This window comes from Lysobacter soli (assembly GCF_003382285.1).
Classification (GTDB): Bacteria; Pseudomonadota; Gammaproteobacteria; order Xanthomonadales; family Xanthomonadaceae; genus Lysobacter_J; species Lysobacter_J soli.
This window is the reverse complement of record NZ_QTJR01000015.1, coordinates 1-56,674: the sequence shown is the minus strand read 5'-3', so window position 1 is coordinate 56,674 and position 56,674 is coordinate 1. Positions and strand designations below refer to the sequence as shown.

47 protein-coding genes and 1 riboswitch (1 of these 48 cut by a window edge) are annotated in these 56,674 nt (G+C 68.6%); of the genes, 18 read left to right on the top strand and 29 right to left on the bottom strand.

The window, feature by feature from the left end; all coding sequences use genetic code 11:
• Window positions 1-117, bottom strand: partial view of an LpxL/LpxP family Kdo(2)-lipid IV(A) lauroyl/palmitoleoyl acyltransferase gene (gene lpxL, locus DX912_RS16305; protein WP_233433624.1) — the beginning only. The gene continues 816 nt to the left of window position 1, outside the view; 117 of the gene's 933 nt are visible here — the first part of the coding sequence; it begins with the start codon at window positions 115-117; its stop codon lies beyond the left edge, outside the window.
• Window positions 118-249: 132 nt separating this feature from the next.
• Between lpxL and waaA the strand changes: the two genes are divergently transcribed.
• Window positions 250-1,545, top strand: coding sequence for a lipid IV(A) 3-deoxy-D-manno-octulosonic acid transferase (waaA, locus tag DX912_RS16300; protein ID WP_115844286.1), 1,296 nt, complete (start codon window positions 250-252; stop codon window positions 1,543-1,545).
• 169 nt (window positions 1,546-1,714) lie between these two features.
• A complete protein-coding gene (locus tag DX912_RS16295; RefSeq protein WP_115844225.1) occupies window positions 1,715-2,590 on the top strand; it encodes an acid phosphatase in 876 nt (291 codons plus the stop codon).
• A 69-nt stretch (window positions 2,591-2,659) separates the two neighbouring features.
• On the opposite strand, the gene DX912_RS16290 is transcribed toward DX912_RS16295, so the two are convergent.
• The 3 genes from DX912_RS16290 to DX912_RS16280 form a co-directional block, all read right to left on the bottom strand.
• Window positions 2,660-4,078 (bottom strand): TolC family outer membrane protein, encoded by a 1,419-nt coding sequence (locus tag DX912_RS16290; RefSeq protein WP_115844223.1) that lies wholly within the window; start codon window positions 4,076-4,078, stop codon window positions 2,660-2,662.
• A gap of 68 nt (window positions 4,079-4,146) precedes the next feature.
• Window positions 4,147-4,803, bottom strand: a complete 657-nt coding sequence (locus tag DX912_RS16285) for a protein-L-isoaspartate O-methyltransferase family protein (RefSeq protein ID WP_181902870.1) — start codon at window positions 4,801-4,803, stop codon at window positions 4,147-4,149.
• Between the two features lie 130 nt (window positions 4,804-4,933).
• Window positions 4,934-5,641 carry a TetR/AcrR family transcriptional regulator gene (locus DX912_RS16280; RefSeq protein WP_115844221.1) on the bottom strand — a complete coding sequence of 236 codons (708 nt, stop codon included), beginning with the start codon at window positions 5,639-5,641 and terminating at the stop codon, window positions 4,934-4,936.
• 77 nt (window positions 5,642-5,718) lie between these two features.
• On the opposite strand from DX912_RS16280, the gene DX912_RS16275 reads away from it, so the two are divergent.
• Together DX912_RS16275 and DX912_RS16270 are read left to right on the top strand one after the other, a co-directional pair.
• Window positions 5,719-6,837, top strand: coding sequence for an efflux RND transporter periplasmic adaptor subunit (locus tag DX912_RS16275; RefSeq protein WP_115844219.1), 1,119 nt, complete (start codon window positions 5,719-5,721; stop codon window positions 6,835-6,837).
• Window positions 6,838-6,844: 7 nt separating this feature from the next.
• Window positions 6,845-10,009, top strand: coding sequence for an efflux RND transporter permease subunit (locus tag DX912_RS16270; protein WP_115844217.1), 3,165 nt, complete (start codon window positions 6,845-6,847; stop codon window positions 10,007-10,009).
• Window positions 10,010-10,060: 51 nt separating this feature from the next.
• Here the strand turns inward: DX912_RS16270 and DX912_RS16265 are convergent, their stop codons facing one another.
• From DX912_RS16265 to thrA, 15 genes are all read right to left on the bottom strand, one after another.
• Window positions 10,061-10,669, bottom strand: a complete 609-nt coding sequence (locus tag DX912_RS16265) for a hypothetical protein (RefSeq protein WP_115844215.1) — start codon at window positions 10,667-10,669, stop codon at window positions 10,061-10,063.
• A gap of 78 nt (window positions 10,670-10,747) precedes the next feature.
• On the bottom strand, window positions 10,748-11,836 hold the full coding sequence (gene leuB / locus DX912_RS16260) for a 3-isopropylmalate dehydrogenase (RefSeq protein WP_115844212.1): 1,089 nt from the start codon (window positions 11,834-11,836) through the stop codon (window positions 10,748-10,750).
• A complete protein-coding gene (leuD, locus tag DX912_RS16255; RefSeq protein WP_115844210.1) occupies window positions 11,826-12,425 on the bottom strand; it encodes a 3-isopropylmalate dehydratase small subunit in 600 nt (199 codons plus the stop codon). The genes leuB and leuD overlap by 11 nt, the downstream gene beginning before the upstream one ends.
• Window positions 12,425-13,873: a 3-isopropylmalate dehydratase large subunit gene (leuC, locus tag DX912_RS16250; RefSeq protein ID WP_115844208.1), complete on the bottom strand. Its 1,449-nt coding sequence runs from the start codon at window positions 13,871-13,873 to the stop codon at window positions 12,425-12,427. Before leuC ends, leuD begins: the two co-directional genes overlap by 1 nt.
• A gap of 23 nt (window positions 13,874-13,896) precedes the next feature.
• Entirely contained in the window at window positions 13,897-15,474 is a 1,578-nt protein-coding gene (locus tag DX912_RS16245) for a 2-isopropylmalate synthase (protein WP_115844206.1), read from the bottom strand.
• Complete coding sequence (locus DX912_RS16240; RefSeq protein WP_115844204.1) at window positions 15,471-16,559, bottom strand: threonine dehydratase; 1,089 nt, start codon at window positions 16,557-16,559, stop codon at window positions 15,471-15,473. Before DX912_RS16240 ends, DX912_RS16245 begins: the two co-directional genes overlap by 4 nt.
• A gap of 1 nt (window position 16,560) precedes the next feature.
• Window positions 16,561-17,517 (bottom strand): aminotransferase class IV, encoded by a 957-nt coding sequence (locus DX912_RS16235; protein ID WP_115844202.1) that lies wholly within the window; start codon window positions 17,515-17,517, stop codon window positions 16,561-16,563.
• A complete protein-coding gene (locus DX912_RS16230) occupies window positions 17,508-17,744 on the bottom strand; it encodes an ACT domain-containing protein (protein WP_115844200.1) in 237 nt (78 codons plus the stop codon). Before DX912_RS16230 ends, DX912_RS16235 begins: the two co-directional genes overlap by 10 nt.
• Entirely contained in the window at window positions 17,728-19,467 is a 1,740-nt protein-coding gene (gene ilvG, locus DX912_RS16225; RefSeq protein ID WP_115844198.1) for an acetolactate synthase 2 catalytic subunit, read from the bottom strand. Before ilvG ends, DX912_RS16230 begins: the two co-directional genes overlap by 17 nt.
• Entirely contained in the window at window positions 19,467-20,483 is a 1,017-nt protein-coding gene (ilvC, locus tag DX912_RS16220; protein ID WP_115844196.1) for a ketol-acid reductoisomerase, read from the bottom strand. Before ilvC ends, ilvG begins: the two co-directional genes overlap by 1 nt.
• A gap of 37 nt (window positions 20,484-20,520) precedes the next feature.
• Window positions 20,521-22,275, bottom strand: a complete 1,755-nt coding sequence (ilvD, locus tag DX912_RS16215; RefSeq protein ID WP_115844194.1) for a dihydroxy-acid dehydratase — start codon at window positions 22,273-22,275, stop codon at window positions 20,521-20,523.
• A 103-nt stretch (window positions 22,276-22,378) separates the two neighbouring features.
• Window positions 22,379-22,570 (bottom strand): hypothetical protein, encoded by a 192-nt coding sequence (locus DX912_RS16210; RefSeq protein WP_115844192.1) that lies wholly within the window; start codon window positions 22,568-22,570, stop codon window positions 22,379-22,381.
• Window positions 22,571-22,646: 76 nt separating this feature from the next.
• Window positions 22,647-23,966, bottom strand: a complete 1,320-nt coding sequence (gene thrC, locus DX912_RS16205) for a threonine synthase (protein WP_115844190.1) — start codon at window positions 23,964-23,966, stop codon at window positions 22,647-22,649.
• Entirely contained in the window at window positions 23,963-24,946 is a 984-nt protein-coding gene (locus DX912_RS16200; RefSeq protein WP_115844188.1) for a homoserine kinase, read from the bottom strand. The genes thrC and DX912_RS16200 overlap by 4 nt, the downstream gene beginning before the upstream one ends.
• Window positions 24,943-27,480, bottom strand: a complete 2,538-nt coding sequence (gene thrA, locus DX912_RS16195) for a bifunctional aspartate kinase/homoserine dehydrogenase I (RefSeq protein WP_115844186.1) — start codon at window positions 27,478-27,480, stop codon at window positions 24,943-24,945. Before thrA ends, DX912_RS16200 begins: the two co-directional genes overlap by 4 nt.
• A gap of 351 nt (window positions 27,481-27,831) precedes the next feature.
• Window positions 27,832-27,929: riboswitch (TPP riboswitch) on the top strand.
• Window positions 27,930-27,995: 66 nt separating this feature from the next.
• On the opposite strand from thrA, the gene thiC reads away from it, so the two are divergent.
• The 6 genes from thiC (at window position 27,996) to DX912_RS16165 (ending at window position 38,694) form a co-directional block, all read left to right on the top strand.
• The gene (gene thiC / locus DX912_RS16190; protein WP_115844184.1) at window positions 27,996-29,873 is read left to right on the top strand and encodes a phosphomethylpyrimidine synthase ThiC; all 1,878 of its coding nucleotides are present in this window, start codon (window positions 27,996-27,998) and stop codon (window positions 29,871-29,873) included.
• Window positions 29,874-29,979: 106 nt separating this feature from the next.
• A complete protein-coding gene (locus DX912_RS16185; protein ID WP_181902869.1) occupies window positions 29,980-30,666 on the top strand; it encodes a potassium channel family protein in 687 nt (228 codons plus the stop codon).
• Window positions 30,667-31,035: 369 nt separating this feature from the next.
• Window positions 31,036-33,378 carry a winged helix-turn-helix domain-containing protein gene (locus DX912_RS16180; protein ID WP_181902868.1) on the top strand — a complete coding sequence of 781 codons (2,343 nt, stop codon included), beginning with the start codon at window positions 31,036-31,038 and terminating at the stop codon, window positions 33,376-33,378.
• 144 nt (window positions 33,379-33,522) lie between these two features.
• Complete coding sequence (locus DX912_RS16175) at window positions 33,523-34,449, top strand: helix-turn-helix domain-containing protein (RefSeq protein WP_115844180.1); 927 nt, start codon at window positions 33,523-33,525, stop codon at window positions 34,447-34,449.
• A gap of 263 nt (window positions 34,450-34,712) precedes the next feature.
• Window positions 34,713-37,562: a TonB-dependent receptor plug domain-containing protein gene (locus DX912_RS16170; RefSeq protein ID WP_181902867.1), complete on the top strand. Its 2,850-nt coding sequence runs from the start codon at window positions 34,713-34,715 to the stop codon at window positions 37,560-37,562.
• A 142-nt stretch (window positions 37,563-37,704) separates the two neighbouring features.
• Window positions 37,705-38,694 (top strand): aspartyl/asparaginyl beta-hydroxylase domain-containing protein, encoded by a 990-nt coding sequence (locus DX912_RS16165; RefSeq protein WP_115844178.1) that lies wholly within the window; start codon window positions 37,705-37,707, stop codon window positions 38,692-38,694.
• 82 nt (window positions 38,695-38,776) lie between these two features.
• Here the strand turns inward: DX912_RS16165 and ppa are convergent, their stop codons facing one another.
• Together ppa and DX912_RS16155 are read right to left on the bottom strand one after the other, a co-directional pair.
• Window positions 38,777-39,325 (bottom strand): inorganic diphosphatase, encoded by a 549-nt coding sequence (gene ppa, locus DX912_RS16160; RefSeq protein ID WP_115844176.1) that lies wholly within the window; start codon window positions 39,323-39,325, stop codon window positions 38,777-38,779.
• A gap of 190 nt (window positions 39,326-39,515) precedes the next feature.
• Window positions 39,516-41,543: a sodium-translocating pyrophosphatase gene (locus tag DX912_RS16155; protein WP_115844174.1), complete on the bottom strand. Its 2,028-nt coding sequence runs from the start codon at window positions 41,541-41,543 to the stop codon at window positions 39,516-39,518.
• Between the two features lie 204 nt (window positions 41,544-41,747).
• Between DX912_RS16155 and DX912_RS16150 the strand changes: the two genes are divergently transcribed.
• A complete protein-coding gene (locus tag DX912_RS16150; RefSeq protein ID WP_425477961.1) occupies window positions 41,748-42,266 on the top strand; it encodes a hypothetical protein in 519 nt (172 codons plus the stop codon).
• Between the two features lie 75 nt (window positions 42,267-42,341).
• Here the strand turns inward: DX912_RS16150 and DX912_RS16145 are convergent, their stop codons facing one another.
• Genes DX912_RS16145 through DX912_RS16135 form a run of 3 tightly spaced genes read right to left on the bottom strand, consistent with a single transcriptional unit; the run spans window position 42,342 to window position 44,788 of the window.
• Entirely contained in the window at window positions 42,342-42,803 is a 462-nt protein-coding gene (locus DX912_RS16145; RefSeq protein WP_147298665.1) for a DUF2846 domain-containing protein, read from the bottom strand.
• A gap of 14 nt (window positions 42,804-42,817) precedes the next feature.
• Window positions 42,818-43,471, bottom strand: a complete 654-nt coding sequence (locus DX912_RS16140) for a hypothetical protein (RefSeq protein WP_147298664.1) — start codon at window positions 43,469-43,471, stop codon at window positions 42,818-42,820.
• A 60-nt stretch (window positions 43,472-43,531) separates the two neighbouring features.
• On the bottom strand, window positions 43,532-44,788 hold the full coding sequence (locus tag DX912_RS16135; RefSeq protein ID WP_115844165.1) for a 6-phosphofructokinase: 1,257 nt from the start codon (window positions 44,786-44,788) through the stop codon (window positions 43,532-43,534).
• Window positions 44,789-44,979: 191 nt separating this feature from the next.
• Here DX912_RS16135 and DX912_RS16130 point away from each other — a divergent pair, with 191 nt between their 5' ends.
• From DX912_RS16130 to DX912_RS16120, 3 genes are all read left to right on the top strand, one after another.
• Entirely contained in the window at window positions 44,980-45,558 is a 579-nt protein-coding gene (locus DX912_RS16130) for an adenylate kinase (protein ID WP_115844278.1), read from the top strand.
• A gap of 228 nt (window positions 45,559-45,786) precedes the next feature.
• On the top strand, window positions 45,787-47,193 hold the full coding sequence (locus DX912_RS16125) for a Mur ligase family protein (protein WP_233433628.1): 1,407 nt from the start codon (window positions 45,787-45,789) through the stop codon (window positions 47,191-47,193).
• 54 nt (window positions 47,194-47,247) lie between these two features.
• Window positions 47,248-47,835, top strand: coding sequence for an LON peptidase substrate-binding domain-containing protein (locus DX912_RS16120; RefSeq protein ID WP_232338459.1), 588 nt, complete (start codon window positions 47,248-47,250; stop codon window positions 47,833-47,835).
• Here DX912_RS16120 and DX912_RS16115 read toward each other — a convergent pair.
• Window positions 47,824-49,833, bottom strand: coding sequence for a bifunctional DedA family/phosphatase PAP2 family protein (locus tag DX912_RS16115; RefSeq protein ID WP_115844161.1), 2,010 nt, complete (start codon window positions 49,831-49,833; stop codon window positions 47,824-47,826). The genes DX912_RS16120 and DX912_RS16115 overlap by 12 nt on opposite strands.
• Window positions 49,834-49,950: 117 nt before the next feature.
• On the opposite strand from DX912_RS16115, the gene DX912_RS16110 reads away from it, so the two are divergent.
• Together DX912_RS16110 and DX912_RS16105 are read left to right on the top strand one after the other, a co-directional pair.
• The gene (locus DX912_RS16110; protein WP_115844159.1) at window positions 49,951-50,619 is read left to right on the top strand and encodes a protein kinase family protein; all 669 of its coding nucleotides are present in this window, start codon (window positions 49,951-49,953) and stop codon (window positions 50,617-50,619) included.
• A 62-nt stretch (window positions 50,620-50,681) separates the two neighbouring features.
• Window positions 50,682-51,530 carry an SDR family oxidoreductase gene (locus tag DX912_RS16105; protein WP_115844157.1) on the top strand — a complete coding sequence of 283 codons (849 nt, stop codon included), beginning with the start codon at window positions 50,682-50,684 and terminating at the stop codon, window positions 51,528-51,530.
• 3 nt (window positions 51,531-51,533) lie between these two features.
• Here DX912_RS16105 and DX912_RS16100 read toward each other — a convergent pair whose 3' ends face one another.
• Window positions 51,534-52,406 carry an ion transporter gene (locus DX912_RS16100; protein ID WP_115844155.1) on the bottom strand — a complete coding sequence of 291 codons (873 nt, stop codon included), beginning with the start codon at window positions 52,404-52,406 and terminating at the stop codon, window positions 51,534-51,536.
• Window positions 52,407-52,516: 110 nt separating this feature from the next.
• Between DX912_RS16100 and DX912_RS16095 the strand changes: the two genes are divergently transcribed.
• Window positions 52,517-53,749 (top strand): acetylornithine/succinyldiaminopimelate transaminase, encoded by a 1,233-nt coding sequence (locus DX912_RS16095; protein ID WP_115844153.1) that lies wholly within the window; start codon window positions 52,517-52,519, stop codon window positions 53,747-53,749.
• A gap of 63 nt (window positions 53,750-53,812) precedes the next feature.
• Here the strand turns inward: DX912_RS16095 and hemL are convergent, their stop codons facing one another.
• The gene (gene hemL, locus DX912_RS16090) at window positions 53,813-55,099 is read right to left on the bottom strand and encodes a glutamate-1-semialdehyde 2,1-aminomutase (protein WP_115844151.1); all 1,287 of its coding nucleotides are present in this window, start codon (window positions 55,097-55,099) and stop codon (window positions 53,813-53,815) included.
• Window positions 55,096-55,764 carry a thiamine phosphate synthase gene (thiE, locus tag DX912_RS16085; protein WP_115844149.1) on the bottom strand — a complete coding sequence of 223 codons (669 nt, stop codon included), beginning with the start codon at window positions 55,762-55,764 and terminating at the stop codon, window positions 55,096-55,098. Before thiE ends, hemL begins: the two co-directional genes overlap by 4 nt.
• Before the next feature lie 70 nt (window positions 55,765-55,834).
• Between thiE and DX912_RS16080 the strand changes: the two genes are divergently transcribed.
• Window positions 55,835-56,026 carry a rubredoxin gene (locus DX912_RS16080; RefSeq protein ID WP_115844147.1) on the top strand — a complete coding sequence of 64 codons (192 nt, stop codon included), beginning with the start codon at window positions 55,835-55,837 and terminating at the stop codon, window positions 56,024-56,026.
• A gap of 18 nt (window positions 56,027-56,044) precedes the next feature.
• Here the strand turns inward: DX912_RS16080 and DX912_RS16075 are convergent, their stop codons facing one another.
• Window positions 56,045-56,491: a DUF192 domain-containing protein gene (locus DX912_RS16075; protein WP_115844145.1), complete on the bottom strand. Its 447-nt coding sequence runs from the start codon at window positions 56,489-56,491 to the stop codon at window positions 56,045-56,047.
• Between the last annotated feature and the right edge of the window lie 183 nt (window positions 56,492-56,674).

Below are 56,674 nucleotides of genomic sequence, written 5' to 3'. Positions count from 1 at the left end.
GGACCACGGCAGGCGCGCGCCCAGGCTCATGACGCCGAGCGCGAGCCACATCGGCCAGTGGCGCGGGCCGAACGGCGGAGACGGCGGCGAGGTGGGGGATTCGACAGCTCTGGGCATCCGCAGATTCTACGGGGCGGGTGCCTGCATGCAGTAGACGCTCGCGATGCGAGCGCTATCCGTGCCGACGGAACAATGCGCGGATCGCGGGATCTTCGCCCGGCCGTCACCGGCTTCGCTATCCTTATGCCGATGCCGAAAGACCCCATCGAGCGCCTGCTGCGCGGCCTGTATTCGGTCGCCCTGTATCTGTTGGCGCCGATCACGGTCTACCACCTGATCTGGCGCGGCCTGCGGCAGCCCGCGTATTTCCTTCGATGGCAGGAGCGTTACGCGCATTACGGCGATGCCCCGCCGATGCGCACGTTGTGGGTCCACGCGGTCTCGGTGGGCGAGGTCAACGCCGCCGTGCCGCTGGTCAACGCGCTGCGACGCGCGAGGCCAGACCTGCGCCTGCTGGTCACCACCATCACGCCGACGGGTTCGGAGCGCGTGCAGGCGTTGTGGGGCGATGCGGTCGAACACGTCTATCTGCCCTACGACCTGCCGGGTGCGGTCGGGCGTTTCCTCAGGCACTACCGCCCGTACGCCGCATTGATCATGGAAACCGAATTGTGGCCGAGCCTGTTGTTCGGCTGCCGCGACGCGAGTATCCCCGTGGTCATCCTCAACGCACGGTTGTCGGAGCGCTCGCTGCGGGGGTACCGCGTGCTTGCGCCGCTGGTCGCGCGGGCGCTGCGCACGGTGCGGACGGTGGCCGCGCAGTCCCATGCCGATGGCCAGCGCTTCGTGCGGCTCGGCGCGAATCCGGAGCAGGTCGCTGAAGTGGGCAACCTGAAGTTCGACGTCGCCGTGCCGGAAGACCTCGCCGGTTTTGCCGCGCAGTGCCGAGCGCGTTGCGGCGAACGTCCCGTCTGGATCGCCGCGAGCACGCACGAGGACGAGGAGATGGCGGTGATCGCGATCCATCGCCAGCTGCGCGCGCACTTCCCCGACCTGCTGATGCTGTGGGCGCCGCGCCATCCCGAGCGCTTCCGCACCGTCGCCGACACCGCGCGCGCCGCGGGCTGGAATGTATCGACGCGCTCGCGCCAACAATGGCCGCAGGCGGACGATGCGGTGTTCGTGATCGACACGCTCGGCGAACTGATGAGCTTCTACGCCTGCGCCGACGTCGCCTTCGTCGGCGGCAGCCTGCAGGCGATCGGCGGCCACAACCTGCTCGAACCCGCGGCGACCGGCACGGCCATCGTCACCGGCCCGCACCTGCACAACTTCGTCGAGATCGCCCAGCGCCTGGAAGATGCCGGTGCGCTGTGCGTGGCCCCCGACGCCGAGCACGTCGAACGCGCGCTGGCCGAACTGCTGTCTGATCGGGGACGACGCGAGCGCATGACGGACGCCGGCCGCGCGCTGGTTGAAACCGGTCGCGGGGCGCTCGCCCGCACGCTTGACCTGTTGCAGCCGCTGCTGCCGCCGCAAGGCTGATTCGCGGGACTTCGCGATTCTTCTGATGGTGCGCGACCGCGCGCGCCGACAGACTTCACGGCCCGTGAACGCCCCGTGTTGCATCTGGCGACGGACATCACCTGAAGGAGCGAGTGACGTGAAGCAGCCATCCGGAAAGCCCATTGCGCACGACCGTCCCGCACTCGCGATGTCGGGCCTGGCCCTGGCGGCATCGCTTTTGGTGTCCGCCTGCGCGAGCACGAGCGAGTCCGCTTCGTCGGCGTCGCCCGCTTCGCCCATGTCGCCTGCTGCGACCGTGTCGTCTCCGGCGACTGCCGAAGCCGTGCCCGAGATTCGCCCCGGCGTGCTCGCCGGCTATCTCGGCCGCGAACTGCCCGACAGCCTGAAACTGCTGCCCGCGCCGCCGAAGGAAGGATCGGCCGCCTTCAGGCAGGACCAGGCCGTGAGCCGTGCTTCGCAGAAACTGCGCGGAACCGCGCGCGACTCGCAGGCGACGTCCGACGCGGACCTGAGCTTTCCGCACGTGGCCGACGCGTTCTCGTGCGCGCTCGGCGTGCCGGTCTCGCAGGATCAGTCGCCGCGCCTGTACCAGTTGCTTCGCCGCACGCTGACCGACGCGGGGCTCTCTACATACGCCGCGAAAGACCACTACAAGCGCACGCGTCCGTTCGTGTTCTACAAGGAAGGCACGTGCGCGCCGAATGACGAAGCGGCGCTGCGCAACGACGGTTCGTATCCGTCGGGTCACACGTCGATCGGCTGGATATGGGCGCTGGTGCTGACACAGGTCGCACCCGATCGCGCCGATGCGCTGCTCGCGCGCGGTCGCTCGTTCGGCGAGAGCCGGCTGGTCTGCAATGCGCATTGGCAGAGCGACATCCTGGCCGGGCGCACGATCGCGTCGGGCACGTACGCGAAGCTGCAGTCGAACACGACCTTCCAGGCGGATGTCGCCGCGGCATCGCAGGAAGTACAGTCGCTGCGGGCGAGCGGGAAGACGCCTTCGGTGAATTGCAGCGCGGAAGCAGCAGCGCTCGCTATTCCGATCGAAGGCGTGCTGTAGGCGATCGCCCAAAGAAGAAGGCCGGACGTTTCCGTCCGGCCTTCGTCATTCGTGCGTTATCGGTGCCGATCAGCCCGGCACGTCGCCTGCCGGCAGCTGCGAAGCGGTGTCCACGGTGAGGAGGCGGTTCACGTCCTGCACGTCGGCGATGTCGAGCGTGCCGGCGGCCTGTTCCAGCAGCAGGCGGCTCTGCAGGTGGTTGTAGCGCGCGCGGGCGAACTCGAGCTGCGCGGTGAACAGGTTGTTCTGGTTCTGCAGGACGTCCAGCACGGTGCGCGTGCCGACTTCCAGGCCGACCTGCGAGGCGTCGTAAGCCGCTTGCGCCGAGACCAGCGCGAGGCGGCGTGCCTCGACTTCGCTGATGCTCGCGACCAGCGTCTGGTACGCGTTGCGCGTGTTGCGCACGAGCAGGCGCTTCTGCTGTTCCAGCTCGTCCGCCGCGACGTCGCGACGTGCCAGCGCCTGGCGAACGCCCGACTGCGTGGCGCCACCGGAGAAGATCGGCACCGACAGCGTCAGGCCGACCGACGGACCGAAGCTGCGGCCGTCGATATCGCGCGACACGTCCAGGATCGTGCGGTCGCCCCAGGTCTCGCTGTCGCTGTACGAACCGTTGAGGTACAGGCGCGGCCAGTGGCCTGCGCGTGCGGTCTCGACGTCGGCTTCGGTGGAGGACACCTGCAGTTCCTTCGCACGCAGCGCCGGGTTGTTCTCGATGGCCGTGCTCACCCAGCCATCGGCATCCCGCGATTCAGCCAGCGACGGCTGGTAGTCCTTCGGCAGGCCCTTGATGTTGCGCACCTGCTGGCCCGTGATCTCCGCCAGCGCCTGGTACGAATCCTCGACCGCGTTGCGGGCCAGGATCGTGTTGGCGCGCGCGCTGTCGTACTGGGCGCGGGCTTCATGCACGTCGGTGATCGGCGCCAGGCCGACTTCCAAGCGCTTGGAGGCGTAGTCGAACTGCTTCTTCAGCGCGGTTTCGGCGGCTTCGGCGGCGGCCAGCGATTCCAGCGCGATCAGCACGTTGAAGTACGAGGCCGAGGTGCGCGTGATCAGGTCGTTGCCCGACGCCGCCAGCTGGAAGTCCGCCGCCTGCGCCAACGCCTTGGCGCTCTTGTGGCGGGTGAAGTTGCCGCGGTCGTAGACCATCTGGCTGAGGTTCACGCCCGTGCTGCGCGTGGTGCTCTCGGTGTCGCTGTCGCCGGGGTTGATGGTGCCGTCGGCGTTGACCGAGTTGTTACCGCGCGAGTAGCTGCGGCCCTTGGTGATCGAGGCCGAACCGTCGAGCTGCGGCAGCATCGCCGCGCGCGTCTGCACTTGGCCTTCGCGGATCGCAAGGCGGTTGGACTCGGCCGCCGCGAGTTGCGGATCGGCCGTGCGTGCCAGCTCGTAGGTCTGCAGGAGGTCTTCGGCGGAGGCCGTGGCCGGCAACAGGGCCGACAGGCTCACGGCTGCGGCGAGGGCGATGACGAGCGGGCGGCGGATCATGCGAGGTCCTTGTCCGTGTTGCGTTTTGTTGAGCCGCCCGCGGTCTGCGGGCGTGTGGGGGTACTGCTTCAGAACTTGAATACCGGGGCGGGGGCCGCACCGGCAAGATAGGGAAGATCGGTTTCGAACAACGATTGGATGCGCGGCGCGTTGACATCGTTGCGCACGAGCACCGCTTCCATCACCGGCGAGCGACCGCGCACGACGAACATGCGGCCGTTCGGCTCCAGCCAGTCGATGAAACGCTGCGGGATCGTGTCCACGGCGCCGGCGACAAGGATCGCGGTGAAGCGGCGCTCGGTGGTCCAGGCGAACGCGTCGCCAACCACGACCTGCACGTTGTCGACCGACTGCTCCGACAGCGCGGCCGAGGCGGCCTGCGCCAGGTCGGCGTGGCGCTCCAGCGCGAGGACGTCGCGGGCGAGGCGGCCGGCGCAACCGGCCAGGTAACCGGTGCCGGCGCCGATCACGAGCACGTCGTCCGCCGGATCCAGCGCGAGCGCCTGCAGGGCGCGGCCCTGCAGGACCGGCTTCATCGTGAATTCGCCATGGGCCAGCGGCAGCGCGAGGTCGGCGTAGGCCAGGTTGCGATGCGCCACGGGCAGGAAGGCTTCGCGCGGCAGCGTCGCCATCACATCGAGCACGCGGCCATCAAGCACGTCCCAGGGACGCACCTGCTGCTCGACCATCAATTCGCGTGCCTTGTTGTAATCCATGGGGTTCATCGGGGGCTGACTCGTGCGCGGAAGACCGCGAATTGTACCGGGAATACCGCTGCCGGCCTTTGCGGGCGCGGCGCACAGGATGGCCGCGGCCCCAAGTCAGACTGAGTGCCAGAAGTAACCAAGACGGATGTCATCGACGCGACCGACCGCTTGCGGCGGGCTTGCCGGCCGCGGTGTCGCGCACCTGGTAGGCACGCAGGAACAGGTCCACAGCCGAGGCCAGATGCGCCTGGATTTCGTCCTCCGCCGGCCCCGGCCCGCCGAACACCAGGCACGCGTGCGGTTCGCCCTTGAGCAGGCTGAAAAACTGGCCCGCGGCGCGCGCGACGTCGGGGATCTCCAGCTCGCCGGCCTTGATGCGGCGTTCCAGCAGCGCGGAGAAATCGGACTGCACGCGCATCGGGCCGGCGTCCCAGAACAACTTGGGCAGGCCGGAATTCGACATCTGCGGCGAGCACAGCATGCGATGGCCGGCGACGGCCTCCGGCGCGGTCACCATCGAATAGAACGCGTGGGCGATGTCCATCAGCCGATCGCGCAACGGCGTGTCGGGCGAGGGCTCGAACAGGGAGGACGGCAGCGACAGGTCGCAGTGCGACTCCACGGCAGCGAGGAACAACGCGTCCTTGTCGCCGAAGTGGCTATAGACGGTGAGCTTGGAGACCCCGGCCTCGGCGGCGATCTGGTCCATGCTGGCGCCATCGAAGCCGTGCTGAGTAAACATTCTTTTCGCCGCCTCCAGGATGGCGGCGCGCTTGCCCATGTCCTTCGGACGTCCGGGGCCGGCCGGCTTGGCGGTTGCGCCCTGCGGCGCGGAAGGCTGGCGTGGAGCGGTCATGCGGCAATACTAGACTAATCAGTTTGATATTTATACAGTACCCGCAAGTACATTAATTAACTGCAGGGACCCTCGCAATGCGCAGTCCTTTCCTCGCTGCGTTCCGCCTGTCGGCATGGACGCTGGTCGCCTTTTCCACCTTTCTATTGAGCGCCTGCGGGCGCGATGGCGCGGTCGAGGAAGCCCCGCGTCCGGTCCTGGTCACGCACCCGGTCGCGGCCGACCATACCGCCAGCGCCTTCGCCGGCGACGTGCGGGCACGTGAGGAGAGCCCGCTGTCGTTCCGCGTCGGCGGCAAGCTCGTCCAGCGCAATGTCGACGTCGGCGACCACGTGCGCGCGGGCCAGGTTTTGGCGACGCTCGATCCGGGCGACCTGGAAGCGCAGGCCCGCGCCGCGAAGGCGCAACTGGCCGCCGCCGAAGCCGAACTGGGGCGCGCCCGCGCCGATCAGGCGCGCTTCGCGAAGCTGGCGAACGAGCAGTTGGTGAGCCGTTCCACGCTCGACGCCCAGAACGCGGCGGCCACCGCTGCGCAGGGCCAGGTGAATGCCGCGCGCGCCGAGGTCGAAGTCGCGAGCAACCAGGCCGCCTATTCGCAACTGCGCGCCACGCGCGACGGCGTGATCGCCGCGCGCCAGGCCGAAGCGGGGCAGGTCGTCGCGGCCGGGCAGTTGGTGTTCACGCTTGCCGCCGACGGCGTGCGCGAGATCGCCTTCGCGCTGCCCGAAACGATGGCCGGCAAGGTCAAGGCCGGCCAGCCGGTGCAGGTCGAAGCATGGTCGCGTCCGGGTCAGCGCTGGAACGGCCGCATCCGTGAAATCTCCCCCGCGGCCGATCCCGCATCGCGCACCTTCGCCGCGCGCGTCACCGTCGATGCCCCGGCAGGCGCGATCGACCTCGGCCAGAGCGCCCGCGTATACCTGCCCACGGACACCCGCGGCGGCCTGAGCGTGCCGATCGCCGCGCTCCAGCGCGAGAACGGCAAGGCCTCGGTGTTCGTCGTCGACATGAAGACCTCCACGGTGAAGCTGCGGCCGGTGCAGGCTGGCGCGTTCGGCGAGGACCGCGTGCCGGTGCAGGGCGAACTCGCCGCGAACGAGTGGATCGTCGCCGCCGGCGGTCACCTGCTGCGCGACGGGCAGAAGGTGCAGCCGGTCGATCGGGAAAATCGCCCCATCGCGGCATCCGCACGCTGAGGCCGCCATGCGCTTCAACCTCTCCGAATGGGCGCTGCGCCATCGCAGCCTGATCATCTACGCGATGCTGGTGATGGCCATTGCCGGCACGTTCTCGTACCTGCGGCTGGGTCGCAGCGAGGACCCGGCCTTCACCTTCAAGGTGATGGTCATCCGCACGCTGTGGCCCGGCGCGACCGCCGAGGAAACCTCGCGCCAGGTCACCGAGCGCATCGAAAAGAAGCTGATGGAAACCGGCCAGTACGAGTTCATCCGCTCGTACTCGCGCGCCGGCGAATCGCAGGTGATCTTCGTCGCGCGCGATTCGCTGCGTTCGAAGGACATCGAACCGTTGTGGTACCAGGTGCGCAAGAAGGTCGGCGACATCCGCGCGACCCTGCCCAGCGACGTCGTCGGCCCGTTCTTCAACGACGAATTCGGCGACACCTTCGGCAACATCTATGCGCTCACCGGCAAGGGTTTCGACTACGCCGTGCTGAAGGATTACGCCGAGCGCGTGCAGCTGCAGCTGCAGAAGCAGCCCGACGTCGGCAAGATCGAGCTGTTCGGCGTGCAGGACGAGAAGGTGTGGGTCGAGCTGTCGAACGTGAAGCTCGCCACGCTCGGCATTCCCGCCGCCGCCGTGCAGCAGGCGCTGGACGAACAGAACGCGATGGTGCCCGCCGGCTTCTTCGAAACAGGCAGCACGCGCGTGGCGCTGCGCGTGGGCGGCAAGTTCAAATCTGTCGAGGAAATCCGCGAATTCCCGATCCGCGTCGGCGACCGCACGTTCCGTCTTGCCGACGTCGCCGACGTGAAGCGCGGCTTCTCCGATCCGCCGGCGCCGCGCATGCGCTTCATGGGCGAGGACGCCATCGGCATCGGCGTGGCGATGAAGGAAGGCGGCGACATCCTCAAGCTCGGCAAGACGCTGGAAACGCAGTTCGCGCAACTGCAGGACACGCTGCCGGCCGGCATGGAACTGCGCAAGGTCGCCGACCAGCCCGCCGCCGTTACCGAATCGGTCGGCGAGTTCGTGCGCGTGCTGTCCGAAGCCGTCGCCATCGTGCTGCTGGTGAGCTTCTTCTCGCTCGGCCTGCGCACCGGTTTCGTCGTCGCGCTGTCGATCCCGCTCGTACTGGCGATGACCTTCGCCGTGATGGACCTGTTCGGCGTCGGCCTGCACAAGATCTCGCTCGGGGCGCTCGTGCTCGCGCTGGGCTTGCTGGTGGACGACGCGATCATCGCGGTGGAGATGATGGCCATCAAGATGGAGCAGGGCTTCAGTCGCCTGAAGGCCGCGGCGTTCGCGTGGGATTCCACCGCGTTCCCGATGCTCACCGGCACGCTCATCACCGCTGCCGGCTTCCTGCCGATCGCCACCGCGAAGTCGAGTACCGGCGAATACACGCGCTCGCTGTTCGAAGTAGTGACCATCGCGCTGCTGGTGTCGTGGATCGCGGCGGTTGCGTTCATTCCGTACCTCGGCGACAAGCTGCTGCCCGATTACGGCCACGCGGCCAAGCCGCTCAAGCCCGGATCGATCGCGTACCGCTGGCACGAACTCCGCGAGCGCATCGCCAGCCGCTTCCCGAAGCTGCACGACTACATCGCGCCCAAGCCGCCCATCGACGGCCATGCGCACGATCCGTACGGCACGAAGTTCTACGTCAACTTCCGTCGCTGGGTGACGTTCTGCGTGCGTCGCCGCTGGCTGGTGATCGCGGTGACGGCGGCGGCGTTCGTGCTGTCCATCGTCATGTTCCGCTTCGTGCCGCAGCAGTTCTTCCCCGATTCCACGCGACCGGAACTGATGGTCGACATGGAACTGGCCGAAGGCAGCTCGCTGCGCGCGACGACCGAGCAGGCCCAGCGCTTCGAGCAGATCCTGAAGCAGAACAAGGATCTGGCGAACTTTGTCGCCTACGTGGGCACCGGTTCGCCGCGTTACTACCTGCCGCTCGACCAGCAGCTGCCCGCGGCGAACTTCGCGCAGTTCGTGCTGACGCCGAAGAACCTGGAAGCGCGTGAGGAGATCCGCACGTGGCTGATCGATGACGTCTTCCAGAAATTCCCCGAACTGCAGATGCGTGTGACGCGCCTGGAAAACGGCCCGCCGGTCGGCTATCCGGTGCAGTTCCGCGTGTCGGGCGAGCACATCGACCAGGTGCGGAAGATCGCCTACCAGGTGCGCGAGAAGATCCGCGAGAACCCGCACGTGGTGAACGTCAACCTGGACTGGGACGAGCCGAACAAGGTCGTGCGCCTGGTCGTCGACCAGGAGCGTGCCCGCGCGCTGGGCGTGAGTTCGGCGCGGCTGTCGCAGTTCCTGTCCAGTTCGTTGTCGGGCTCGCACATCAGCACGTACCGCGAAGGCAACGAACTGATCGAGATGCTGCTGCGCGGCCCGGCCGAGGAGCGACTTCGCCTCGACATGCTCGGCAGCCTGATGGTGCCGACCGAAAGCGGTGCAAGCGTTCCGCTTACGCAGATCGCGACGCTGGATTACGGCTTCGAGGAAGGCATCATCTGGCATCGTGACCGCCAGCCGACGATGACGGTCCGCGCCGACATCTACGACGGCACGCAACCGGCGACGGTGACGGCTCAGATCTCGCCGACGCTCGACGGCCTGCGTTCGAAGCTGCCGTACGGTTACTCGATCGACATCGGTGGCAGCGTGGAGGATTCCGCGCGCGGCCAGAAATCGATCGCCGCCGGCATGCCGCTGTTCGTGTTCGTCGTGTTCACGCTGCTGATGCTGCAGCTGCGCAGTTTCTCGCGCAGTTTCATGGTGCTGCTGACCGCACCGCTGGGCCTGATCGGCGTGACGCTGTTCCTGCTGGTGTTCCGCGTGCCCTTCGGCTTCGTCGCAATGCTGGGCACCATCGCGCTCGCCGGCATGATCATGCGCAACTCGGTGATCCTGGTGGACCAGATCGAGCACGACATCGGCGAAGGCGCCGCGCCGTGGCAGGCGATCGTCGAGGCCACGGTGCGCCGCTTCCGCCCGATCGTGCTGACCGCGCTCGCGGCGATCCTCGCGATGATCCCGCTGTCGCGCAGCGCCTTCTTCGGGCCGATGGCGGTGGCGATCATGGGCGGCCTGACGGTGGCGACGTTCCTGACGCTGCTGTTCCTGCCGGCGCTGTACGCGGCGTGGTTCCGGGTGAAAGCGCCCGAGGCGGCGTAAACGCGACGCGGTTGCAGGAAACGAAAAGGGCGCCTCCGGGCGCCCTTCTTGTTACTGCTTCGGTGCAACGCTCCACGGCGGTGGCGGCGCCGGGATCGGGTGTTCGAGATCGAACTCGATGCGCACTTCGCGACCCGGACGGGTGAGTTCGTAGGTGAAGCGCTCGTGCGGTTCGATTTCCATCGCCCACACGTTCGACACCGACGTGGCGCGGTCCTCGCGCGCGAACAGCGCCTTCGATGCGGCGTCGGCGGGGAATTCCTGCCGCTCCTCCGTGCCCATGTCGAGGGTATCGCCGCCGTACTGGCTCAGTTCGGCCTCGGTGCCGTCCTCGTGGCGATGGTCGTGCTTCAGGCGCAGGCCCGTCGCGGTGCGCGTGAGTACCCAGGTGCGCGAACGATCGCTGCCGACGAAGAACGGGATGCGGATGGTGTCACGGCTGCATTCGCGCACGTGCATGGTCAGCGCCTTGCCGGCCAGCGGGTTATCGGGGGTGGGCGGGCGATCGGCGACGATGCGGCCGGCGAACGCCTGGCCGCAAAGCGTGGCGACGCGCTGGAAAAACACGTCCTGGGCGGCCGAACTGCCGGCATCGGGCGTGGAACCGCAGGCGGTCAGGCCGAGGGCGAACGCGAAAACGAGGGCGGTGCGTGGGCTCATGGGCGCCCACGCTAGCCCGAAGCACGTGAAGCCGGCAATGCGACCTCGGCCCAGTAACGCCGAATCGCGCCGGCCGTCTCAGTCGCGCATCACCACCGGCTGGCATTCCAGTTCGAGCTGCTCCAGCACCGCGACCATCGCCGCCTGCGTGGACACGCCGCGGCCGGCCGGCGCCAGATCCGCCGTGAACACGCCCGCCGCAAGCGCGCCATCGACCGCCTTCTCGACACAGCGCGCTTCCGACTCCAGGCCCAGCGAGTGCCGCAGCAGCATCGCCGCACTGAGGATCGTCGCGTACGGGTTGGCGACGCCGCGGCCGGCGATGTCGGGCGCCGAGCCGTGGATCGGCTCGTACAGGCCCACGCGCCCTTCGCCCAGCGACGCCGAAGGCAGCAAACCGAGCGATCCAGCCAGCATCGAGGCTTCGTCGGTAAGGATGTCGCCGAACATGTTCTCGGTGACGATCACGTCGTACTCACGCGGTCGCGAGAGCAGGTGCATCGCCATCGAATCGACCAGCTGGTGCTCCAGCGTGACATCCGGAAACTCATCGCGAACCACGCGTGTGGTCACTTCGCGCCACAGCCGAGAGGTCTCCAGCACGTTGGCCTTGTCCACGGAGGTCACATGGCCGCGCCGGCTGCGTGCGAGCGTGCACGCGCGACGCACGACGCGCTCGATCTCCTCGACGCTGTATTCGCACAGGTCGCTCGCCGACGTCGCGGTGCGCTGCTTCTGGCCGAAATACACGCCGCCGGTGAGTTCGCGCACGACGATCAGGTCAACGCCGGTGAGCAGGTGCGGCTTGATCGGCGAAGCCCCGAGCGCGGCCGGATGCGGCTTCACGGGGCGCAGATTCGCGTACAGGCCCAGCGCCTTGCGGATCGCGAGAAGGCCCTGTTCGGGCCGCACCTTCGCGCCCGGATCGGACCACTTCGGCCCGCCCACGGCGCCGAGCAGCACGGCATCTGCGCGCTTGGCGGCATCGAGCGTCCGTGCCGGCAGCGGCTCGCCGGTGGCGTCGATGGCCGCGCCGCCGATGAGCTCGTGCGTGAAGTGGAACTCGTGCCCGTAACGTTGACCGACGGCACGCAGCACCTGCACCGCGGCGGCGGTGACTTCCGGGCCGATGCCGTCGCCCGGCAGAACGACGATCTCAGCTTGCATGGCGGAACTCCTGGGTTTGGCGTTGTTGTTCGAACTGCGAAATGGCCGGCGACTGCTTCAGCAGGAAGCCGAGCTGGTCGACGCCTTCGAGCAGGCAGGTCTGCGCGAACGCATCCAGCGGGAACTGCACGCGGCGGCCGTCGGGCAGCGTGACGCTGCGTTGCGCGACATCGATGCGCAGCTCCACGCCGGGCTGTTCGAGCAGTTCGTCGACGATGGCTTCATCGAGCACGATCGGCAGCAGGCCGCTCTTCAGCGCATTGCTGCGGAAGATGTCGGCGATCTCCGCGCTGATCACCGCGCGCAGGCCGAGGTCGGTCAGTGCCCACGGCGCGTGCTCGCGCGAGGAACCGCAGCCGAAATTGCGGCCGGCGACGAGGATGCGCGCGCCGATGTTCTCCGCGCGATTGAAGGGGAACTCGGGGTTCGGCGAACCGTCCGGCAAGCTGCGCCAGTCGTTGAACGCGTGCTTGCCCAGGCCTTTGCGTTCGGTCGTGGTGAGGAAGCGCGCGGGGATGATCTGGTCGGTGTCGATGTTGCGTTCGCGCAGCACGACGGTGCGCGAGACGACTTCGGTCAGCGGCTGCATCAGGCGGTCTCCAGCTCGGCGGCCGCGTGCGGCGCGGGTTCGGTGGTGAGGTAGGGGCGCGGATCGGTGATCTCGCCGGCCACCGCGCAGGCGGCGGCGGTCGCCGGCGAGGCGAGCACGGTGCGCGCGCCCTTGCCCTGGCGACCCTCGAAATTGCGGTTGCTGGTGGATACCGCCAGCTGCCCGGCGCCGACGATGTCGCCGTTCATGGCGATGCACATCGAGCAGCCGGGTTCGCGCCATTCCGCGCCGGCGTCGCGCACGATGCGGTCGATGCCTTCGCGTTCGGCATCGCGCTTGACCTGCTCCGATCCCGGCACCACGAGCATGCGCACGCGCGGATGCACGCGGCGGCCGCGCAGCACGCTGGCCGCTTCGCGCAGGTCCGACAGTCGCGAGTTCGTGCAGCTGCCGACGAACACCACGTCGACGGCGCGGCCGGCGATCGCGGCGTTCGCATCCCAGCCCATGTAGTCGCGCGCCTTCGTTTCGTCCGCATCGCCGCTGCCGGGCACGTGTGCACTGATCGCCGCGACCTGGCCCGGGTGCGTGCCCCACGTGACGGTCGGCTGGATGTCGCGCGCATCGATGCGCACCTCGCGGTCGAACGGCGCGCCTTCGCCGCTGCGCAATTCCTTCCACGCTGCGACCGCGGCCTCGAACGCTTCCCCTTGCGGGGCACGCGGGCGGCCGCGCAGGTAATCGAAAGTGACTTCGTCCGGCGCGATCAGCCCGGCGCGCGCGCCGGCTTCGATCGACATGTTGCACACCGTCATCCGTTGTTCCATCGACAACGACCGGATCGCGCTGCCGCGGTACTCGATGACGTGGCCCGTGCCGCCGTTGACGCCGATCACGCCGATGACGTGCAGGATCAGGTCCTTCGCGCCGACGCCCGGCGCGAGTTCGCCGTCGATGGTGATCGCCAGCGTCTTCGGCTTGCGCTGCAGCAGGCATTGCGTGGCGAGCACATGGCCGACCTCGCTGGTGCCGATGCCGAACGCGAGCGCGCCGAACGCGCCGTGCGTGGCCGTGTGGCTGTCGCCGCAGACGATGGTCTGGCCGGGTTGGGTGAGGCCGAGCTCCGGCCCCATCACGTGCACGATGCCGCGCTGCGGGCTGTCGTAATCGAACAGCTCCACGCCGAAGCGCGCGCAGTTCGCGCGCAACGTGTCGACCTGCGCGCGCGCTTCATCGTTCACGTACGGCCGCTGGCCGTTGACGTTGACGGGCAACGTCGGCGTGGAGTGGTCGAGCGTGCCCTTGGTGCGCTCGGGCCGGCGCACCGGCAGGCCGCGCGCGTCGAGTTCGGCGAAGGCCTGCGGCGAGGTCACTTCGTGGATCAGGTGCAGGTCGATGTAGAGGATCGCCGGCGCCGCCTCGGATTCGGGCGTGACGACGTGGGCGTCCCACAGTTTGTCGAACAGGGTTTTCGGTTTGCTCGTCATTGACTTGGCTTTCTGGAATGAGGTCAGGCGATCGCCGCGGCGCGCGTGTCTGCGGCCTGCGCGCGCGTGCGCTGCAGGCGGTTGGCGATGTCGAGCCACGCGAGCGCGCTGGCTTCGAGGATGTCGGTACTGGTGCCCGAGCCGGTGAACTCGCGCCCGTCCACGCGCGCGATCACCTGCGCCTGGCCTTGGGCGTCATCGCCCGTCGTGACGTTGGAGACCTGGTAGCTGTCGATCTCCAGCGCGATGCCCGTGGCGCGCGCGAGCGCCGCGAACAGCGCGTGCACCGGCCCGTCGCCGACCGCCGCCTCGCTCACCGATGCGCCCTCGGCATCGACCAGCTGCACGCTCGCGGTGGGCAGACTGTCCTGCGCGACGCCGGTGCTGACATGGAAACGCGCCAGGCGGTGCCCGCGAGCCGCGCGTGCGTCGGCGCCGAGCACCAGCGCTTCCAGGTCGGCATCGAACACTTCGCGCTTCTTTTCGGCCAGCGACTTGAAGCCGGCGAAGACCGCGTTGAGCTGCGCTTCGGGCAGCGTGAAGCCCAGCGCCTGCAGGCGATCGCTCAACGCCGCGCGGCCGCTGTGGCGGCCCATCACCATCTGCGACTGCGCCCAGCCGACGTCTTCCGGTCGCATGATCTCGTACGTGCCGCGATGCTTGAGCATGCCGTGCTGGTGGATGCCGGACTCGTGCGCGAAGGCGTTCTGCCCGACCACGGCCTTGTTCCGCTGCACGGCCATGCCGGTGATGCGCGAGAGCAGGCGCGAGGTGGGAACCAGGCGTCGCGTGTCGATGCGCGTGTGCGCGCCGTAGTACTCGCCGCGCACGCGCAGCGCCATCACCAGTTCTTCCAGTGCGCAGTTGCCGGCGCGCTCGCCGATGCCGTTGATCGTGCATTCGACCTGCCGCGCGCCGCCTTCGATCGCGGCCAGCGAGTTCGCCACCGCCAGGCCGAGGTCGTTGTGGCAGTGCGCGCTGAACACCGCTTCGTTCGCGCCGGCGACGCCCGATTCGACGACGGATGCACGCAGGTACTCGAAGAGCGTGCGGATCTCGCTCGGCGTGGTGTAACCGACGGTGTCGGGAATATTGAGCGTGCGCGCGCCGGCCCGAACCGCGGCAATGCAGACCTGCGCGAGGAAATCCGGCTCGGTGCGCAGCGCGTCCTCGGCGGAGAACTCGACGTCGTCCACGTGGCGCTTGGCCAGCTCGACCGCCATGACGGCACGTTCGAGCACCTGCTCGCGTGTCAGCCCCAGCTTGTGTTCGCGATGCAGCGGGCTGGTGGAGATGAACACGTGGATGCGTGGATGCACGCTGCCGTCCAGCGCGCGCGCGCAGGCTTCGATGTCGCCGACGTGGCAGCGCGCCAGCGTCGCAACGGTCGCGCCGCGAACCTCGCGCGCGATGGCGCGGACCGCGTCCATGTCGGCTTCCGAACTCGCCGGAAAGCCCGCTTCGATCACGTCGACACCCAGCTCGGCGAGCGCGTGCGCGAAGCGGAGCTTCTGCGGCGCGGTCATGCTGCAGCCGGGCGATTGCTCGCCGTCCCGCAGGCTGGTGTCGAAGATCCGTACTCGGGCGGCGGGGTCGTTCATGCGGTGAGCTCCTCGTGGTCGCGCGCGACGACGGCGGCGCGCGGCTTGGATGGGAAAGCGGGATTCAGGGTCGCGATGGCCGGCTCCAGCGCGGGCGCAGGCATCGCATCGCGATGGCGGCGGCGGGGACGGCGCGGTGCGCGGGGGCGCACGTCGGACAGCAGTTGCGCGAGCACGACCGCGTCGACGTTTCCGCCGGACACGACGGCGCACTTGCGCTTGCCGGCGATGCGACGCCCGGCGGCGAGCGCCAGCGCGCCTGCGCCTTCAGCGATGACGTGCTCTTCGAGCGCCAGGCGCACCAGCGTTTCGCGCAGTTCGGCCTCGCGCACGACGACCACGTCGTCGAGCAGTTCGGCGAGCAGGCGTTGCGTCAGATGGCCCGGCTCCTTCACGCGCACGCCGTCGGCGAGCGTCGCGACCGGATCGCACGGCGTGCGGTCGCCACGCAACGCGCGCAGCATCGAATCGACGCCTTCGACCTGCGCGCCAATCACGCGAACGCCCTGCGACTTCAGCGCCAGCGCAACCCCGGACGCGAGGCCGCCGCCGCCGATCGGCACGAGCACGACGTCCGGCGCTAGCGCGGCCAGTTCCAGCCCGACGGTGCCTTGGCCGGCGATGACGTCGGCGTCGTCGAACGCGGACAGCACGCGGTAGCCGTTCTGCTCGGCCAGCTCCGCGGCGAAGGCTTTCGCTTCGTCGTAGGTGTCGCCATGCAGGCGCACGGTCGCGCCCCAATGCGCGACGCCGGCGATCTTCGTCTGCGGCGCGTTGCGCGGCATCACGGTGATCGCGTTGACGCCCAGGCGATACGCGGCCCACGCCAGTCCCTGCGCGTGGTTGCCGGCGGAGGCGGCGATCACCGGTCGATGATCGCCGCGTTCGCGCGCCGCGAGCAGGGCGTTGAGCGCGCCGCGCACCTTGTACGAACCGGTGCGCTGCAGGTTCTCCAGCTTCAGCCAGCAGCCGAAGCGCTCCGCATGATGCAGCGGCGTCGCCGGCAGGTAGCGACGCAGCCGCGCCTGCGCCGCGAGCACGTCGGCCGCGGTGACGCGTACGTCGGTGGGTACGTCGCCGTCCATGTCAGACGGCCGTCAGCCAATGCGTGTACGACGACTCTTCGCCGCGAACGACGCGACCGTACAGCGCCTGCAGCTCGCGCGTGATCGGGTTGTCGCCGAACTCGCGCCGGTCGAGCGCGCTGATCGGCGCGATTTCCGCCGCCGTGCCGCAGACGAAGACTTCGTCTGCATCCAGCAGTTCGTGATGCGTGACCGCGCGCGATTGCGCGCCGCTCAGCGCGATCACGCTGTCGCGCGTGATCCCGGGCAGCGCGTCGCGATGCGAGACGGCCGTGACCTCACCGCCGCGCACCATGAACACGTTGGCGCCGGTGCACTCGACCACGTAACCGTCCTCGTCGACGAACAGCGCTTCGTCGAAGCCGCGCAGGCGCGATTCGCGCTTGGCGAGGATCGAGTTGATGTACGCGCCGCACAGCTTCAGCGGCGGCAACGACGATTCCGGATTGCGCTTCCACGGCGACACCGTCAGGCGCGAACGCTTGCCATTGAGGTGCACGACGGTGGGCAGCGTCATCACCATGAAGTGCTGGCTCAGGCCCGGCACGTCCAGTCCGACCGTCACGCCATCCGCACCGTTGCCCAGCCACGTCAGCGGGCGCACGTACGCATCGCGATGCCCGTTCGCGCGCAGCGTCTGCAGCGTCGCTTCGAATGCCGCATCGACGTCGAAGTCGATGCCGAGCAGGTCGGCGCCCTTGCGCATGCGTTCCAGGTGCTCGGGCAGGCGGAACACGGCCGCGCCATCGCGCGTGGCGTAGCTGCGGATGCCTTCGAACACGCCGGTGCCGTAATGCATCGCGTGCGTGGTCAGCGGCGCGTGCGGCGTATCGGCGGCGGTCAGTTCGCCGTCGAACCACAGCAGCGGCATGCCCGGACGGCGCGCTTCGTCTCGCAGTTCGATGGGCTTGCCCGCGGGTTGTCGCGAGGCGATGGCTTCGGGTGCGATCACCGACATGGCGACACCTCCACCGCGAGGCAGTCGTAGAGCTTCTCTAGCTGGTGCTGCAGGTTGGCTTCGTCGCGTTCGCCTTCAACGGTCAGCCGCAGGTACCAGCGGTCGCCGTCGGCCTGCGCTTCGCCATCGACGGCGAGCGGGCGGAAACCGCGGCGTTCGGCCGCGCCCAATACCCGCGACAGCGCGCCTTCGGCCTGACGGAGCGTGAGATCAAGCTGGTATCGCATGGCGGGGATCCTCGGTGGGGGTGGGTTCGTTCGACGCGCCGGCGTCAAGCTCCGGATCGAGCATCTGCGCGTTGTTGTGGTTGGGCGGCACCAGCGGCCACACGTTTGCGGCCTGGTCGATGGCGACGTGCAGCAGCGCCGGGCCGTCGGTGGCGAGCAGCGCCTGCAGGGCGGCTTCGACGGATTCGGCGCGATCGACGTGCAGCGCCTGCACGCCGAACGCCGCCGCGACCGCGCCGAAGTCGGGGTTGTCGGACAGGTCGATCTCGGAATAGCGCCGGTCGAAGAACAGCTCCTGCCATTGGCGCACCATGCCGAGCGCCTGGTTGTCGAGCAGCACGATCTTCACCGGCAGGCCATAGCGGCGCAGCGTCGCCAGTTCCTGCACGTTCATCAGGAACGAGCCGTCGCCGCTGACGCACACGACCGGCGCATCGGGCGATTGCAGTTGCGCGCCGATCGCCGCCGGCAGGCCGAAGCCCATCGCACCGAGCGCGCCGCTGGTGAGGTGCTGGCGCGGCGTACCGAAGCGCCAGTGCTGCGCGACCCACATCTGGTGCTGGCCGACGTCGCAAGCGACGATTGCGTTGGGCGCCAGTTCCGACAGGCGCTTCAGCAGCGCCGGTGCGTACACGGTGTCGCCCGGGGCGTCGTAGCGCGCGGCGAATTCGTGCATGCGCTGCTGGCAGGTCGCGCGCCATTCGCGCCGCGCCGCGCCGTTGCGACCGTGCAGGTGCGCGGCGCAGGGCAGGGTGAGCGCGGTCAGCGTGCGGCGGATGTCGCCGCACACGGCGGCATCGGCGTGGCGCAGCTTGCCGATCTCGCACGCGTCCAGGTCCATGTGGACGACGCGCGCGTTCGGCGCGAACTCCGCCAGCTTGCCGGTGGCGCGATCGTCGAAGCGCGCGCCGACGACGATCAGCAGATCGCTTTCCTGCACCGCCAGGTTCGCCGCGCGGCTGCCATGCATGCCGAGCATGCCGAGGTTCAGCGCGTGGTTCGACGGCAACGCGCCCAGTCCCTTCAGCGTTAGCACGGTCGGGATCTGCGTGGCGTCGACGAACGTGCGAAACGCCTGCACCGCATCGCCCAGCGCGATGCCACCGCCGCCGTAGACGACGGGCTTCTTTGCCTGCGAGATCATCGCGAGCGCCGCGTGCAGCGAGGCGTCCTTCGGCGCGGGCACGTCGTCGATTTCCGCCGGCACGTGCAGCGGAAGGTGCGATGCGTCGCCGACCTGCACGTCCTTGGGCAGGTCGATCAGCACCGGGCCCGGGCGACCCGAGCGCGCGATGCGGAATGCCTCGGCGACGACATTGGGCAGTTCGTCGACGCGGCGCAGCAGGAAGCTGTGCTTCACGATCGGCATCGTCATGCCGAACACATCCAGTTCCTGGAACGCGTCGGTGCCCATCAGCGGCGTGGCGACCTGCCCGGTGATGATCACCATCGGCACCGAGTCGAGCATCGCGTCGGCGATGCCGGTGACCAGGTTCGACGCGCCCGGACCGGACGTCGCCACGCATACGCCCACGCGCCCGCTGGCCCGCGCATACCCGTTCGCCGCGAAGGCCGCGCCCTGTTCGTGGCGGACCAGCACGTGCCTGAGCTGCGATCCGTGCAGCGCATCGTAGAAGGGCATGATCGCGCCGCCCGGGTAGCCGAAGAGCGTGTCCACGCCTTCGGCCGCCAGGGCCTGCACCAGCCAGCGGGCACCGTTCATCACGCGGCCTCTGTCTGCGCCTGGCGCTTTTCGGTCGCGGCCGACGCGGCCTGCGGCGCGGTCGAAAGCCACTTCATGTTCGCGCGAAGCTTCTTGCCGACCGCTTCGATCGGATGCGTCAGGTCGCCTTCCTTGAGCGCCTTGTAGTTCGCGTTGCCCGCGGCGTATTCGGCGATCCACTGGCGCGCGAACGTGCCGTCCTGGATCTCGGCGAGGATCTTCCTCATCTGCGCGCGCGTGTTCTCGTCGACCACGTAGGTGCCGCGCGTGAGCGCGCCGTACTGCGCGGTCTCGCTGATGAACTCGTGCATGCGCGTGATCCCGCCTTCGTAGAACAGGTCGACGATCAGCTTCAGCTCGTGCAGGCACTCGTAGTACGCGACTTCCGGCTGGTAGCCGGCTTCGACCAGCGTTTCCCAGCCGGCCTGCACCAGCTTGGTCGCGCCGCCGCACAGCACGGCCTGCTCGCCGAACAGGTCCGTTTCGGTTTCTTCCTTGAACGTGGTGCGGATCGCGTTCTGGCGCGCGCCGCCGATGCCGGCGCAGTAGGTCAGCGCGAGCTGCTCGGCGTTCCCGCTCTTGTCCTGGTAGACGGCATAGACCGACGGGACGCCGCGGCCGATCTCGTACTCGCGACGCACCAGCGCGCCCGGGCCCTTAGGCGCAACGAGCACGACGTCCAGGTCCTCGCGCGGCGTGATCTGCCCGTAATGCACGTTGAAACCGTGCGCGAACAGCAGGCACGCGCCCTGCGCGATGTTGGGCTCGATCACTTCGCCGTAGAGCTGCGGCTGCACCATGTCGGGCGTAAGCACGGCGACGAGTTCGGCGTCCTTCACCGCCTCGCTTGGCGACTTCACGGTGAAGCCGTCGGCCTTCGCCTTGATCTCGGTCGGGCCGCCCGGACGCAGGCCGACGGTGACGTCGAAGCCGGAATCGCGCAGGTTCAAGGCATGCGCGCGGCCCTGGCTGCCGTAACCGACGATGGCGACGCGGGGTTTTTGCTGGGTGGTCATGATCGTGTCCGTAGTGGATGGAGGGCGGTGCGGAGGGTCAGGCGAGGAACAGTTCCTTCGTTTCTTCGGGCGTCACGGGCGCTTCCTCGATGAATTGCACGGGGATGTCGCGCGACTTCGCGCGGGCCGCGTCGAGCGGGCCGGGCGCCGTGACTGCGCCGCGCGAGGCCGAACTCACCTGCGCGGCGTATTTCGCGAGCACGCCGGTGGCCACGCGCGGCGCAATGCGTGCCGTGGGGCGCGTGCGCAGGTCGGCGTCGACGTCGATGCGGCGCGTCTTCACGTCGATGCGCACGCGATCGCCGTCGCGCAGCTTCGCGATGGGACCGCCGCGCGCGGCTTCGGGCGAGATGTGGCCGACCATGAAGCCGTGCGTCGCGCCGCTGAAGCGGCCGTCGGTGATCAGCGCGACGTCGTTGCCCAGGCCCTGGCCGACGAGGGCCGCAGTCACGGCGAGCATCTCGCGCATGCCCGGGCCGCCCGCTGGGCCTTCGAAGCGGATGACGACGACATCGCCCGCGCGGATCTGGCGCGCCTGCACGGCGTTGAACGCGGCCTCTTCCGAATCGAAGACACGCGCGGTGCCCTCGAAGTGTTCGATGCCGTGGCCGGCGAGCTTGAGGATGCAGCCTTCCGGCGCGAGATCGCCGTAGAGGATCGAATAGCCGCCGCGCGGCTTGAACGGATCCGACACCGGACGCACCACGTCCTGCGCGCCCGGCGCGGGCACGTCATCGAGTTCGGCGAAGAAGCTGCGGCCGGTGACGGTCGGGATGTCCTCGATCAGGCCCGCGGCACGCAGTTCGCGCGCGACCAGCGCCGCGCCGCCCATCTCGAACATTTCCGCGGCGGTGTAGCGACCGCCGGGCTTGAGGTCGGCGATCACCGGCGTGCGCGCGGCGGCTTCGAATTCCTCCAGGTCGAACGCAACGCCGGCTTCGTGCGCGATCGCCAGCAGGTGCAGCGCGGCGTTGGTCGAACCCGCGGTGGCCGAGACCGCGCACGCAGCGTTGCGCAGCGCTGCGGGAGAGAGGATCTCGCGCGGTCCCGGACCACCGTTGCGCAAACGCTTCATCGCCAGCGCGCCGCAGGCCCGCGCGGCGGCGGGCTTGTCGGCATGCACGGCGGGAATGTCGTTGAGTTGCAACGGCGACAGGCCGAGGAAGGTCAGCACCATCGCCATCGTGTTCGCGGTGAATTGCCCGCCGCACGCGCCCGCGCCGGGGCAGGCGTGCGACTCGATGCGATGCAGTTCGGCATCGTCGATGCGGCCGGCCGAATGCGCGCCGACGGCCTCGAACACGTCCTGCACCGTCAGGGACTTGTCGCTCGCGTCCTTGCGGCAATGGCCCGGCAGGATCGTGCCGCCGTACAGGATCACGGTCGGGATATCGAGCCGCGCCGCCGCCATCGCCGCCGCCGGGATCGTCTTGTCGCAGCCGACGAGCAGCACCATCGCGTCGAGGCAATGGCCGTTCACGGCGAGCTCGATCGAATCGGCAATGGTCTCGCGTGAGGGCAGGGAGGCGCGCATGCCGTCGGAGCCCATCGCGATGCCGTCGGTGACCGCAATCGTGTTGAATTCGATGGGCGTGCCGCCGTTCTCGATCACGCCCGCGCGCACGTGCTGCGCGAGGTCGCGCAGCGTGTAGTTGCACGGCGAGACGTCCGACCACGTATGCACGACCGCGACCAGCGGCTTGGCGATCGCCTCGTCGCTCAATCCGGTCGCGCGCAACATGGCGCGTGCGGGAGCGCGTGCGGGGCCCTGCTTGATGGCGTTGCTTCTCACGAACGGCGATCTCCTGGCTGGACGTTCCGCAGGGCGAAAACAAAAACCCCGCGCCGTTTCGGGCGCGGGGTCTTGGGTATCGACCTGGGTGTGTGGTTCTTACTTACACAAACCCGTACTCCGCGCTGGCAAGCCCGGTAATAAGTACGAGTACAAGAATGAGCGAGGCCGCGATGGGCGCGGCCTTCATCAGAAGTGCGATGGCGATGCGACGCGCGTCAGCCTGCGACGCGGCGGCGGTGGCGCGTTGGCCCCGGCCCGATGCGGTTTGCAAGTGGTTGCTGCGCTGCGTCATGGGATCGAGAGAAACACGGCCGGAATGGCCGTGTCAACAGTTTCTTTCGTAACTGCGAAGAAGTGCGGCATGCGCCTCACGCGGAGGGCCCGATGGTTTCGGATGTAACCGCACCGGTACGCAGCGCATCGCGCAGCGCGGCGTAATCGGCGGGCAATCGCTGCGCCGATGCCGGCCGCGCGAGGCACTGCGCGAGCGATGGCGGCACCGGGACTTCGTGCCCGACGAGCGGTTCGACGATGGTGTCGAACTTCGCCGGATGCGCGGTGGCGACCACCGCCCACGGTCGCGAGTCGCCTTGCGACCGGAACGTTTCCAGCACGTGCAGGCCCGCAGCGGTGTGCGGATCGGCGACGACGCCATCGCGTCGAGGCGCCCCGCGCACGACGTCGGTGATCGTCGCATCGTCGACGGTGAATGCGCGAAGCGAACCGCGGAGTTCGTCGTCGCCGGCATGCCAATGGCGAAGGCGCTCGAAGTTGCTCGGCGCACCGACGTCCATCGCGTTCGCGAGCGTCACCTTCGTCGCGCGCGGCTCGTAAGGTTCGCCGGCGAAGTAACGAGGCAGCACGTCGTTCGCATTGCAGGCAAGCACCAGTTCGCCGATCGGCAGCCCCATTCGCCGCGCGACGAACGCGGCGCACGCGTTGCCGAGGTTTCCGGTGGGCACGATGAGGTTGAGCGCTTCCCCTTGCCGTCGTGCGAAATGCAGCGCGGCGTGCGCGTAGTACGCCACCTGCGGCAACAGGCGCCCCAGACTGATGCTGTTGGCCGAGCTGAGCGACACCTCGCGTCGCAGCGCTTCGTCCGACAACGCCTGCTTCGCCATGCGCTGGCAGTCGTCGAACGTGCCCTGCACGCGGAACGTGCGCACGTTGTCGCCCCAGCATTCCAGCCCGTGCGCCTGGCGTGGCGACACGCGGCCTTCGGGATACAGGATGACCACGTTGAAGCCATCGCGGCGATGGAACGCCGATGCGACGGCTGCGCCGGTGTCGCCGGAGGTCGCGACGACTATCGTAGTTGGCGCCGCATCCGGTGGCCGCAGGCGCGACAAGGCTTCGGCGAGGAAGCGTGCCGCGTAATCCTTGAAGGCGGCGGTCGGCCCGTGGAAGAGTTCGAGCAGGTGATCGCCATCGCCGGTCATCGCACGCAGCGGCGCATCGAACGAATAGGCGTGCGCGCAGATCGCGGGCAACGCATCGCGCAATGAGGATTCGGCGAAGTACGGCGAGAGCACCGCCTGCGCCGTCTCCGCGAGCGTGTCGCCGGGCTCTATATCGACCGCCGGAATGCGTTCGGGAACGTACAGCCCGCCGTCCGGCGCGAGGCCCACGACGAGCGCTGCGTCGATCTGCGTTGGCGGCGTGTTGCCGCGCGTGCTCACGAACTTCATGCGTACGCCCCGGCTGAGATCACGTCCGCGCGCGGGCCCGCGACCGGCGTGACGTACGCGCGCGAACCGTAGCCGGCCGAAGCGAACGCGGCCTGCATCGCAGGCGCGGCGGCGTCGGCCTGTGAGCGCGAGGCGAACCACGCGAAGGTGCTCGGTCCCGCACCGGAAATGCTCGCGCCGAGTGCATCGTGGTCGAGCGCCGCAGCCTGCGCTTCGGCGAAGCCGGGAATCAGCGGCGCGCGGCGCGGCTCGACCAGCAGGTCGCGCAGCCCCTCGCGCAACAGCGTCGCATCACCGCGCTGCAAGCCGGTGAGGAACAGCGCGAGATGCGCGCTCTGTTCAACCACGACATGCAGCGGATACGGATCGGCGAGCACGGCGCGCGCGCGGCGCGTCTCAAGCACCTGGTCGGGATGCACGACCACCGCATGCAGCCACGATGGAACGTCGAGCGGGATCATGCGCGTCGCGGTGGCCATCACCACGCCGCCGAGCAGCATCGGCGCCACGTTGTCGCCATGGCGACTGCCGCTGGACACCGATTCGCCGTCGAGCGCGAAGTCGTACAGCGCTTCGCGAGCGAGCGGCGCATCGAGCACGGCATTCGCCGCGACCAGCGCCGCGACGCACGATGCGGCCGAACCGCCAAGGCCCGAGCCGAGCGGAATGCCTTTTTCCAGTTCGAGTTCGAAGCCGTGCGCAACGCCAAGCTTGTCGCGCAACGCGATCAGCGCCTGTCCGGCGGTGTTGCGTTCGGCTTGCAGCGGCAACGTGTCGGCGCCTTCGACATCGCCACGAATGGTCGCGATGCGCACGACCGCCTCGTCGATGCGCCGCACGATGGCGACATCGCGCACGCCGTCGATGGAATGCCCGAGCAGGTCGAATCCGACGCCGATGTTCCCGACGCTGCCCGGCGCGAAGGCGCGCGCGATGCGGGGCCGGGTTGCGTTGCGTTGTGCGTCGATATCGCCGCTCATGCGTTGACCTCGACGCGCGCTTCGACCGGCGGCGAGGACCACGTCGACGACACGCCGAGCGACTGCGCGATGGCGAGCACGTCGCCGAACACGCCCGCGGCGGTGACGTCGGGGCCCGCGCCCGGGCCCTGCACGACGAGCGGATTCTCCGAGTAGCGACGCGTGCGGAACTGGACGATGTTGTCGGTCAGCCGCGTGTGGCAGCAGGCGTGTTCGGCCGGCAGCGCGACTACGCCGACGCGCGCGACGCCGTCGCGGTCGAGCTGCGCGAGGTGCCGCAGCGAGCGGCCGTCGCGCGCGGCATCGCGCTGGCGAGCGAGCATCGGCTCGTCCATTTCGGCAAGGCGCGCGAGGAATTCCTCGCGGCCGACTTCGCGCAGTGCCGGCGGCACCAGGTTCTCCACGTCCACATCCTCCAGCGACAGCGCACGACCGGCCTCGCGCGCCAGGATCACGAGTTTTCGCGCGACATCCAGGCCGGACAGGTCGTCGCGCGGGTCCGGTTCGGTGTAGCCGAGCGCCTGCGCCTCGCGCACGAGTTGCGAGAACGGCACCGTCCCGTCGAACCGGTTGAACAGCCAGGCCAGTGTGCCCGAGAGCATGCCGTCGATGCCGTGCAGCTCGTCGCCCGTGTCGAGCAGGTTGCGCAGCGTGAGCATCACCGGCAGGCCGGCGCCGACGGTCGCTTCGTAACGGAAACGTCCGCCGCCGCGACGGCTCGCGTCCTGGATGGCGGCGTAATGATCCCACGCGCCGCTGCCGGCCTGCTTGTTCGGCGTGACCACGTGGATGCCGCGCGCGAGCCAGCGCGGGTATTGCGCGGCCACGCGCGGGCTCGCGCTGCAGTCGACGATCAGCGCGTGCGGCAGGTGTTCGCCGCGGACGTGGTCGGCGAAGCGCTCCAGGTCCACCGGCTGCGCGGCGCCGCCTTCGAGCCGCGCGGCGGCATCGGCGGGCTCGACGCCGCGTTCGTCCAGCACCATCGCGCGGCTGTTGGCGATGGCGCGAAGACGCAGGTCGAGGCCGGATCGCTGCCGAAGCTGCGGCAGCGCGGCGGACATCTGCACGAGCAACGCGGTGCCGACCTGGCCGGGCCCGATCACGCCCACCGATAACGTCTGCGGCGACAGCCAGAACGCCGCATGCGCGGCGCGCAAGGCGCGCGTGGCGTCGTTCGCGCCGATGGCGACGGAGATGTTGCGTTCGCCCGCACCCTGCGCGATGGCGCGCGCGTTGACGCGCGCCTGTGCGAGCCCGCCCAGCAATCGCGCCGCGACGCCCGGCGTGCCGACCATGCCGTCGCCCACCGCCGCGAGCACCGCGATGTCGCGCGTGAGCGTCACGCCCTGCGCCTGCCCGTCGGCGATGGCGTCGGCGAACGCCTCGGCGGCCGCGTCACGCGCGCGTTCGGCCTGGTCGGCGCGCAATACGCAGCAGATCGAATGTTCGGACGAACCCTGCGAGATCATCGTCACCGACACGCCCGCGCCGCGCAGCGCGCCGAACAGGCGCTCGGCCGCGCCGGGCACGCCGACCATGCCGTTGCCCACCAGTTCGACGATGGCAAGGTCGCGCACCAGGCTCAGGCCCTTCACCGGCGTGCCATCGCGGCCGCTGTCGGGCGCGATCAGCGTGCCCGGCGCTTCGGGCCGCTTCGTGTTGCGGATCCACAGCGGGATGCCGCGCTCCTGCACCGGGGCCATCGTCTGCGGATGCAGCACCTTCGCGCCGAAGTACGCCAGTTCGCAGGCTTCCGCGTACGACATCGACGGCAGACAGACCGCTTCGGGCACCAGCCGTGGATCGGCGGACAGCACGCCGTCGACGTCGGTCCAGATCGTCAATGCGTCGGCGTCGAACAGATTGGCGAAGATCGCGGCGGAGTAGTCGCTGCCGTTGCGGCCCAGTGTCGTCGCGTGGCCCTGCGCGTCGCGCGCGACGAAGCCGGTGATGACGACATTTCCTTCGGGGTTGCCTGCACGCCACTTTGCGAGTCGCGCGCGGCTCTCGGGCCAATCCACCGCCATGCCCATTTCGCCCGCGTGGACGACGAGCACGTCGCGCGCGTCGAGCCGACGCCACGATGCGGCATCGCCGCCGAGCGCGGCGTGCATCAGGTGCGAGGAAAACACCTCGCCGAAGCCGGGCAGGCCGGCGGCGAGAATCCCCGCATCGGCTTCGCCTGCACCGATCGCATCGAGATGGCGGCGCAGGGTTGCGAATTCGGCATCGAGCGCGGGCTGAAGCGCGAAGTGTCCATCCGGATCGAGCGCAGTTGCGGCATTCGCATGTCGCTCGCGCAGCGCATGAAACGCGGCGTGCCACGCGTCCCTGCGTTGCGCGGTTTCGAGCAGCGCGATCAGCGCATCGGTGACGCCCTGCATCGCCGACACGACGACCACGCGCGTGCGGGAAGGGTCGTCCACCAGCGCCGCGGCGGCGCGATAGAGCGAGGCATCGGCAAGACTGCTGCCGCCGAACTTGTGCACGTGGCACGGCGGGGCGGAAGGTCGTGAAGCATCGGCGGGCAGCATTGCGGCGGGCTCCTGTTGGGCCCCGCGAACCGTCCGGGTGCCAGGCCTGCGCACCCGGGTCGGGGTGCGGAGGCGTGGTCTTCAGATCACCTGGACACGCCCGTCCGCACCCGCAAGCGAGTGGTACCGGTACCCGTGGTAATCGCAACGACGCCCGCGAACGCCGCGTCGATCGGCGCGGTTCGGTCGGTCTGCGGCAGCGTGTTGCGATGCGTCATGCGCCGAGAAGATCACGCGGTTTCGGGGACTGTCAACAGTTACATACGCAACCGGAGGCCGGTTGGGGCCGCCGACGTGAACAGGGCTGCCGCGCGCGGCGTTGGACCCGCGCGGCGGCGCGTGGTGAAATGCGCGCCGAAGCGGGGGTACCGGTCGGTCGACCGGTTGAGAAAGACCCTTCGAACCTGACGCGGTTGAGACCGCCGTAGGGAAGCTTCGCCGGATGCGATCTGCCGTCGCGTCCGTCGCTGCCCGCTTCGTCCCGGCCCGCGAGGGCGCTCCACAGGACGAACCCAATGAACGCAGTCCCCTCCCAGCTCATCCAGCAGGCCGAACAGCTCTCGGCCGACGTCACGCGCCCGATTCCCGGCTCGCACAAGATCCATGTCGAAGGCTCGCGCCCGGACATCCGCGTCCCGATGCGCGAGATCGTGCTCGCGAAGACACCGACCATGTTCGGCGGCGAGGAGAACGCCCCGCTGGCGGTGTACGACACCTCCGGCGCGTACACCGATGCGAACGCGCAGATCGACCTCGCGCGCGGCCTGGCGCCGTTGCGCGCGGAGTGGATCGCCGAGCGTGGCGATACCGGCGTGCTGTCGGAGCTGTCGTCGGAATTCGGGCGCAAGCGCGAGCACGATCCGAAGCTCGATGCGGTGCGTTTCCGCAATCGGCCGATGCCGCGCCGTGCGCTGTCCGGCGCGAACGTCACGCAGATGCACTACGCGCGACGCGGCATCGTCACGCCGGAAATGGAGTTCATCGCCGTCCGCGAAAACCAGCGGATCGAGGCGATCCGCGAAGCGCACCTGCTGCGCCAGCATGCGGGCGAGAGCTTCGGCGCGAACATCCAGAAGCTGATCACGCCGGAATTCGTGCGCGATGAAGTGGCGCGCGGCCGCGCGATCATCCCCAACAACATCAACCATCCCGAAAGCGAGCCGATGATCATCGGCCGCAACTTCCTCACCAAGGTCAACGCGAACATCGGCAATTCCGCGGTGTCATCGGGCATCGCCGAGGAAGTGGAGAAGCTGGTGTGGTCGATCCGCTGGGGCGCGGACACGGTGATGGACCTGTCGACCGGCAAGCACATCCACGAAACGCGCGAATGGATCATCCGCAACTCGCCGGTGCCGATCGGCACGGTGCCGATCTATCAGGCGTTGGAGAAGGTCGACGGTCGTGCCGAGGAACTCAACTGGGAGATCTTCCGCGACACGCTGATCGAACAGGCCGAGCAGGGCGTGGATTACTTCACGATCCACGCCGGCGTGCTGCTGCGCTATGTTCCGCTTACCGCAGGCCGCGTAACCGGCATCGTCTCGCGCGGCGGTTCGATCCTCGCGAAGTGGTGCCTGGCGCACCACAAGGAAAACTTCCTCTACACGCATTTCGAAGAGATCTGCGAGATCATGAAGGCCTACGACGTGGCCTTCTCGCTGGGCGACGGGCTGCGCCCGGGCTCGATCGCCGACGCCAACGACGCGGCGCAGTTCGGCGAACTCGAAACGCTCGGCGAACTGACCAAGATCGCGTGGAAGCACGACGTGCAGACCATGATCGAAGGCCCCGGCCACGTGCCGATGCAGCTGATCAAGGAAAACATGGACAAGCAGCTGCGTGAGTGCGGCGAGGCGCCGTTCTACACGCTTGGTCCGCTGACCACCGACATCGCGCCGGGCTACGACCACATCACCAGCGCGATCGGTGCGGCGATGATCGGCTGGTTCGGCACCGCGATGCTCTGCTATGTCACGCCGAAGGAACATCTTGGCCTGCCCAACAAGCACGACGTGCGCGAAGGGCTGATGGCGTACAAGATCGCCGCGCACGCGGCCGACCTCGCGAAGGGCCACCCCGGCGCGCAGGCGCGCGACAACGCGATGAGCAAGGCGCGTTTCGAGTTCCGCTGGGAAGACCAGTTCAACATCGGCCTGGATCCGGAGCGCGCACGCGAATACCACGACGAAACGCTGCCGAAGGACGCGCACAAGGTCGCGCATTTCTGCTCGATGTGCGGCCCGCACTTCTGCTCGATGAAGATCACGCAGGACGTGCGCGACTACGCGAAGGAACACGGCGTCGACGAGGAGGCCGCGCTCAGCGAGGGCATGGCGGAGAAGTCGGCGGAGTTCCGCGCGCAGGGCGCCCAGGTGTACCGAAAGGCCTGACGATGGCCGTCGGACGGGGAACGAAGGTGCGCCCTCGTTTCCCGCCCCGCTCATTCCCGCCCGCCTTCGGCTAGGCTTTGCGCGACCCATTCGAAGGATCGCGACCATGGCGGAGAACCGCATCGGCCTGTTGCGCTGGCGCGTGCAGGCGCGGCGCCATCCGTCGGCGTTCCTGCTCGCGGCGCAGCTGCTGAGCCTCATCCTCTATCCCATCTTCGATGAGACGCGCAGCAGCGGACGCGTGCTGTTCGGCGCGCTCGGCGTGGTGGTGCTGATGCTCGCGGTGTGGGTGGTGAACCGCAGCCCGGCGAAGGTGTGGGTCGCCTGGCTCCTGGCCGCGCCGGCACTGGGGCTGTCGGTGCTGTCGGTGGTGCTCGCGAACGACACGCTGCTCGTCGTGTCCTCCGCACTGGAAGCGCTGCTCTATCTGTATGCGGCGTCGAGCCTCATCGCCTACATGCTCGGCGACCATCGCGTGACCGCCGACGAACTGTTCGCAGCCGGCGCGACGTTCACGCTGCTCGCGTGGGGCTTCGCCTACGCGTATTTCGTCTGCCAGGCGTGGTATCCGGGCAGCTTCACCGGCGCGCTGCGCCCGGGCGAGCCGCGCACGTGGCTCGAACTGCTGTTCCTCAGCTTCACGACGCTGTCGGCCACCGGGCTCGGCGACATCCTGCCGCTGTCCTCGCCCGCGCGCGTTCTGGTGATGCTGCAGCAGTTCGCCGGCGTGGCGTACATCGCGGTGGTGGTGTCGCGCCTGGTCGGCCTGACCATGCTGCGCGCGACGAAGTAGGGCAGCGCATCGCTGCAGCCGCGCTCCGCAGGGCTTTAAAGGGCTCTTAACACGGCTGTGCTATGAAGCACGCAGCGTCCTTCCTCAGGTGCTTTCGGAAGGCGAGGGGATGGGGAGTCGACCGTGCCGGAGAAAAAGATTCGCGCCGGGTGGCGCGAATGCTGGAACGTTACGTTCTGTAATACGTCGGCGAGAGAGGGCCTGAAGCCACCCCGTGTAAACGGGAGTAAGCCTGCCGACGTTAGAATGTTCGGGCGAGCATTGCTTTCCCCGTCGGGTCTGGCCTCTTTGCCGGGTTTGCCGAGTAGTCGTATCTGATCCATTCGGCACATGACGGCCGTTCAGCTTGCCGCTCACCATTTCGGATTCATGCAAAGAACCCTCGAACCCTCCACACCGCCCCTGCCGTCCGAGCGACTGCGCGTGGGCGAGTGCGTGGTCGACGTGCCGCTGCGCGAGATCCGCGCGCCGGGCAAGCGTCGCCCATTGCGCATCACGCCCAAGTCGATGGGCGTGCTGCTGGTGCTGGTGGAGCAGGCCGGGCGCGTGGTCAGCCGCGATTCGCTGATGACCGAGGTCTGGCCGGACACGCTGCCGACCAACGACGTGGTCACGCAGGCGATCACGCAGCTGCGCAAGGCCTTCGACGACGAGCGCGGCAATCCGCGCTACATCGAGACGATCGCGAAGAACGGCTATCGCCTGCTCGCGCCGATCGAGTGGATCCACACCGGTGGCCCGGCCGCCAGCGCGGACGTGGTCGCCAGCGACGAACGCTGGTCCGATCCGACCCGCACCACGGCCAAATACCCCGCCATCGCGGGTGCCGATCCAAGCGAGCCGCTCGCCCCGGTGCCGTTCCCGGCGTCTTCTTCGCCCCGCGGCACCTGGACGTCGATCGCGTCGGTGATCTTCGTCGTGGCGCTGCTGGTGGCCGGACTGGTGGCCTGGGCGCTGATCCGCGCCCCGGCGCAGCCGGAAGTGGCCCCGGTCGCCGTCACCGGCATGCAGGGCCTGCGCAGCGAGCGCCCATACCGCCTGATCACCTCCGCGCCGGGCTTCGAGCTGTCGCCGGCGCTCTCGCCCGACGCCGGCCTGGTGGCGTACGTCGCCATCCCCGAAGGCCAGCGCGGCACCGCGATCATGGTGCAGACCACCGAACAGACGCAGCCGCGCCAGCTGACGCGGCCGCCGGAAGGCACCGATGACGCTTCGCCGGTGTGGTCGCCCGACGGCCGCTGGATCGCCTTCATGCGGCTGTCGGAGAGCAGCTGCAGCATCCGCCTGGTCACGCCCAATGCGCGCGCCGAGCACGAGGTTGGCGTCTGCGATCGCCGCAGTCCGCCGACCTTCGACTGGACCCCGGACAGCAACGGGCTGATCTTCGGGAGCATGAGCACCGACCAGGGCACGGTCGGGCTGCGCGTGCTGAACCTCGACAGCGGCCAATGGCGACCGATCGAGTACCCGCACGACCCGGACGAGCTCGACACCGACCCGCGCTATTCGCCCGATGGACGCTGGATCGTGTTCGTGCGCAACGCGCCGCTGGGCGACTTCTGGCGCATCCCGGCGCAGGGCGGCAACGCCGAGCGCCTGAGCCGGCTGCGCGCCGACCTGCGTGGCTGGGACTGGTCGCCGACCGGGCGCGGGCTGATCTTCAGCGCCATGGTCGACGGCGAGTACCGCCTGTTCCGCCTGGATACCAGCACCGGCGAAGCGCGTCCGATGGGCGTGGACGACGGCCAGGCCCCGGTGGCCGCACGCTCGCGCCGCGCGATCGCCTTCGTCCAGCGCCGACCGTACTTCGGCCTTTACCGCGTCCAGCTGACCGATGGCGACGGCCCGGGCCGGGTGCACGTGGTCGAACCGCTGTTCGCGTCGGCGGCCCGCGACCTGCTCCCGTCGATCGCACCGGACGGCCGGCAGCTCGCGTTCGTCTCCGACCGCTCCGGCAGCAACGGCCTGTGGGTCGGCGACGTCTCCCAGCCAGACACCCTTCGCATGATGGGCGGCATCCGCCCGGGCACGCGCTACGCGCCGGCATGGTCGCCCGACTCGCGCCGTCTGCTGGCGACCGGCATCGACGCCCAGGGGCGCGGCGTCGTGCAGGAAGTGCTGGCGGCGAGCGGTCAGGTCTCGACCTTGCCGGTTCCGGACGCCGAACCTCTGCAGGCCCAGTATTCGGTCGATCCGAACCGGCTGTTCGTGCTGGCGGCCAGTGAGGAAGGCGCGCCGCAGCTCCGGCTGTACGACCGGTCCGCGACGCCCTGGCGGGTGCTGGGCCGGATCGACGGCGTGTCGCACTTCGAGGTGGACGGAGCGCGCAACCGGGTGTTGTTCACGCGGTTGACCGAAGCGGGGCTCTGGGAGGTTCCGCTCGATCTGGGCGCCGCTTCGGTCCGCCAGGTCAGCGCAAGCGTGCCCACCGCCGACCGGTATCGCATGTGGACCGTCGCGCCCGACGGCGAGATCCGCTACCTCGAACGGCTGCAGGATTGCGCCGCCAGCCTCCGCCGGATCGTGCCTGCAGACCCCGCTCCGCCCCGCTGTCTGGACCAGCTGCGACGCTCCGCGGTGAACGGATTCAGCCTCGGCGGGCCGCGCAATGAGGCGGCATATCTGGCCCTGGTCGACTGGGACGGGGCCGATATCGGTTACATGGAGCTTCCGAAGGAAACGACGGAGGTTGTCCCGGGATGGGTCAAGTAATTGATGCAACAGGGAAAAGTGCTATCGGAAATCCTTCGGTTTTGCATTCGGTGCGATTTCGGATAAGTCTCCAGCAACTTTCCTGATGTGAAGCGGGTGTGTACGGCAAATCCATTGACCATTCTCGGCACATGAGGTGGACCAATGGAGCAAGTGCAATGGGCGGACCGCGGGCAGCTGCTGCAGCTCGAAACGCCTGAGGGCGCGGTTCAGGGCGGTTGCATCGGCGTCTCGCGGCTGGGCAGCGTCCAGTCTTCGGGAGGCTTCTCGTTCTGGCTGCAGCTGCACGGCAGCTCGTGGGTCGAGGCGAAGGAAGGCAAGTTCCGGCTGCGCAGCGGCGACTGGATCGCCTTCGAGAAGGACTCCAAGCCGACCGTCCAGGCGGACCGCTTCGGCGTCTGCGTCGGCCTGACGCTGACCAGCGAGGCGCTGCGCGAGATGACCCGCTTCGCCGATCGCGGCCTGTATGCCGGCCGCGGCCAGATGTCCCGCCACGACGCCCGCATCGGCCTGCGCCTGTGGCGCGAGGCGGCGGCCCGCCTGGCCGAGAACCCCGGCGCCGGGTTCGACGCCTCGCTGCTGCGCCCGATCCTGCTCCACCTGGCGGGCGTCCAGCGCGATCTGGCCGCGCGCATCCCGCGCTGCCCGGGTCGCTCGCGCAGCCGCAAGCGCCAGGTGTTCGGCCGCCTCCAGCGCGCCCGCCTGTACCTGGAAGGCAACTGCGACCGCGTGGTCCGCATCAGCGAACTGGCCGAACTGACCAGCTTCTCCAGCTGGTACTTCTCCAAGACGTTCCACAGTCTTTATGAAGAGAGCCCGCAGGCGGCCTCGGCGCGCATGCGCCTGGAGCACGCGGCGGACCTGCTCACCAGCACGTCGATGATGATCGGCGAAGTTGCCGCCGCCAGCGGGTTCGACAACTGCTGCAGCTTCGCGCGCGCCTTCCGTGCACGCTTCGGCGTCTCGGCCACGCGCTACCGCGCCGCCGCCGCCGCGCGCGGCGAGCCGGGCAAGGCGCAGGCCGCGGCGCGCAAGTCGCTGGAGCGCAAGTCGCTCGCCACCAACGGCTGATCGATCGCTCGAGGCGGTAGCGGAACGGCCGGCACGATGCCGGCCGTTTTCGTTTGCGTGCGAAAACCGCGAACTGCGTCGCGGCTTGACCGCCACCTGCACTTCTAAGGTGCATTGCGAACCCGCCGAGATCGTTAAGGTCGTGTCCTCGCTGGCAGATTGAGCAAAGTCTCTCAACGCTAGCCGCAAAGCGGTCGTCCTCCCCAGATCTTAAGTTTGATGGGCGTTTAACACGCCCATAACAGATATCTGGAGAGAGATAGATGAACCATCGCAATTTGCGCACCGCGATGCGCGTCGGCATGTTGCCGGCCGGTATCGCGATCGCACTGGCGCCGGCGTTCGCCAGCGCACAGGAAAGCGGCGAGACCCAGCAGGCGACCAACCTGGACCGCATCGAGGTCACCGGTTCGCGCATCCGCGGCTCCGACATGGAGACGCAGCAGCCGATCATCACGCTGAGCCGCCAGGACATCGAGCGCCAGGGCTTCACGTCGGTTGCCGACGTGCTGCAGAACCTGACCTCCGCCGGCTCGCCGGCCATCGCGCGTTCGGAAGCCCTGGCTTCGGGTGAGAACGTCGGTGGTTACTACGTCGACATCCGCAACCTGGGTGCCACCCGTACGCTGGTGCTGGTCAACGGCAAGCGTCTGGGCGCCACCACGGGCGGCTACCAGGATCTCAGCCAGATTCCGATGTCGGCCATCGACCGCATCGAAGTCCTGAAGGACGGCGCTTCGGCCATCTACGGTTCGGACGCCATCGCGGGCGTGGTCAACGTCATCACCCGCAAGCGCTACGAAGGCGCTGAGGCTTCGGCCTACCTCGGCCAGTACGGCGAAGGCGACGGCGACACGCAGCAGTACTCGTTCACCATGGGTTCCTCGGGCGACCGTGGCGGCGTGACGCTGTCGGTCGAGTACTTCAAGCAGGAGCCGGTCTTCGCCAAGGACCGCGAGTTCTCCAAGTACGGCAACGCCGGTCCGGACTATCCGGGTTCGGGCTGGAGCCCGGTCAGCCAGAACGGCTCGTTCTGCGACCCGTGCTCGCCGACCTCGGCCGCCCGCTGGTGGACGCTGAACGACGGTGGCAACCCGGCCAACCGCGCCGACTACCATGAGATCACTGCCGCCGAGTACGCCAACTCGAACGAGCAGATGTACCTGCAGACCGGTATCGAGCGTCGTTCGGTGTTCGCCAACGCGAACTACGACATCACCGACAACATCACGTTCAACGCGGACATCCTCTACAACCACCGCTCGACGGACCAGCAGATCGCTGGCTATCCGTACCAGTCGGGTTCGTTCGGCACGCCGCTGGACGCTGACAGCGTGTTCAACCCGATGCCGGGCGACACGGCGTTCCGTCGTCGTCTGTGGGAAGTGCCGCGCACGACCCAGAGCGACCTGGAAACCTACCGCTTCGCCGGTGGCTTCAACGGTTACTTCGAACTGGCCGGCCGTGGTTGGGACTGGGACGTCGGCGCGTTGCTGAACCGCAACACCTCGACCCGCAGCTCGCGCGGCGACATGAGCCTGATCGCTTCGCGTCAGGCGCTCGGCCCGTCGTTCATCGACGCCGACGGCGTCGCGCGTTGCGGCACCGCCGCCGACCCGATCGACGGCTGCCTGGCCTGGAACCCGCTGTTGCCGTACGGCGTCGACGGCCCGGGCTCGCTCGCCGATCCGGACCTGCAGAACTTCCTGTTCCCGGTCTTCACCAACACCGGCCTGACCCGCACCACCAGCTACACCGCCAACGTTTCGGGTGGTCTGTTCGACCTGCCGGCCGGTGAAGTCGGCCTGGCCGTGGGCGTCGAGCACCGCAAGGAGCAGGGCCGCTACGTTCCGGACGCGTTCGCGCAGTCGGGCGAGAGCACCGGCCTGGGTGCGACCACGACGGAAGGTTCGTACAACCTCGACGAAATCTACATGGAGCTCAACGTGCCGATCCTGGCCGACGCTCCGTTCGCCAAGGAACTGACGATCAACGTCGCCGGCCGTTACTCGGACTACTCGAACTTCGGTGACACCACCAACGGCAAGTTCGGCTTCACCTGGCGTCCGATCGACGAACTGCTGGTCCGCGGCACCTACGCCGAGGGCTTCCGCGCTCCGACGATCGACAACCTGTACGGCGGCATCGGTACCTCGTTCGAGTCGTACACCGACCCGTGCGGCACCGGCGCGGTCAACAGCGTGAACGGCAATGCGGCGTGTAATGCCGCTGGCGTGCCGGCTGGCTACGTCCAGCTGGGCCAGGGCCTGGTGCCCTGCACGACCTATCCGTGCCAGACGCCGGACCAGTTCATCAGCGGTTCGAACGCTGAACTCCTGCCGGAAACCTCCAAGAGCCGCACCGCCGGCCTGGTGTGGTCGCCGCGTTGGGTCCAGGGTCTGGACATCTCGCTGGACTGGTACCGCTACGAGCTCGAGAACATGATCATCTCGGACTCCGTGGACCGCATCCTGCGCGACTGCTACGTGCTGGGTAACGCCGACCGCTGCAACGGCATCACCCGTGCGGCCGACGGTCACATCTCCTCGCTCTTCTACGGCCTGGCCAACCTGGGCTCGATGGAGACCGAAGGTTTCGACCTCGGCGTGAAGTACCGCCTGCCGGAGCTGTCGTTCGGTCAGTTCACGATCGACTGGCAGAACACCTACACCAGCAAGTACGACGAAGAAGGCGAGAACTCGGACGGCGAGAAGATCATGATCGGCCAGGTCGGCCAGTCGGGCATCTTCCGCCTGCGTTCGAACCTGGGCGTTGACTGGCAGATGGGTGACTTTGGTGCGAACTGGACCGCCCGCTACTACTCGGGCATGAAGGAATCGTGCGTCACGGCCCGTCCGTGCACCTCGCCGGATCATTACGCGAACGGCGAGCCGGACGCGATCCGCGAAGTCGGTTCCAACACGTTCCATGACGTGCAGGTCAACTACAAGACCCCGTGGAACGGTACGGTTGCCGTCGGCGCCAACAACGTGTTCGACCATCAGGGTCCGCTGATGTTCTCGAACTCGTCGTACCGCCACAGCGACTACCCGTACTACGGCGGCTTCGACATCGGTCGCTTCGTGTACATCAAGTACACGCAGCGCTTCTGATAGCGAACGCTCCGAGCAACACCACTACGGCCCCGAAAGGGGCCGTAGTTCTTTCCGGGGCCCGCAACCCGCCGCTTTGCGGAGTCTGGCGCACGGCGCGGCGGACGTTACGATAGCCGCTGACGCTTCGCCCGGATCCGCGATGAAACTGCAGGTGCCCTTCATCCAGTTGCCCATGAGCTTCGACGCCGCCGCGCTCGAGGCGGAAATCGCCGCGCTCGGCGAGGGCCCTTGGAAGCCGCATCCGCAGGGGTTCGCCGGCAATTCGATGCTGCCGCTGGTGGCCGCCGATGGCGATCCCGACAACGAGGCCTTCGCCGGCACGATGCAGCCCACGCCGCACCTGCTGCGCTGCCCGTACCTGACGCAGGTCTTCGCCAGCCTGGGCGCGACGGTCGGTCGCAGCCGGCTGATGCGCCTGTCGGGCCACGCTGAAGTCACGCGTCATGCCGACCAGGGCTACTACTGGGCCGAGCGCGTGCGCGTGCACATTCCCGTCGTCACCCAGCCGACCGTTCGCTTCGAATGCGACAGCGCCGTCATCAACATGGCCGCGGGCGAATGCTGGATCTTCGACACCTGGCGCCAGCATCGCGTGCTCAACGATGCCGTGCAGTCGCGCGTGCACCTGGTGGTGGACACGGTCGGGGGCGGACGCTTCTGGGACCTGGTCAACCACGGCCGCCCGCACGATGCGCCGCGCACCGGCTGGCAGAACGTGCGCATCGCGCCGAAGGCTGGCGAGGTGGCGTCCTTCGCCTGCGAGCGCGTCAACGTGCCCGTCGTGATGAGTCCATGGGAACTCAACGACCACCTCGGCCTGCTCATCGGCGATGCGGTGCCACATCCGAACCTGCCGCAGGTGCGTCAGATCGCGATGCGTTTCTCGCGGCAGTGGCAGGGGCTCTGGTTCGAATTCGGCGAACGCGAGGAAGGCCGCGCGCGTTACGCCGCCGCGCTGCAGCGCTTCCTTGACGACATCCGCGGCCCCAGCCAGCCGATGGTGCTGAAGAACGAGCTGCGCTGGTTCAACGCGCTGATGACGATCGTCGGCAAGTTCGCGGTGAGCGATGCCGCCTCGCAGGCACCGGCCACCGCGGCGCGACAGCGCGAGGTCGGCGACAACGCGTGAGTCCACGTCGCCTGAGACACTGACGCGCACAACGAAAAAGGCCGCCCTTGAGGCGGCCTTTTTGCGCAGCGAAAGCCGACGATCAGAACTTCGGCTTGTCTTCTTCCGCGTTGTAGCGCGCGATGGCGTCGTTGAGGATCGCCTTGGCCTCGGCGGCGCCGCCCCAGCCTTCGATCTTCACCCACTTGCCCTTCTCCAGGTCCTTGTAGTGCTCGAAGAAGTGGCCGATGCGCTCGAGCCAGTGCTTGGACACCTGCTCGATGTCGGTGATGTGCGAATAGCCGCCGAAGATCTTCGGCACCGGCACGGCGATCAGCTTCTCGTCGGAGCCGGCCTCGTCGCTCATCTTCAGCACGCCCACCGGCACGGCGCGGATCACCGAACCGGGCACCAGCGGCAGCGGGAGGATCACCAGCACGTCGGCCGGGTCGCCGTCGCCGCACAGCGTGTGCGGGACGTAGCCGTAGTTGCACGGATAGCGCATCGGCGTGGACAGGATGCGATCGACGAAGATCGCGCCCGAAGCCTTGTCGACCTCGTACTTGACCGGCTCGGCGTCCTTGGGGATTTCGATGATGACGTTGATCTCATCCGGCGGGTTCTTGCCGGTGGGGACGAGGTCCAGGCCCATGCGTTGCTCCGACTGCTGAAGGCCGCGCCAGGACGGCGGGGCGGGGGATTGGGATAGCGGGCCGGTATTTTACGTGTCTGGCTGCTGCGGCGCAGCACCGCGGACCTCCTTATCGCGCCTGCCGGGGCCCGGGGCAAAGAAAAACGGCGGCCGAAAGGCCGCCGTTCCGGTTTCCAGCTGTCCTGGGGCCTTACAGCAGCGGCACCAGCAGCAGCGCCACGATGTTGATGATCTTGATCAGCGGGTTGATCGCCGGACCCGCCGTGTCCTTGTACGGATCGCCGACGGTGTCGCCGGTCACCGCGGCCTTGTGGGCGTCGGAGCCCTTGCCGCCGAAGTTGCCGTCCTCGATGTACTTCTTGGCGTTGTCCCACGCGCCGCCGCCGGTGGTCATCGAGATGGCCACGAACAGGCCGGTGACGATCGTGCCGATGAGCAGGCCGCCCAGCGCCGTCGGTCCCAGCAGCAGGCCGACGACGATCGGGACGATCACCGGCAGCAGCGAGGGCACGATCATTTCCTTGATCGCCGAACGGGTGAGCATGTCGACGGCCTTGTCGTACTCCGGCTTACCCGTGCCTTCCATGATCCCGGGGATCTGGCGGAACTGGCGACGCACTTCCTCCACCACCGCGCCGGCCGCCCGGCCGACGGCTTCCATCGCCATTGCGCCGAACAGGTACGGGATGAGGCCGCCGATCAGCAGGCCGATGATCACGTAGTGGTCGGACAGGTCAAACGCGAACGAACGCCCCGGATTGGCCGCCGACAGGTTGTGCGTGTAGTCGGCGAACAGCACCAGCGCCGCGAGCGCCGCCGAGCCGATCGCGTAACCCTTCGTCACCGCCTTGGTCGTGTTGCCGACGGCGTCGAGCGGGTCGGTGACGTTGCGCACCTCCGGCGGCAGTTCGGCCATCTCCGCAATGCCGCCGGCGTTGTCGGTGATCGGGCCGTATGCATCGAGCGCGACGATCATGCCGGCCATCGACAGCATCGCCGTGGCGGCGATCGCGATGCCGTACAGGCCGCCGAGATGGAACGCGAGCCAGATCGCGACGCACACCGCGACGACCGGCAGCGCGGTCGACTTCATCGACACGCCCAGGCCCGCGATGATGTTGGTGCCGTGGCCGGTGGTGGACGCGGCGGCGACGTGGCGCACCGGCTTGTACTGCGTGCCGGTGTAGTACTCGGTGATCCACACGATCGCGCCGGTGAGCGCCAGGCCGATGAGCGCGCAACCGTAGAGGTTCATGGCGCCGTGCGTGTTGTCGCTCATCAGTTGCGTGGTGATCGGATAGAACGCGATCGCCGCGAGCACCGCCGACACGATCACGCCCTTGTACAGCGCGCCCATGATCGAACCGCCAGCCTTCACTTTCACGAAGAACGCGCCGATGATCGAGGCGATGATCGACACGCCGCCGAGCACCAGCGGATACAGCACCGCGTTGCGTCCGGCTTCGGCGAGCATCAGGCCGCCGAGCAGCATCGTCGCGATCACCGTGACGGCGTAGGTTTCGAACAGGTCCGCCGCCATGCCCGCGCAGTCGCCGACGTTGTCGCCCACGTTGTCGGCGATGACCGCGGGATTGCGCGGATCGTCTTCGGGGATGCCGGCTTCGACCTTGCCGACGAGATCGGCGCCGACGTCGGCACCCTTGGTGAAGATACCGCCGCCCAGTCGCGCGAAGATCGAGATCAGCGACGAACCGAACGCCAGGCCGACCAGCGCATGCAAGGCGTGTTCGCCGGTGAAGCCCATGCGCTGCAGCACGAGGTAGTAACCGGCCACGCCGAGCAGGCCGAGGCCGACGACGAGCATGCCGGTGATCGCGCCGCCGCGGAACGCGACGTCCATCGCCTGGCTCATGCCCTTGCGCGCGGCTTCTGCCGTGCGCACGTTCGCGCGCACCGACACGTTCATGCCGATATAGCCCGCCGCACCCGAGAGCACCGCGCCGAGCAGGAAACCCACTGCCGTGGCCCAGCCGAGGAAGAAGCCGATGAGGACGAACAGGACGACGCCCGCGATCGCGATGGTCGTGTATTGCCGATTGAGGTAGGCGCGCGCGCCTTCCTGGATCGCGCCGGCGATCTGCTGCATTCGTTCGTTGCCGGCGGGTTGTGCGCCGATCCAGCGCGCGGAGATGATCCCGTAGAGGATCGCGATGACGGCGCATACCAGCGCCAGAACCAAACCGTACTGCTCCAGCATGAATCCCTCCCCGTAGAAGTGGAAACACCAGGAAAACGAGTACTGCGCAATCGAATTGTGAGCTGCGCGGGTCGTGGGCCACCGCGACAACGGCCCGACTATCGCACAGGCCGCAGGCCCGACGCACGCTGTAGACGCAGCATTCAGCGCACCCGTGCCAGCCTGCGGTCCCCGTCACGGAAAGGGATTCCCGCCGCCATGCGAGTGTCGCCGCTCCTTCTCCTGCTCTTCACGCTGCCGGCGCTGGCAGCCACTCCCAAGACCGATGCGAAGGCCGATGCGAAGCCGGAAATCGCGCGCGGTCCGGTCCAACCGCAGGCGCAGGGCGCCGTGCACACGCTGCGGCAGATTCCCGAAGCCTGCGCGCGACTGGAAGGCATGTTCACCGGACAGGCCGACGATCCGTATGCGTTCACCGTGGTGCGCATTTCGCCGCAGTGCCAGCCGCGCGCACGTTTCGTCGATGCGGCGAAGGCGAAGCCCACCGAAAACGGATGGGTGCTCAACGACCTCATCCGCGTGCCCAACGCCGCATGTCCGTCGCAGCAGGCCGTCGTGCACATCTGGCGGAAGCCGGTGGACAAGACGGCGAAGCTCGACGGCCAGGGACAGCAGCGCATCTACCTGGAAGAGCAGTCGCAAAAGGCGAAGGCCGGCAAGCTCGACGCGATCCCGATGTATGCCGCGCAGATGCAGGTCGAGGGCAAGGCCTGCGCGCGCTGATCCATTTGCGAAGCCCGAATCGCAGATGCACGAAGGGGCCGCATGCGGCCCCTTCGCTCTGTTGCAGTGGATGCCTTACTTCGCGAGCTTGAGCTTGCCCGACATCGACACGAACGTCGCTTCGTCCGACGGCGACAGGTTCGGGCGACCGGCGACGATGCCCATGCCGAGCGAGCCGAGCACGTAGTAGGTTTCGCCGGCTTCGACTTCCATCGTCAGCACGTCCTTGGTCTCGCCATGCACGTTGTATTCGTGCTTGCCCGGCTCGACGTTGGCGACGAAGTACTTGCCGCTGCGCAGCTTGCCCAGCTCGTTCTCGCCTTCGCGCACCTTGAAGCCGATGGCGGCACCGACGAACTTCGACTCGCGGAAGAACACGATCTGCGCCTTGTCCGCAGGTGCGGCCTGGATGAGCGTGTTCGCCGTGGCGGCCGGCGCGGTGGTGGTGGCCGTCGTGGCCGTGGCGGCGTCGCCCTCGTTCGCGATGGCGAAGGCCGGAACCAGCAGCAGCGAGAGGATGGCGGTGCGGGACAACATGGAACGCATTCGATCTACTCCTTGATGTGGGACGCGTTGTCCGCGTCGGTGGTGCGTGGGGTTTCCTGCGCCGGTGCGGTCGCTTCGGCGACCACCGGCGACGTATGTACGGCGCGTGCGGGATCCAGGTCGTGCGCGAGCTTGGCCATGGCGTGCGTGCCGGCGGGGATCTCGATCTCCCGGCCGCGCACGAACAGTCCGAACGGGCCGGCGACCATCGACGTGGCCAGCGAGGCGTTGATGTTGTCCTTGCCGCGCGCGGCGAGTTTCATCGCGCGCAGCGGCAGCGGGCCGTCGGGGAGGTCGAGGAAGCGCGCCGCGAGCAGCAGCTCGCCCGGCTTTCCGCCGGCGCGCGAGGTCTGCGCATGAACCACCTCGCCGACCCCCGGCGTGCCGGCGGGCACGATCACCACGCCATCGCGCATCAGCGGTGCAGCGAGTCGCAGCTGGAAGCGGTCGCCGATCTTGTGGGTATCGGAGCCGACGGGTTCGGCGAGCTCGACTTCGACCTGCTGTCCGGCGCACAGCGCCTGGCACGCGGGCGCGGGAGTCGTCGCGGGTTGGGCAGCGGGCGTAGGCAGCACATCCGTGGGTGCCGGTGCATCCGCCGTTTGCGCGAACACATGCCCGGCGGCCATTACGGCCACCAGTGCGAGCTGCCATCTCATCCCTGTCCCCTGTTGCGCCGCGGAGGTTCCGCCTGCGCAGGGGAAGCTAACTGAACGGCGCTATTCCGCCAAGGGCGGCAGCTTCTTCTCGACCAGCGTCTGCTTCAGCGACACGTACTTCGGCAGGCCGTCGCGCCCGTACGGCGGCGGCGCTTCGCCGCGGATCAGCGGTTCCAGGTACCGCCGTGCCGGCGCGGTGATGCCGTAACCGTCGGCGCGGATGAAGTCGTCGGGCATCTTCTTTTCGTGGTTGGCGATCTGCGACAGCGGCGCGGCTTCGACCTTCCAGCGATACGGCATGTCGGACGTGCGCACGATCACCGGCATCACCGAGTTCATGCCCTTCAGCGCGAACTCCACCGCCTTGCGGCCCACCGCCTGCGCCTGGTCGAGATCGGTCTTCGACGCGAGATGGCGCGCCGAACGCTGCAGGTAATCGGGCAGGGCCCAGTGCACCTTGTAGCCGAGCGCGTCCTTCACCCGGCCCGCGAGGAACGACGCCACGCCACCGAGCTGCGTATGGCCGAAGGAATCCTCGCCGCCGCCGGCATCGGCGACGAACTTGCCGTCGGCCGTCTGGATGCCTTCGCTGGCGACGACGACGCAATAGCCGACGCGCTCGACGGTGGCCTTCACCTTCGCGAAGAAGTCGGCTTCGTCGTAAGGACGTTCGGGGAAGAGGATGAGATGCGGCGCGGCGTCCTCGCCGTTGCCGGCCAGCCCCGCGGCGGCGGCGATCCAGCCGGCGTGGCGGCCCATCGCCTCGTAGACGAAGACCTTCGTCGACGTATCGGCCATCGCCGCGACATCCAGCGCGCACTCGCGCACCGACACCGCGGTGAACTTGGCGACCGAACCGAAGCCCGGGCAGCAGTCGGTCACGGCCAGGTCGTTGTCGACCGTCTTCGGCACGCCGACGCAGGTCAGCGGGTAATCGAATTCGGCGGCGAGCTGCGAGACCTTCAGCGCGGTGTCGGCCGAATCGTTGCCACCGTTGTAGAGGAACCAGCGCACGTCGTGGGCGCGGAAGACCTCCAGCAGGCGTTCGTACTTCGCCCGGTCCTGATCGAGCGATTTCAGCTTCACCCGGCACGAGCCGAACGCGCCGCCGGGCGTGTGGGCGAGCGATCGGATCACGCCCGCCGGCTCCTTCGAGGTGTCGATCAGCTCTTCGCGAAGCACGCCCAGGATGCCGTTGCGGCCGGCGAGCACGCGGACCTTGTGCGCGCGGGCGGTCTGGATCACGGCCGAGGCGGTGGCGTTGATGACGGCGGTGACACCGCCCGACTGCGCGTAAAGCAGGGTTCCGGAGGGCATGTCCAATTCCTGGTCCGTGGGCGGATCGGGTGAGGGAGGCTGGGCAGGATGCGGTAAAGTGACCGCGAATTTGCCCGCCGGGGCAGGCTGCTGCGAGTGTAGCGCCGGTCGGCGGGCGGCGATCCCGGACCCGGTCCGGCGTGCGCCGGCCCCAGCGGCACCCCGATTTTTCCGTTCTAGGAGTGATGTTGATGCGATTGGTACTTCTGGGCGCGCCCGGCTCCGGCAAGGGCACGCAGGCCGCGCGACTCAAGGACCATCTGCAGGTCCCGCACATTTCGACCGGCGACCTGCTTCGCGCCGAAGTGGCCGCGGGCAGCAAGCTGGGTCTGGAAGCGAAGGAAATCATGGCCTCGGGCAACCTCGTCAGCGACGAGATCCTGCTGGGCATGCTGGAAGACCGCTTCTCGCGCGACGACACGAAGGGCGGCTTCATCCTCGATGGCTACCCGCGCAACCTCGCGCAGGCCGCGGCGCTGGACCAGCTGCTGCAGCGCATCGGACAGCCGATGGATTACGCGGTGCAGCTGGAAGTGCCGACCGAGATGCTCGTCGAGCGCATCGCCGGCCGCGCCAAGGCCGAAGGCCGCGCGGACGACAGCCCGGAATCGGTGCGCCGTCGCCTGCAGGTCTACAACGACCAGACCGCGCCGGTCGTCGATTTCTACCGCCAGCACGGCCAGCTGACTGTCGTGAACGGCGTGGGCTCGCTGGACGACGTGTTCACCCGGATCGTCGAGGCGCTTGCGCCGGCGAAAGAAGTCGGGTGATTTGATTCAAGCCCCTCTCCCGCTTGCGGGAGAGGGGTTGGGGTGAGGGCAAACCGCCGATGCGCTTCGATCGAAGTCACTGGCCAACCTCCCTCACCCCTTGCCCTCTCCCGCAGGCGGGAGAGGGGGAGTGATGGCCGAGCGGTGCACACTCCGGTTTGCCGTGCCGCCACCCTCCAGGAAGTCTCGATCTTGAAGATCCATATCCTTGGCATCGCCGGAACCTTCATGGGCGGTGTCGCCGCGCTCGCGCGCGAACTCGGTCACGACGTCGAAGGCAGCGACCAGGCGGTGTACCCGCCGATGTCCACGCAGCTGGAAAACCTCGGCATCGCGCTGAAGCAGGGCTACACGCCCGACTACATCTCGGCCGATTGCGAACAGATCGTCGTCGGCAACGCGCTCTCGCGCGGCAACGCAGCGGTGGAGCAGGTGCTCGACGACGGCCGCCGCTACACGTCCGGCGCGCAGTGGCTCAGCGAGAACCTGCTGCCCGGCCGCGACACGCTCGCCGTCGCCGGCACGCACGGCAAGACGACCACCACAACCATCCTGACTTACCTGCTGCAGGCGGCCGGTCGCGAACCAGGCTTCCTGATCGGCGGCGTCGCGGAAGACTTCGGTGTGTCCGCGCGCGTGGGGCAGGGCCGCGAATTCGTGGTCGAAGCCGACGAGTACGACACCGCGTTCTTCGACAAGCGCAGCAAGTTCGTGCACTACCGCCCGCTGGTCGCGATCCTCAACAACCTCGAATACGACCACGCCGACATCTTCCCGGACGTGGCCGCCATCCAGCGCCAGTTCCACCACCTCGTGCGCACCGTGCCGCGCCGCGGTCGCCTGATCGTCAACGGCGAGGACGCGCACCTGGCCGAAGTGCTGGCGATGGGGTGCTGGACGCCGGTCGAAACCTTCGGCCTGGATGCGAGCCAGATCCCCGCATCCGCCGGCGAACGCAGCCACGGCGACCGCGCCGACGACCGCAGCGTCGCGCGCGCCGCATTCGACTGGACCGCGCGCCTGATCGAACAGGACGGCAGCCGCTTCGCCGTCGTGCATCGAGGCGCGGAACTGGGCGAAGTGACGTGGCCGCTGCTTGGCCGCCACAACGTGATGAACGCGCTGGCCGCGCTGGCCGCGGCGAACGCGGTCGGCGTCGACGTGGCCGGCGTGCTCGGCGCGCTGTCGGAGTTCCGCAGCGTGAAGCGCCGGCTGGAAGTGATCGGCCAGGCGCAGGGCGTCACCATCTACGACGACTTCGCGCACCATCCGACCGCGATCGCCACCACGCTGGCCGGCCTGCGCGCGAAGGTCGGCGATGCGCGGATCGTGGTCGCGATGGAACCGCGCAGCAATTCGATGCGCCTGGGCGCGCATTCCGATGCGCTGGCGCCGTCGCTCGACCTCGCCGACACGGTGGTGTTCCTGCATCGTCCGGAACTGGCGTGGGATGCCGGCAAGGTCGTGTCCGCGCTGCGGCACGAAGGCGTTGCTGTGCCCGACGCCGACGCGCTGATCGCCGCGTTGCGCGAACGCGTGCGCGACGGCGACCACGTCGTGTTCATGTCCAATGGCGGCTTCGACGGCGCACCGCGCCGCTTCTTCGCCGTGCTCAAGGACGCCGCCGCGCGCTGACGCGGCGCGCGGCCTTCGCGTCGCGGGCACCGGATCGGCCCTACACTGGCCGCGATGTCAGACGACGCCATGCCGCAACCGCTGGGGCTGTTTCCGCTGCACACCGTGCTGGTTCCCGGCGCGGCGCTCGGGTTGCGCGTGTTCGAACCGCGTTACCTCGACCTCGTCCGCGATTGCACCCGCGCCGGCCGCGGCTTCGGCGTCTGCCTGATCATCGACGGCGAGGAAGCGGGCGCGCCGGCGAGCGCGGCCGCATACGGCACCGAGGCGGTGATCGAGGACTTCGACCGCGGCGAGGACGGCCTGCTCACGCTGCAGGTGCGCGGCACGCGCCGCTTCCATGCGCACCGCGTGCGCGTTCGCGACAACGGCCTGCAGGTGGCGGACGTGAACTGGTGCGATCCCGACCCCGACGATCCGCTGCGGCCCGAGCACGGGCTGCTCGGAAAGTTGCTGGAACAGATCGTGGAGCAGATCGGCGGCGAACACGCCAAGGCGCCGCACTCGCGCTTCGACGATGCGGCCTGGGTCGGCTGGCGCCTCGCCGAGCTGCTGCCGCTGGAAAACGCGCAACGGCAGGTGCTGCTCCAGACCGACGATCCGCACGCGCGGCTCGACCGGCTTCTGGCGCTACTTCCCTGACGCGTTTGCCGGCGTCATCGTGCGCACGCGCAGCACGGGCGTGTCGCCGTGCGGATGCGCGTCCTCGGCGATGTCCAGGTCCTTCAGCGCCTCGCGCACCATCGCGTGCGCGCGCCCGTCGTCGCTGACCGGCAACCAGAGCGCTGCCACGGCGAGCGGCTTGTTCAGGCGCAACGTCTGACTCGTGCCGATCCACAGCGGCGTGCCGTCGTCGAGGCGTACCGGCGCGCGCCACAGGCGCAGCACGAACTCTTCGTTCTCGCTTCCGCCCGGATGCACCATCAGGAGCGTTTCGGCCTGCGCGTCGAGCGTGGCCGGCAGCACGGGCTGCTCGCTTGCCGAGGTGTCGTCGTCGAGCAGGCCCAGCGTCGCGATCCAGTCCGCCTGCGGCTGCACGTGCCAGCCGCGTGCTTCGAGGCGCGCGCGCAGCGGGTCGAGCGAGCCGGCGACCTGCACGTCCAGCGGCCAGCGACGGCGCTGGTCGCGTTCGTTGCGCTGCGCCGGCAGCTCGCTCCATCCCTCGCGCCACCACGCCTCGGCACTCATCAACGACGTCGGAGTCGCGGCGGCGAAGCGCGCGAGCAGCGTGTCGGCGGTGCGCGGTGCATGCCACAGCGCGGCGATGGCGAAGGTGCCGTAGAACAGCCACGCCAGCGGGCGCATCCAGAACGAACGCTGCACGTGCCGGCGATAGGCGATGCCCAGCGCCAGCAGCCACAGCACGCCGAACAGCGTGCCCCCGACGAGGTCGCTGGGCCAATGCGCGCCCAGGTACAGGCGCGAGAACGCGACCAGCGTGGTGATCACGCCCGCGAGCAGGTACGGCCACACGCGCGTGCGGCCGGGCAACTCGCGCGCGATGAGCACTGCGAAGAAGCCGAACACGATGGTCGACATCGTCACGGCCACCGACGGGAAGCCGAAGCCGGCCGGCGCGGTCGGCGGACGCGGCATGTCGATCACCGCTTCCAGCAACGACGTGAACACCAGCCCGAACACGATCGCCGCGGCGAAATGCGCCGCCGCCATCCAGCGCTTGCGCCACAGCAGGTAGGCCAGCGCGACCAGCACCGCCGGGCCGAGCACGGAGGCATCGCCGATGCAGGCGAGCGCGGCCATCAGGCGGTCGGCGAGCGGGTTGCGCAGGCTCCACATGAAGTCGTGGATGGTGTGGTCCAGCGCCAGCGGCCCCCCGCTGGCCAGCAGCGAGGCGACCAGCGTGAACCACGCCCAGCTGATCGCCAGCAGGCACACGGCAAGCATCAGCAGCGACGGGGATTCGGGCCGGTTCGGATCGATCAGCGCGGCCGCGTACGGCCCCAGCCGCGGATGCTGGCGCGTCCAGCGCAGGGCGCGCGCGAGCAGAATGTCGGCGTGGTCGGCGAACCATCGCCACGTGTACAGCACCATCGCCCAGACCAGTGCTACCGCGACCGCCAGTGCGCCGAGCACCAGCGCGAGGCGATCGGCCACCGCGGCGACCGCGTCGTAGGACCGCCCCAGCACCCAGCCGGGCGCGAGGAACAGCGCCGACCACGCAATGCAGGCGACCAGGCTCGGAAGGGCGTAGCGCCGCAGCGGCATGTGCAGCATGCCGGCGATGGCGGGTACGAACGGCCGCACCGCGCCGACGAAGCGCGCGATGAAAATGCTCTTCACGCCATGGCGGCGGAACATCGCCTCGCCGCGATCGAGCCACTGCGGATACCGCGAGAACGGCCATCGCGATCGCAACTGCGGGCCCCATCGGTGGCCGACCCAGTAGCTCAGGGCGTCGCCGATGAAGGCGCCGAGCGTTGCGCACACCAGCGCATACGGGCCGCTGATGTGGCCCAGGCCCACCAGCGCGCCGACCGCGAACAGCAGCGGCAGCGCCGGCACGACGATGCCCAGCAGCACCACGGCGTCGCAGAAGGCGATGAGGAAGATGACGGCGCCGGCGGCGACGGGGTGCTCCGCGATCCATGTGGTCGCGCTTTCGATCCAGGCCGGTTCCATCGGGCGATTATAGGCAGCGCGTCCATGACGACGCGATGGCGACGGTCACGGTGACGATCGGCATCCGCGGGGAGAACCCTCGGCCGTCCGCGAATCGCGATTCCGTACACTGGCGCGATGTCTTCATCATCCGACGACGCCATCGAAGTCCAGGCGCTCAAGGCCGACAGCTTCGGCCGCATCGCGCTCATGCGCGACGACCGCGGCCTGTTCGTGCGTCGTGACCTTCGCCATGTGCCGCTGTGGCTGCGCGTTTCCGCGTGGTGGCTCGCGCGGCGCGAGGCGCGCGCGCTGCAGCAGGTCCGCGGCCTGCACGACGTGCCGCAGCTGCTGGGCTGGGACGGGCGACGGCTCGACCGCAGCTACATGGACGGCGCGGCGATGTACCAGCGCCCGCCGCATGGCGATCTCGCGTATTTCCGTCGCGCGCGCCGCCTGCTGCAGCAACTCCATCGGCGCGGACTGGCGCACAACGACTTGGCGAAGGAGGCCAACTGGCTCGTGCTCGCCGACGGCAGGCCCGGGATCATCGACTTCCAGCTCGCCGCGCGCGGGCAGCCGCGTTCGCGCTGGATGCGGCTGCTCGCACGCGAGGACCTGCGCCATCTGCTGAAGCACAAGCGCACGTATTGCCCGCACGCGCTGACGCCGGTGGAGCGGCGCGTGCTCAAGCGCCATTCGTGGCTGCGCGAGGCGTGGTTCGCCACGGGAAAGCCGGTCTACCGGTTCGTGACGCGGCGCATCCTGAAATGGGAAGACAACGAAGGCCAGGGGCCCAAGCCGTGACCTTCCGGCCATAATCGCGGCCATCGGCGCGCCTAAGGCGCGTGCAACGTAGGAGACGCGCCATGCGCACCCTGTCCGGAAAAACGCTCTTCATCACCGGCGCCTCGCGCGGCATCGGCCGCGCCATCGCGCTGCGGGCCGCGCGCGACGGCGCCAACGTCGTGATCGTCGCGAAGTCGTCGGTTCCCAATCCGAAACTGCCCGGCACGATCCATACCGTCGCCGAGGAAGTGATTGCCGCCGGCGGCAAGGCGCTGGCGATCAAGTGCGACATCCGCGAGGAAGACGAGGTTCGCGCTGCTGTCGCCGCGACGGTCGACGCGTTCGGCGGCATCGACATCCTGGTCAACAACGCCAGCGCGATCTGGTTGCGCGGCACGCTCGACACGCCGATGAAGCGCTTCGACCTGATGCAACAGGTCAACGCGCGCGGCACGTTCCTGTGTTCGCAGGCCTGTCTGCCGCACCTGCTGAAGGCCGCAGATCCGCACATCCTGTCGCTCGCGCCGCCGCTGAACCTGGATCCGAAATGGTGGGCGCCGCACACCGGCTACACGCTGGCGAAGATGGGCATGAGCTTCGTGACGCTGGGCCTGGCCGCGGAGTTCGGTCCGCAAGGCGTGGCGATCAATGCGCTGTGGCCTCGCACGGTGATCGCCACCGACGCGATCAACATGATTCCCGGTGTCCGCCCCGAACTCTGCCGCACGCCGGAGATCGTCGCCGACGCCGCGCACGTCGTACTGACGCAGCCGTCCGGAGGCTACTCGGGCCAGTTCCTGATCGACGACGACGTGCTTTCCGCCGCCGGCGTCACCGACTTCAGCGGGTACGCCGTCGATCCGGACGCGAAGCATCTGCTGCCGGACCTGTTCCTCAACGACGCGCAGCTCGCGCGGCCGCCGCGCTGAGTCTCATCCCGTGGCCGACGGCAGCGTAGTGCCGCAGTGGCGGCAGAAGTGCGCGGCCGGATCGTGGCCTTCCAGCCCGCAGCCCGTGCAGCCGCGGCGATCGAGCCGGCTCGCGTCGCCGCTCGCCTCGCGCAGGCTGCTGGCCAGTTCCGCGGTGTAGATGCCGGTCGGCACGGCGATGATGCTGTAGCCGATGAGGATCAGCAGCGACGTGATGAAGCGCCCCAGCGTGGTCTGCGGCGCGATGTCGCCGAAGCCGACCGTCGCCATCGTCACCACGGCCCAGTACATGCTCGTCGGGATGCTGGAAAAGCCGTGTTCCGGGCCTTCGACGACGTACATCAGCGCACCGAAGATCACGGTGATGGTCATCACCGCGCATACGAAGACGAAGATCTTGCGGCGGCTGCGCCATAGCGCACCGACCAGCACGCCGCCTTCCTCGACGTAGTGCGTGAGCTTGAGGATGCGGAACAACCGCAGCATGCGCAGGATGCGCAACGCCAGCAGGCTCTGGCTGCCGGGCAGCAGCACCGACAGGTACGTCGGCAGGATCGATGCCAGGTCGACCAGGCCCCACAGGCTGATCGCGTACCGCCACGGATTGCGCAGCACAGCCAGGCGCAGCGCGTACTCGGCGGTGAACAGCAGCGTGAATCCCCACTCCAGCCCGTGCAGCAGGGCGCCGTGGCGTGCGTGGATGCGCGCCACGCTGTCGAGCATGATCACCACGACACTGACCAGGATCGCCGCGATCAGCACCAGGTCGAAGTTGCGCGAACGCCGCGTGTCATGGCGGAACACGATGTCGAACCAGCGGCGACGCCAGCCGGATTCGGTGGCCGGCTGGAGCTGCGGATCCATCAGCAAGGGCATGGGCGTCCTCCTGCGGCGATTGTGCGAAGTCCCTCGTGCACGGCGTGGCAAGCCGCGCGCCGGGTCCGGATCAGCGACAATGTCGCTTTCCATTCCCCACTCCCGTTGCCATGACCGCCTCGTCGTCCGACCTGTTCTCGCTGTCCGAACGCTACTACCTGCCGGTCTACCGGCCGCGCCGGATCGTGCTCGACCACGGTCGCGGCGCGCGCGTGTGGGATCGCGACGGTCGTGAGTACGTGGATTTCGGCGCCGGCATCGCGGTGAACGCGCTCGGCCACGCGCATCCGCCGCTGGTCGCGGCGCTGACCGAGCAGGCGGGCAAGCTCTGGCATACGTCCAACGTGTTCGTCAGCGAACCGCCGCTGCGGCTGGCCGAAGAGCTCGTCACCGCTTCGCGTTTCGCGCAGCGCGTGTTCTTCTGCAATTCCGGCGCCGAGGCGAACGAAGCGGCGATCAAGCTCGCGCGCAAGTGGGCAGCATCGCAGGGCCGTGCACCGGCGCAGCGCGGCATCCTCACGTTCCGCGGCAGCTTCCATGGCCGCACGCTCGCGGCCGTCACGGCCGGTGCGCAGCCGAAGTATCACGAAGGGTTCGAGCCCCTGCCGCCGGGCTTCGTCTACAGCGATTTCAACGATCTGGCCGCGGCGGAAGCCGCAATGGCGTCGGGCAGTGTGTGCGCCGTGCTGGTCGAACCGGTGCAGGGCGAGGGCGGCGTGACACCGGCGACGGCGGAATTCCTGCTCGGCCTGCGCGCGCTGTGCGACCGATTCGACGCGCTGCTGATGCTCGACGAGATCCAGTGCGGCATGGGCCGGACGGGCCATCTGTTCGCGTGCCATGCCTATGGCGTGACGCCGGACGTGGTGACGCTGGCGAAGGCGCTGGGCAGCGGTTTTCCGATCGGCGCGATGCTGGTGGGCGAGAAGGCCGCAGAAACGATGCAGTTCGGCGCGCACGGCACGACCTTCGGCGGAAACCCGCTCGCCGCCGCGGTGGCACGCGCGGCGCTGGCGGAGTTGTCATCGCCGCAGCTGCTCGCAAACGTGACGCGCCAATCGCAGGCGATTCGCGATGCGCTGGTTGAACTCGACGCGGAACTGGGCCTGTTCTCCGAAATCCGCGGCATGGGCCTGATGCTCGGCGCGCAGCTGCGCGAAGCGCATGCGGGCAAGGCCGGGGCGATCCTCGATATCGCCTGCGACCACGGCCTGCTGTTGCTGCAGGCCGGACCGGATGTGCTGCGTTTCGTGCCGGCGTTGAACATCGGCGATGACGACATTGCCGAAGGTCTGCAGCGCCTGCGTTCGTCGCTGCGCGCGTTCGTCGCGAACGCAGGCTGATCCGGACGTAACGCCTGCAAGCAGAAATCCCCGCTGACGCGGGGATTTTTTGTTTAGCGAATCTCAGCCGAGTTCGGCGAACGACGCGCGCGCCGCGTCGATCGTGTGCGCGATCTCCGCATCGCCATGCACGCTCGAGACGAAGCCGGCTTCGAACGCCGACGGCGCCAGGTACACGCCGCGGCCCAGCATCGCGTGGAAGAAGCGGTTGAAACGCGCGGTGTCCGATGCCTTGGCGTCCTCGAACGTTTCCACCGGACCTTCGCGGAAATACAGGCCGAACATGCCCGGCGCGCGCGTGGTGGTGAACGCGATGCCAGCATCGCGCGCGGCGGCTTCGAGGCCGTCGCACAGCACGTGTGTGCGGCGCTCCAGTTCCGTGTGGAAACCCGGGACCTGGATCAGGTCAAGCGTCGCAAGACCCGCGGCCATCGCCACCGGATTGCCGCTCAGCGTGCCGGCCTGGTAGATCGGGCCGCTCGGTGCGATCTGCTCCATCAGGTCGCGACGGCCGCCGTACGCGCCCACCGGCATGCCGCCGCCGATGATCTTGCCGAACGTCGACAGGTCCGGCGTGATGCCGTAGAGCGCCTGCGCGCCGCCGAGCGCGACACGGAAACCGGTCATCACCTCGTCGAAGATCAGCAGCGCGCCGTGCTTGGTGCACAGTTCGCGCAGGTGTTTCAGGTAGCCATCGCGCGGCAGGATGCAGTTCGCGTTGCCGACGATGGGTTCGATGATCAGGCCCGCGATTTCGCTGCCGATTTCGTCGAACAGCTTCGTGGCCGCGTCGAAATCGTTGTACGGGATCGTCGAGGTCAGGTCGGCCAGCGCCGACGGGACGCCCGGGGAATTCGGCAGGCCCAGCGTCATCACGCCGCTGCCGGCCTTCACCAGGAAGCTGTCGCCGTGGCCGTGGTAGCAGCCTTCGAACTTCACGATGCGCGTGCGCCCGGTGGCGCCGCGGGCGACGCGGATCGCCGACAGCGTCGCTTCGGTGCCCGAGTTCACCATGCGCACCATCTCGCAGCTCGGCACGATCTGCGCGATGCGCTCGGCCATCGTCACTTCCAGCGCGTTGGGCACGCCGAAGCTGAGGCCGTTGACCATCGTTTCGGAAACGGCGGCGAGCACCTGCGGATGCGCGTGGCCGGCGATCATCGGGCCCCACGAGCCGACGTAATCGACGTAGCGGTTGCCGTCGACGTCGACGATGTACGCTCCTTGTGCGCTCTGCGCGAAGAACGGTTCGCCGCCGACCGACTTGAAGGCGCGCACCGGCGAGTTCACGCCGCCGGGAATGAGTTCGCGGGCGCGGGAAAACAGGGCATGCGAGCGTTCGTGGTTCATGGCGTGGAAATGTCCGTCGTGGAAGGGGAATGCGCAGGCCGCGCATCGAAGCAGTCGAGATAGGCGCGTGCGGCCGCCGCGGGATCGGTGGCGTCGAACACGCCGGAAATCACGGCGAGCAGGTCGGCGCCCGCCTCGACCAGCGGGCGCGCATTGTCTGGCGTGATCCCGCCGATCGCCACGCGCGGCAGGCCGAGCGGCGCGCTGTCGCGCAGCAGCTCGGGCGTCGCGCGCCGCGCATTGGGTTTGGTCGGCGAGGTAAAAAACGCCCCGAACGCGATGTAGCTGGCGCCGGATGCGGCGGCCAGGCGTGCGAGTTCGGGATCGTCGTAGCACGAGGCGCCGATGATCGCCGCCTCGCCCAGCGCCGCGCGGGCAGCGGCCAGCTCGCCGTCGTCCTCGCCCAGGTGCGCGCCGTCAGCGCCGATCGCCGCGGCTAGGCGCCAGTCGTCGTTCACGAGCAGCGGCACGCCGTGGCGGCGGCATAGCGCCAGGAGCTCGCGGGCCTGAGTGGCACGGAGGGCCCCGTCCGCGGCCTTGTTTCGGTACTGCAGCCAGGTGGCGCCGGCAGCCAGGATCACCTCCACACGGGCCAGGAGGCGGTCGGTGTCGGTTTCGTCGGGCGTGATGGCGTAGAGGCCGCGCGGCGGCCAGGGCGGATTCATGCGGGAAGCTTCCGTGGGCGCGGGCGCGGTGGGACAATGCGCGTTCCCGCAAAGCCCGCATTATCCGCCCATGTCCGAGATCGCTGCGACCACCACGTTCCGCACCTGGATGTGCGTCGTCTGCGGCTTCATCTACGACGAAGCCCTGGGCCTGCCGGAAGAGGGCATTGCCCCGGGCACCCGCTGGGAGGACGTCCCGGACACCTGGACGTGCCCGGACTGCGGCGTCACCAAGGACGATTTCGAGATGATGCCGCTCTGAGGCGGCTCATGGGGCGGTTCAGGGCTTCACGAGGCCCGGGCTGAACGTGAGTTCCGCGCCGTCCTGCAGCTTCAGCCGCGCCGCCTGGCCGGCGTTGAGTTCGAGCACGTAACGCGCCGGCGCGTCGCTGGGATACGGCGGGCAGCGGTCGCCCAGCGAGCAGGGCGGCACGTCCCGCTGCTGCGAGACGAGCTTGCGGGCCGAATCGAAGTAGAGGATGTCCAGCGGGATCTTCGTGTTCTTCATCCAGTAGGCGAGCGGCTCCTGGCGCTCGTGGATGAAGAGCATTCCGCGATCGGCGGCCATTTCATCGCGGAACATGAGGCCGCGCTCGCGTTCGGCTTCATCATCGGCCACTTCCACCGCATAGCGCTGGCCGCCCAGCTCGACCCAGGCGTCGGCGCCACTGGCGCAACCGGACAGGGCGAGGCCACAGCAGACGAACAGCAGTCGGAAGGCGGTCATACGTGGCTCCAGGCGCTAGGAACAAGGAAGACCGGAACATCCGGCAACGCCTTTCGCGAGTCAATGAAAAAACATTCGACGCACCCCTTCCCAAAGCCCCAGCGCATGTGCACAATGCGCGCCCCGCCGAGGTGAATCACTGACGCGGGACGCGGTTGAAGCGGCGGTTTTCGAAGGGCGGTT

What these genes read in the sequence shown, in the direction of transcription:
- waaA (WP_115844286.1), top strand. Translation starts at nt 250, where the DNA reads ATGCCGAAAGACCCCATCGAGCGCCTGCTGCGCGGCCTGTATTCGGTC.
- DX912_RS16295 (WP_115844225.1), top strand. Translation starts at nt 1,715, where the DNA reads ATGTCGGGCCTGGCCCTGGCGGCATCGCTTTTGGTGTCCGCCTGCGCG.
- DX912_RS16290 (WP_115844223.1), bottom strand. Translation starts at nt 4,078, where the DNA reads ATGATCCGCCGCCCGCTCGTCATCGCCCTCGCCGCAGCCGTGAGCCTG.
- DX912_RS16285 (WP_181902870.1), bottom strand. Translation starts at nt 4,803, where the DNA reads ATGAACCCCATGGATTACAACAAGGCACGCGAATTGATGGTCGAGCAG.
- DX912_RS16280 (WP_115844221.1), bottom strand. Translation starts at nt 5,641, where the DNA reads ATGACCGCTCCACGCCAGCCTTCCGCGCCGCAGGGCGCAACCGCCAAG.
- DX912_RS16275 (WP_115844219.1), top strand. Translation starts at nt 5,719, where the DNA reads ATGCGCAGTCCTTTCCTCGCTGCGTTCCGCCTGTCGGCATGGACGCTG.
- DX912_RS16270 (WP_115844217.1), top strand. Translation starts at nt 6,845, where the DNA reads ATGCGCTTCAACCTCTCCGAATGGGCGCTGCGCCATCGCAGCCTGATC.
- DX912_RS16265 (WP_115844215.1), bottom strand. Translation starts at nt 10,669, where the DNA reads ATGAGCCCACGCACCGCCCTCGTTTTCGCGTTCGCCCTCGGCCTGACC.
- leuB (WP_115844212.1), bottom strand. Translation starts at nt 11,836, where the DNA reads ATGCAAGCTGAGATCGTCGTTCTGCCGGGCGACGGCATCGGCCCGGAA.
- leuD (WP_115844210.1), bottom strand. Translation starts at nt 12,425, where the DNA reads ATGCAGCCGCTGACCGAAGTCGTCTCGCGCACCGTCGTGCTGCGCGAA.
- leuC (WP_115844208.1), bottom strand. Translation starts at nt 13,873, where the DNA reads ATGACGAGCAAACCGAAAACCCTGTTCGACAAACTGTGGGACGCCCAC.
- DX912_RS16245 (WP_115844206.1), bottom strand. Translation starts at nt 15,474, where the DNA reads ATGAACGACCCCGCCGCCCGAGTACGGATCTTCGACACCAGCCTGCGG.
- DX912_RS16240 (WP_115844204.1), bottom strand. Translation starts at nt 16,559, where the DNA reads ATGGACGGCGACGTACCCACCGACGTACGCGTCACCGCGGCCGACGTG.
- DX912_RS16235 (WP_115844202.1), bottom strand. Translation starts at nt 17,517, where the DNA reads ATGTCGGTGATCGCACCCGAAGCCATCGCCTCGCGACAACCCGCGGGC.
- DX912_RS16230 (WP_115844200.1), bottom strand. Translation starts at nt 17,744, where the DNA reads ATGCGATACCAGCTTGATCTCACGCTCCGTCAGGCCGAAGGCGCGCTG.
- ilvG (WP_115844198.1), bottom strand. Translation starts at nt 19,467, where the DNA reads ATGAACGGTGCCCGCTGGCTGGTGCAGGCCCTGGCGGCCGAAGGCGTG.
- ilvC (WP_115844196.1), bottom strand. Translation starts at nt 20,483, where the DNA reads ATGACCACCCAGCAAAAACCCCGCGTCGCCATCGTCGGTTACGGCAGC.
- DX912_RS16210 (WP_115844192.1), bottom strand. Translation starts at nt 22,570, where the DNA reads ATGACGCAGCGCAGCAACCACTTGCAAACCGCATCGGGCCGGGGCCAA.
- thrC (WP_115844190.1), bottom strand. Translation starts at nt 23,966, where the DNA reads ATGAAGTTCGTGAGCACGCGCGGCAACACGCCGCCAACGCAGATCGAC.
- DX912_RS16200 (WP_115844188.1), bottom strand. Translation starts at nt 24,946, where the DNA reads ATGAGCGGCGATATCGACGCACAACGCAACGCAACCCGGCCCCGCATC.
- thrA (WP_115844186.1), bottom strand. Translation starts at nt 27,480, where the DNA reads ATGCTGCCCGCCGATGCTTCACGACCTTCCGCCCCGCCGTGCCACGTG.
- thiC (WP_115844184.1), top strand. Translation starts at nt 27,996, where the DNA reads ATGAACGCAGTCCCCTCCCAGCTCATCCAGCAGGCCGAACAGCTCTCG.
- DX912_RS16185 (WP_181902869.1), top strand. Translation starts at nt 29,980, where the DNA reads ATGGCGGAGAACCGCATCGGCCTGTTGCGCTGGCGCGTGCAGGCGCGG.
- DX912_RS16180 (WP_181902868.1), top strand. Translation starts at nt 31,036, where the DNA reads ATGCAAAGAACCCTCGAACCCTCCACACCGCCCCTGCCGTCCGAGCGA.
- DX912_RS16175 (WP_115844180.1), top strand. Translation starts at nt 33,523, where the DNA reads ATGGAGCAAGTGCAATGGGCGGACCGCGGGCAGCTGCTGCAGCTCGAA.
- DX912_RS16170 (WP_181902867.1), top strand. Translation starts at nt 34,713, where the DNA reads ATGAACCATCGCAATTTGCGCACCGCGATGCGCGTCGGCATGTTGCCG.
- DX912_RS16165 (WP_115844178.1), top strand. Translation starts at nt 37,705, where the DNA reads ATGAAACTGCAGGTGCCCTTCATCCAGTTGCCCATGAGCTTCGACGCC.
- ppa (WP_115844176.1), bottom strand. Translation starts at nt 39,325, where the DNA reads ATGGGCCTGGACCTCGTCCCCACCGGCAAGAACCCGCCGGATGAGATC.
- DX912_RS16155 (WP_115844174.1), bottom strand. Translation starts at nt 41,543, where the DNA reads ATGCTGGAGCAGTACGGTTTGGTTCTGGCGCTGGTATGCGCCGTCATC.
- DX912_RS16145 (WP_147298665.1), bottom strand. Translation starts at nt 42,803, where the DNA reads ATGTTGTCCCGCACCGCCATCCTCTCGCTGCTGCTGGTTCCGGCCTTC.
- DX912_RS16140 (WP_147298664.1), bottom strand. Translation starts at nt 43,471, where the DNA reads ATGAGATGGCAGCTCGCACTGGTGGCCGTAATGGCCGCCGGGCATGTG.
- DX912_RS16135 (WP_115844165.1), bottom strand. Translation starts at nt 44,788, where the DNA reads ATGCCCTCCGGAACCCTGCTTTACGCGCAGTCGGGCGGTGTCACCGCC.
- DX912_RS16130 (WP_115844278.1), top strand. Translation starts at nt 44,980, where the DNA reads ATGCGATTGGTACTTCTGGGCGCGCCCGGCTCCGGCAAGGGCACGCAG.
- DX912_RS16125 (WP_233433628.1), top strand. Translation starts at nt 45,787, where the DNA reads ATGGGCGGTGTCGCCGCGCTCGCGCGCGAACTCGGTCACGACGTCGAA.
- DX912_RS16120 (WP_232338459.1), top strand. Translation starts at nt 47,248, where the DNA reads ATGTCAGACGACGCCATGCCGCAACCGCTGGGGCTGTTTCCGCTGCAC.
- DX912_RS16115 (WP_115844161.1), bottom strand. Translation starts at nt 49,833, where the DNA reads ATGGAACCGGCCTGGATCGAAAGCGCGACCACATGGATCGCGGAGCAC.
- DX912_RS16110 (WP_115844159.1), top strand. Translation starts at nt 49,951, where the DNA reads ATGTCTTCATCATCCGACGACGCCATCGAAGTCCAGGCGCTCAAGGCC.
- DX912_RS16105 (WP_115844157.1), top strand. Translation starts at nt 50,682, where the DNA reads ATGCGCACCCTGTCCGGAAAAACGCTCTTCATCACCGGCGCCTCGCGC.
- DX912_RS16100 (WP_115844155.1), bottom strand. Translation starts at nt 52,406, where the DNA reads ATGCCCTTGCTGATGGATCCGCAGCTCCAGCCGGCCACCGAATCCGGC.
- DX912_RS16095 (WP_115844153.1), top strand. Translation starts at nt 52,517, where the DNA reads ATGACCGCCTCGTCGTCCGACCTGTTCTCGCTGTCCGAACGCTACTAC.
- hemL (WP_115844151.1), bottom strand. Translation starts at nt 55,099, where the DNA reads ATGAACCACGAACGCTCGCATGCCCTGTTTTCCCGCGCCCGCGAACTC.
- thiE (WP_115844149.1), bottom strand. Translation starts at nt 55,764, where the DNA reads ATGAATCCGCCCTGGCCGCCGCGCGGCCTCTACGCCATCACGCCCGAC.
- DX912_RS16080 (WP_115844147.1), top strand. Translation starts at nt 55,835, where the DNA reads ATGTCCGAGATCGCTGCGACCACCACGTTCCGCACCTGGATGTGCGTC.
- DX912_RS16075 (WP_115844145.1), bottom strand. Translation starts at nt 56,491, where the DNA reads ATGACCGCCTTCCGACTGCTGTTCGTCTGCTGTGGCCTCGCCCTGTCC.